The 57671-nt window shown below is 43.4% G+C and carries 47 protein-coding genes (2 of these 47 cut by a window edge); 16 read left to right on the forward strand and 31 right to left on the reverse strand.

Features of this window, described 5'->3' with window-relative positions; all coding sequences use genetic code 11:
* Positions 1 to 161, reverse strand: the start of a protein-coding gene (locus tag G496_RS0109480; RefSeq protein WP_027179075.1) for an amino acid ABC transporter substrate-binding protein. The gene continues 631 nt to the left of window position 1, outside the view; the window shows 161 of its 792 coding nt (coding positions 1-161); it begins with the start codon at positions 159 to 161; the stop codon falls past the left edge of the window.
* A 385-nt stretch (positions 162 to 546) separates the two neighbouring features.
* Here G496_RS0109480 and G496_RS0109485 point away from each other — a divergent pair, with 385 nt between their 5' ends.
* The 3 genes from G496_RS0109485 (at position 547) to G496_RS0109495 (ending at position 4400) form a co-directional block, all read left to right on the forward strand.
* A complete protein-coding gene (locus G496_RS0109485; RefSeq protein WP_027179076.1) occupies positions 547 to 969 on the forward strand; it encodes an Hsp20/alpha crystallin family protein in 423 nt (140 codons plus the stop codon).
* Between the two features lie 27 nt (positions 970 to 996).
* Positions 997 to 3483 carry a Lon protease family protein gene (locus G496_RS0109490; protein ID WP_027179077.1) on the forward strand — a complete coding sequence of 829 codons (2487 nt, stop codon included), beginning with the start codon at positions 997 to 999 and terminating at the stop codon, positions 3481 to 3483.
* A gap of 197 nt (positions 3484 to 3680) precedes the next feature.
* Positions 3681 to 4400, forward strand: a complete 720-nt coding sequence (locus G496_RS0109495) for a phosphorylase family protein (RefSeq protein ID WP_027179078.1) — start codon at positions 3681 to 3683, stop codon at positions 4398 to 4400.
* Positions 4401 to 4468: 68 nt separating this feature from the next.
* Here G496_RS0109495 and hpnH read toward each other — a convergent pair whose 3' ends face one another.
* From hpnH to G496_RS0109520, 5 genes are all read right to left on the reverse strand, one after another.
* Positions 4469 to 5482: an adenosyl-hopene transferase HpnH gene (gene hpnH, locus G496_RS19335; RefSeq protein WP_034632936.1), complete on the reverse strand. Its 1014-nt coding sequence runs from the start codon at positions 5480 to 5482 to the stop codon at positions 4469 to 4471.
* A gap of 45 nt (positions 5483 to 5527) precedes the next feature.
* Positions 5528 to 6256, reverse strand: a complete 729-nt coding sequence (locus G496_RS0109505; RefSeq protein ID WP_051294956.1) for a tetratricopeptide repeat protein — start codon at positions 6254 to 6256, stop codon at positions 5528 to 5530.
* 1 nt (position 6257) lies between these two features.
* Positions 6258 to 7040, reverse strand: a complete 783-nt coding sequence (locus G496_RS0109510; protein ID WP_034632939.1) for a substrate-binding domain-containing protein — start codon at positions 7038 to 7040, stop codon at positions 6258 to 6260.
* Positions 7041 to 7042: 2 nt separating this feature from the next.
* Positions 7043 to 9781: an MMPL family transporter gene (locus tag G496_RS0109515; protein WP_027179081.1), complete on the reverse strand. Its 2739-nt coding sequence runs from the start codon at positions 9779 to 9781 to the stop codon at positions 7043 to 7045.
* A gap of 73 nt (positions 9782 to 9854) precedes the next feature.
* The gene (locus tag G496_RS0109520; protein WP_027179082.1) at positions 9855 to 11237 is read right to left on the reverse strand and encodes an aspartate aminotransferase family protein; all 1383 of its coding nucleotides are present in this window, start codon (positions 11235 to 11237) and stop codon (positions 9855 to 9857) included.
* Positions 11238 to 11423: 186 nt separating this feature from the next.
* Between G496_RS0109520 and ispH the strand changes: the two genes are divergently transcribed.
* Entirely contained in the window at positions 11424 to 12272 is an 849-nt protein-coding gene (gene ispH, locus G496_RS0109525; protein WP_027179083.1) for a 4-hydroxy-3-methylbut-2-enyl diphosphate reductase, read from the forward strand.
* Between the two features lie 80 nt (positions 12273 to 12352).
* Here ispH and G496_RS19340 read toward each other — a convergent pair whose 3' ends face one another.
* From G496_RS19340 to G496_RS0109550, 5 genes are all read right to left on the reverse strand, one after another.
* Positions 12353 to 15478: an efflux RND transporter permease subunit gene (locus G496_RS19340; protein WP_051294957.1), complete on the reverse strand. Its 3126-nt coding sequence runs from the start codon at positions 15476 to 15478 to the stop codon at positions 12353 to 12355.
* A complete protein-coding gene (locus G496_RS0109535; protein WP_027179084.1) occupies positions 15475 to 16563 on the reverse strand; it encodes an efflux RND transporter periplasmic adaptor subunit in 1089 nt (362 codons plus the stop codon). Before G496_RS0109535 ends, G496_RS19340 begins: the two co-directional genes overlap by 4 nt.
* A 1-nt stretch (position 16564) precedes the next feature.
* Positions 16565 to 17245, reverse strand: a complete 681-nt coding sequence (locus G496_RS0109540) for a CerR family C-terminal domain-containing protein (protein WP_027179085.1) — start codon at positions 17243 to 17245, stop codon at positions 16565 to 16567.
* Positions 17246 to 17558: 313 nt separating this feature from the next.
* Positions 17559 to 19733, reverse strand: a complete 2175-nt coding sequence (locus tag G496_RS0109545) for a RelA/SpoT family protein (RefSeq protein WP_027179086.1) — start codon at positions 19731 to 19733, stop codon at positions 17559 to 17561.
* A 2-nt stretch (positions 19734 to 19735) separates the two neighbouring features.
* A complete protein-coding gene (locus G496_RS0109550; protein WP_027179087.1) occupies positions 19736 to 21391 on the reverse strand; it encodes a peptide-binding protein in 1656 nt (551 codons plus the stop codon).
* A gap of 256 nt (positions 21392 to 21647) precedes the next feature.
* On the opposite strand from G496_RS0109550, the gene G496_RS0109555 reads away from it, so the two are divergent.
* The 3 genes from G496_RS0109555 to G496_RS0109565 all read left to right on the forward strand — a co-directional run bounded on the left by G496_RS0109555 (position 21648) and on the right by G496_RS0109565 (position 26117).
* Positions 21648 to 24857 carry a DEAD/DEAH box helicase gene (locus G496_RS0109555; RefSeq protein ID WP_027179088.1) on the forward strand — a complete coding sequence of 1070 codons (3210 nt, stop codon included), beginning with the start codon at positions 21648 to 21650 and terminating at the stop codon, positions 24855 to 24857.
* Positions 24858 to 24940: 83 nt separating this feature from the next.
* Positions 24941 to 25579, forward strand: a complete 639-nt coding sequence (locus G496_RS0109560) for a PilZ domain-containing protein (RefSeq protein ID WP_027179089.1) — start codon at positions 24941 to 24943, stop codon at positions 25577 to 25579.
* A 127-nt stretch (positions 25580 to 25706) separates the two neighbouring features.
* Positions 25707 to 26117 (forward strand): tetratricopeptide repeat protein, encoded by a 411-nt coding sequence (locus G496_RS0109565; protein ID WP_034632942.1) that lies wholly within the window; start codon positions 25707 to 25709, stop codon positions 26115 to 26117.
* A 147-nt stretch (positions 26118 to 26264) separates the two neighbouring features.
* Here G496_RS0109565 and G496_RS0109570 read toward each other — a convergent pair whose 3' ends face one another.
* From G496_RS0109570 to G496_RS19345, 5 genes are all read right to left on the reverse strand, one after another.
* On the reverse strand, positions 26265 to 26912 hold the full coding sequence (locus G496_RS0109570) for a peroxiredoxin (protein ID WP_027179091.1): 648 nt from the start codon (positions 26910 to 26912) through the stop codon (positions 26265 to 26267).
* 153 nt (positions 26913 to 27065) lie between these two features.
* A complete protein-coding gene (locus G496_RS0109575; protein ID WP_027179092.1) occupies positions 27066 to 27944 on the reverse strand; it encodes an efflux RND transporter periplasmic adaptor subunit in 879 nt (292 codons plus the stop codon).
* Positions 27941 to 28147 (reverse strand): DUF1656 domain-containing protein, encoded by a 207-nt coding sequence (locus G496_RS0109580; protein WP_027179093.1) that lies wholly within the window; start codon positions 28145 to 28147, stop codon positions 27941 to 27943. Before G496_RS0109580 ends, G496_RS0109575 begins: the two co-directional genes overlap by 4 nt.
* Positions 28147 to 30213, reverse strand: a complete 2067-nt coding sequence (locus tag G496_RS0109585) for an FUSC family protein (RefSeq protein WP_027179094.1) — start codon at positions 30211 to 30213, stop codon at positions 28147 to 28149. The genes G496_RS0109580 and G496_RS0109585 overlap by 1 nt, the downstream gene beginning before the upstream one ends.
* A 2-nt stretch (positions 30214 to 30215) precedes the next feature.
* Entirely contained in the window at positions 30216 to 30677 is a 462-nt protein-coding gene (locus G496_RS19345; RefSeq protein WP_169725748.1) for a MarR family winged helix-turn-helix transcriptional regulator, read from the reverse strand.
* 216 nt (positions 30678 to 30893) lie between these two features.
* Between G496_RS19345 and G496_RS0109595 the strand changes: the two genes are divergently transcribed.
* Positions 30894 to 31211, forward strand: a complete 318-nt coding sequence (locus G496_RS0109595) for a hypothetical protein (protein ID WP_027179095.1) — start codon at positions 30894 to 30896, stop codon at positions 31209 to 31211.
* 54 nt (positions 31212 to 31265) lie between these two features.
* Here the strand turns inward: G496_RS0109595 and G496_RS0109600 are convergent, their stop codons facing one another.
* From G496_RS0109600 to G496_RS0109635, 8 genes are all read right to left on the reverse strand, one after another.
* Positions 31266 to 31790 carry a single-stranded DNA-binding protein gene (locus G496_RS0109600; RefSeq protein WP_027179096.1) on the reverse strand — a complete coding sequence of 175 codons (525 nt, stop codon included), beginning with the start codon at positions 31788 to 31790 and terminating at the stop codon, positions 31266 to 31268.
* Between the two features lie 76 nt (positions 31791 to 31866).
* Positions 31867 to 32208, reverse strand: a complete 342-nt coding sequence (locus G496_RS0109605; protein ID WP_027179097.1) for a hypothetical protein — start codon at positions 32206 to 32208, stop codon at positions 31867 to 31869.
* 219 nt (positions 32209 to 32427) lie between these two features.
* Positions 32428 to 33078 (reverse strand): biotin attachment protein, encoded by a 651-nt coding sequence (locus G496_RS0109610; protein WP_027179098.1) that lies wholly within the window; start codon positions 33076 to 33078, stop codon positions 32428 to 32430.
* Positions 33079 to 33213: 135 nt separating this feature from the next.
* On the reverse strand, positions 33214 to 35463 hold the full coding sequence (locus tag G496_RS0109615) for an acetyl-CoA carboxylase (protein ID WP_027179099.1): 2250 nt from the start codon (positions 35461 to 35463) through the stop codon (positions 33214 to 33216).
* 27 nt (positions 35464 to 35490) lie between these two features.
* Complete coding sequence (locus tag G496_RS0109620) at positions 35491 to 36903, reverse strand: ATP-binding protein (RefSeq protein ID WP_034632947.1); 1413 nt, start codon at positions 36901 to 36903, stop codon at positions 35491 to 35493.
* Between the two features lie 145 nt (positions 36904 to 37048).
* Positions 37049 to 37417, reverse strand: coding sequence for a PilZ domain-containing protein (locus G496_RS0109625; RefSeq protein WP_027179101.1), 369 nt, complete (start codon positions 37415 to 37417; stop codon positions 37049 to 37051).
* Positions 37418 to 37472: 55 nt separating this feature from the next.
* A complete protein-coding gene (locus G496_RS0109630; protein WP_027179102.1) occupies positions 37473 to 38225 on the reverse strand; it encodes an OmpA/MotB family protein in 753 nt (250 codons plus the stop codon).
* Between the two features lie 3 nt (positions 38226 to 38228).
* Positions 38229 to 38981 (reverse strand): motility protein A, encoded by a 753-nt coding sequence (locus tag G496_RS0109635; protein ID WP_027179103.1) that lies wholly within the window; start codon positions 38979 to 38981, stop codon positions 38229 to 38231.
* Positions 38982 to 39079: 98 nt separating this feature from the next.
* On the opposite strand from G496_RS0109635, the gene G496_RS0109640 reads away from it, so the two are divergent.
* Positions 39080 to 39904, forward strand: a complete 825-nt coding sequence (locus tag G496_RS0109640) for a purine-nucleoside phosphorylase (RefSeq protein WP_027179104.1) — start codon at positions 39080 to 39082, stop codon at positions 39902 to 39904.
* Between the two features lie 121 nt (positions 39905 to 40025).
* Complete coding sequence (locus G496_RS19350; RefSeq protein ID WP_034632948.1) at positions 40026 to 40694, forward strand: hypothetical protein; 669 nt, start codon at positions 40026 to 40028, stop codon at positions 40692 to 40694.
* A gap of 90 nt (positions 40695 to 40784) precedes the next feature.
* Here the strand turns inward: G496_RS19350 and G496_RS0109650 are convergent, their stop codons facing one another.
* The 5 genes from G496_RS0109650 to G496_RS0109670 form a co-directional block, all read right to left on the reverse strand.
* A complete protein-coding gene (locus G496_RS0109650; protein ID WP_027179105.1) occupies positions 40785 to 41564 on the reverse strand; it encodes an ATP-binding protein in 780 nt (259 codons plus the stop codon).
* A gap of 85 nt (positions 41565 to 41649) precedes the next feature.
* Complete coding sequence (hcp, locus tag G496_RS0109655; protein ID WP_027179106.1) at positions 41650 to 43257, reverse strand: hydroxylamine reductase; 1608 nt, start codon at positions 43255 to 43257, stop codon at positions 41650 to 41652.
* A gap of 125 nt (positions 43258 to 43382) precedes the next feature.
* A complete protein-coding gene (locus G496_RS0109660; RefSeq protein ID WP_027179107.1) occupies positions 43383 to 43574 on the reverse strand; it encodes a ferredoxin in 192 nt (63 codons plus the stop codon).
* Between the two features lie 122 nt (positions 43575 to 43696).
* Complete coding sequence (locus G496_RS0109665) at positions 43697 to 45031, reverse strand: 4Fe-4S binding protein (protein WP_034632949.1); 1335 nt, start codon at positions 45029 to 45031, stop codon at positions 43697 to 43699.
* On the reverse strand, positions 45031 to 45657 hold the full coding sequence (locus tag G496_RS0109670; protein WP_027179109.1) for a 4Fe-4S binding protein: 627 nt from the start codon (positions 45655 to 45657) through the stop codon (positions 45031 to 45033). Before G496_RS0109670 ends, G496_RS0109665 begins: the two co-directional genes overlap by 1 nt.
* A gap of 172 nt (positions 45658 to 45829) precedes the next feature.
* On the opposite strand from G496_RS0109670, the gene G496_RS0109675 reads away from it, so the two are divergent.
* Positions 45830 to 46504, forward strand: a complete 675-nt coding sequence (locus G496_RS0109675) for a Crp/Fnr family transcriptional regulator (protein ID WP_034632970.1) — start codon at positions 45830 to 45832, stop codon at positions 46502 to 46504.
* 20 nt (positions 46505 to 46524) lie between these two features.
* Positions 46525 to 46953: an arsenate reductase ArsC gene (locus G496_RS0109680; RefSeq protein ID WP_027179111.1), complete on the forward strand. Its 429-nt coding sequence runs from the start codon at positions 46525 to 46527 to the stop codon at positions 46951 to 46953.
* Between the two features lie 44 nt (positions 46954 to 46997).
* Here G496_RS0109680 and G496_RS0109685 read toward each other — a convergent pair whose 3' ends face one another.
* Entirely contained in the window at positions 46998 to 47987 is a 990-nt protein-coding gene (locus tag G496_RS0109685) for a chemotaxis protein (protein WP_027179112.1), read from the reverse strand.
* Between the two features lie 690 nt (positions 47988 to 48677).
* Between G496_RS0109685 and G496_RS0109690 the strand changes: the two genes are divergently transcribed.
* Positions 48678 to 50972: a CHASE2 domain-containing protein gene (locus tag G496_RS0109690; protein ID WP_245577893.1), complete on the forward strand. Its 2295-nt coding sequence runs from the start codon at positions 48678 to 48680 to the stop codon at positions 50970 to 50972.
* A gap of 63 nt (positions 50973 to 51035) precedes the next feature.
* Here G496_RS0109690 and G496_RS0109695 read toward each other — a convergent pair whose 3' ends face one another.
* A complete protein-coding gene (locus G496_RS0109695; protein WP_027179114.1) occupies positions 51036 to 53327 on the reverse strand; it encodes a cysteine synthase in 2292 nt (763 codons plus the stop codon).
* A 212-nt stretch (positions 53328 to 53539) separates the two neighbouring features.
* On the opposite strand from G496_RS0109695, the gene G496_RS0109700 reads away from it, so the two are divergent.
* From G496_RS0109700 to G496_RS0109710, 3 genes are all read left to right on the forward strand, one after another.
* On the forward strand, positions 53540 to 55303 hold the full coding sequence (locus G496_RS0109700; RefSeq protein WP_027179115.1) for a motility associated factor glycosyltransferase family protein: 1764 nt from the start codon (positions 53540 to 53542) through the stop codon (positions 55301 to 55303).
* Positions 55304 to 55520: 217 nt separating this feature from the next.
* Positions 55521 to 56000, forward strand: a complete 480-nt coding sequence (locus tag G496_RS0109705; protein WP_027179116.1) for a hypothetical protein — start codon at positions 55521 to 55523, stop codon at positions 55998 to 56000.
* Positions 56001 to 56046: 46 nt separating this feature from the next.
* Positions 56047 to 57671, forward strand: the 5' portion of a protein-coding gene (locus G496_RS0109710; RefSeq protein WP_027179117.1) for a dipeptidase. Its footprint extends 145 nt past the window's final position; only the first 1625 of its 1770 coding nucleotides appear in the window; the start codon lies at positions 56047 to 56049; its stop codon lies beyond the right edge, outside the window.

A 57671-nucleotide genomic window follows, 5' to 3' on the forward strand; every position in this document is an offset into this window, starting at 1 on the left:
CCGTCATCAAGACGGAATCCCATGGGAGGGAAGGCGTCATCAAGACCGATAGTCAGAACACCTTTAGCCTTGACCTGATCCCATGAAGAATCAGCAGCCTGAACATTTGCCGCAAAAGCGAAAACCATTACGGCCAAAAGAGCAAAAATTATTTTTTTCATTCGACACTCCTTGCAAAAAAAAGATTTTATCAAAAAAAGCCTCAGAACGGGCTGCCGGCAGTATCGGCAGTCGTACATAAAATAAAAAAATCATACATTAGTGAAAAATATAACCAACCCCCGGACAAGGAAAGCTGATACCCTACAAAGCAGTATGTATGCAACATTTCAAATAGCTTATGCCCTATAAACTTGCAAGAAATCAGATCATAAAAAACTAATCTTAAAAATAATGAATGTTTTACCAAACTTTATTCAGCTAAGCAGAATACGCCAGAAAGGAATGCAACGCAGCAGCAAAAGAGGTTGCGATATTTTTTGCTACTGTGGTAAACTGAATCTAAATCAAAAACTTACAACCATATAATCTTAATGGAGAAGGTCGATGCCTAATCTGACTTCATGGGGAACACATGAACTTCAAAAGCTGAAACAGGATATGGATAACCTGTTTGAAAGCCTTTGCAGCGATTACGGGATTCCTTCAGTGTGTAAAGTAATTGACTGCACACCGAATATGGAAATGGTTGAGGACGGAGAAAATCTTGTTGTAAAAACAACAATGCCGGGATTTGAAAGTGAAGATCTCGAAGTCAAAGTATCTGAAACTTCAATGGCAATCTCCGGGACTAAGAAGATTCAATACCGTAACGGATGCCAGTCCAAATTTTTCCGTAAAGAGATTCCCCTGCCATGCAGAGTTGACCCGGACAAGGTTGAAGCTGTTTTTAAAGACGGCAAGCTTGAAATAACTCTCTACAAGTGCATTATCAAACCGATGAAAAATATCTGCATTACCTGCAAATAGATACTGAAACAGCCAACGGAGGTTTTGATGACTACTGAAAGCAGACTACAGGTTCCTCTGGAAAAACTCAGGTGGACGCTTGATCCTCAAACACTCCCTTTTGATACCACTGCCGAGCTGGACCCTGGCAAAGATATCATCGGACAGGAACGCGGAGTAGAAGCCTTCCGTTTCGGAATGGGAATGAGCCGCAAAGGATACAATATTTTTGTTACCGGACCTCAGGGAAGCGGAAAACAGGCCACGGTGAAGCGGCTGCTGAAAGAACTTTCCAGAAATGACAGCACTCCTGACGACATTTGCTATGTAAATAATTTTAAAACAAGCGAATCACCAATCCTGCTCAGATTCAAAGCAGGCAGAGGAAGTGTATTCAAAAAGGCGATTCACGATTTTCTGGAAAACATTAAGCGTGATGTTCCACAACTTTTTGAAAGTCAGGAATACATTGCCCGCAAAAATGAAATAATGGAATCCCATGAAAAACAGACCCGTGAGTTTTTTCAGGGAGTTGAAGAAAAAGTAAAAGATTCAGGGCTGGTTATCGTCAATATGCAGATGGGAACATATCAGCGTCCCGATGTAGTACCACTTGTTGACGGTGAACCAATCAGAATGATTCAGCTTGAAGAAAAAGTAAAAAAGGGACGTTTTCCTGAAGAAGAATTTGAACAGCTCAAAATCAAGCAGAAGGAATTAAAGGAAGAAATTGACAATATTCTTACCGAAGTTCGCAAGCTGCAGAAAGAAGTAAAGAAAAAAAGTGAAGATGTAGACAGACTAATGTTTATGAGTCTCGCGGAAGAATTAATCGCCCCGCTCAAACAGGAATTTAAAGAAGACAAGGTCGATAAGTTTCTGGACAGTATGCTCGAAAAAATGTCCGAAGAACTTGATACCATCCAAATGATCGGCAAAGCCCCACAGGCCGGCGGACAGGGAATGATGTTTATGCCTCCGCAGGCTGAGACTGTGCTCCATCCATATCAGGTCAATCTCCTTGTAGATAATTCCGAGCAGGACGGTCCTCCGGTTATTTTTGAAACCTATCCGACCTACCGTAATCTTTTCGGAAGCATAGAAAGAGTCATGGACAGACAGGGCGGCTGGAGAACCGACTTCACAAAAATCAAAGCAGGGTCATTTGTAAAAGCAAATGGTGGATATCTTGTCATAAATCTGATGGATGCCATTGTTGAACCGGGAGTCTGGCCGACACTTAAACGTTCCCTTAAAACTGAAAAAATTGAAATTCAGACTTTCGACCCTTACTACTTTATATCGGCGACAGGTTTAAAACCGGAGCCGATAGACATGGACGTTAAAGTTGTGGTTCTCGGTGATCCAAACCTGTACCACATGCTGCGTTTTTATGATCCTGATGTTTCTGAAATATTCAAAGTCCGCGCTGATTTCGAGACATCAATGGACCGCAGCGAAGATTCAATAAACAAAGTCTCCGGACTTATAAGCAAGATTACAAAGGAAGAAGAACTGCTGCCATTTGACCGGAGCGGAACAGCAGCCATAATAGAACATTCAGTAAGAATGGCCGGCAGACAGGAAAAAATAAGCACGGCCTTCCCTGTTCTGGCCGATCTCATGCGTGAAGCCAGCTATTTTGCTAAAACCGGAAATTCTGAAACCGTAACAGCTGAATTTATTGATAAAGCCATTGAAGCGCATAGAAAACGCTCCAATCAGATTGAAGAAAAGTTACAGGAAATGATCGACCGCGGCAGTGTTTTTGTGGATACAGAAGGTTCTGTTGCCGGTCAGGTCAACGGTCTGGCGGTTTATTCAATGGGTGACTACTCATTTGGAAAGCCAGCCCGAATAACTGCAACAACATCTATGGGTAAAGGCGGCATTATAAATATCGAGCGTGAAGCAGATATGTCCGGGCCGACGCATAATAAAGGAATGCTTATTTTATCAGGTTTTCTGCGTGATAAATTTGCCCAGAACAAGCCACTATCACTAACTGCAAGCATAGCCTTCGAGCAATCTTACGGTGGAATAGACGGTGACTCAGCTTCTTCAACAGAATTGTACGCCCTGCTTTCCAGCATCAGTTCCATCCCGCTGCGGCAGGACATCGCAATGACTGGATCTGTGAACCAGAAAGGCGAAGTGCAGCCCATAGGCGGTGTAAATCAGAAAATTGAAGGCTTCTTTATGTGCTGCAACCATAAGGGTCTGACTGGTACTCAGGGAGTAATGATACCTGAATCCAACGTAAAAGACCTGATGCTCCGCAAGGATGTGGTTCAGGCTGTTAAAGACGGAAAGTTCCACATCTGGTCTGTGAAAAGTATTGATGACGGCATTGAACTGCTGACTGGTATTCCTGCCGGAACCAAAAACAGCGAAGGCGAATATCCCGAAGAAACAGTATACGGCCGTGTGGATAAGCGACTGAAAGATATACTTGAAGGACTAAAATCTTTCAGCTCAGCTGATGAATCCAAAGAAGACAAGAAAAAAACAGCTAAAAGCTGCTCCAGTTGTTAAGCACCATAAATTGATTTGAGCCATACAAGCTCCCCGATTTTTCGGGGAGCTTTTTTCGTTAAGCACCCAAGGGAAACAGTCTCCATTCTGTCTGGAAATATTTTTAATTTTTTTTAATTTTGAAATTTAGCGCATGAATAAGTATGAAGTAGCCATCACAAATAAAACCAATATCAAGAATCAAAGGTAATTCCATAATGAGTGACGATCTTTTGGCGGTAATAACCGCGATGGAACAGGAAGCTAAAGCTGTTTTTCCTGATGGAGAAAAAGGAGAACTGAAAGGTCTGCCTGTTCTCAAGGGAACCTTAAAAAATAACCAGCCTTATATATGCCTCATAGCCGGAGTCGGCCCCATGAAAGCTGCTGCCGGGACACTGGAACTATGCAGACTTTCTCCGGCCATAATTTTAAGTATCGGTGTTTCCGGGGGGCTTGCTCCAAGTCTTAAAGCCGGGGAAGCTGTTGTGGGAACAAGTATTTATTCAGGAATACCCGGTATTGAATCTTGGAATGAAAGCGATGCTGATGCAGAAGCAAGAAAAAAATACCTGCCGCAGCTGAACAGCTATAATTTTGGCAGACTCATGGGAGTTGCCGGACCGGTAATGGACGCAGCTGAAAAAAGCAGAATGCATGCGGAAAGCTGTGCTCTGGCTGTGGATATGGAAAGTCTGGCTGCTTCAAACATAGCAAAAGGGCATAATACGCCTTTCACTGTGGTCAGGGCAGTAAGCGACTGTTCTGAATGTTCGCTGCCTGAAGTTGTTATGAAATCTCTGGATGAAGACGGAAATACAAGGGTCTGGCCGATAATCAAGGCCATGCTGAAAAAACCGTCTCTGCTTTTCAGTCTGATAAGACTGGGCAGGGATTATTCAAAAGCCCTCAAAAAACTTGGTGAAGTATTCAAATAATTTCCTATCAATAAAAAACCCCGCAACCTGAACAGTTACGGGGTTTTAATTTAATTTCCAAAAAGATATTAATCGGTTTTAATACCTTTCAATGTAAGCATAAGAGCTTTAAGCGGATGCTTTACAGTGTCGGCAACGGCAGTGGGTTCATAACCGCAGTGAACCATGCAGTTTGCACAGCGCGGATCAACACCGCCGCCATATTTCTCCCACTGGGTTTTTTCCATCAGTTCTTTATATGAAGAGACAAAGCCGTCTTCAAGCAGGTAGCAGGGAGTCTGCCATCCGTGAACGGAACGGGTTGGGTTACCCCATGGTGAGCACTTGTAATTCTGATTACCGGCCAGAAAATCAAGATAAAGGACTGAATGGTTGAAATCCCATTTGCGTTCCTTACCTATTTTAAAAATTTCCTTGAACAGTTTTTCAGTATTTTCACGGGCAAGGAAATTGTCCTGATCTGCCGCAGCTTCGTAGCTGTATCCGGGAGAAACTGTCATTCCTTCAACTCCAAGAGAATTCAGGAAATCAAAAAGTTTTGCAGCTTCTACCGGATCCTGTCCTGCAAAAAAGGTCGAGTTGGTATTAACACGGAATCCTTTTTCTATCAGCATTTTGATAGATTTTACCGCATTCTTGAAAACACCCTCTTTGCAGACAAGCTCATCGTGACGAGCTTCAAGACCATCAAAATGGAGATTGAATGTGAGATAAGGGCTCGGTTCAAACTCATGTATGCGAGACGGAACAAGAAGACCATTAGTGCAGAGGTACACAAATTTTTTACGTTTGATCAGCTCTTTTACAATTGTAGGTATTTCAGGATGAAGCAAAGGTTCTCCACCGGGAATAGAAACAATGGGAGCTCCACATTCCTCAGCTGCGCTGATGCACTCTTCCACCGAAAGGCGCTTATTCATGATCTCCGGCGGCTGGTTGATTTTTCCGCATCCCTTACAGCGCAGGTTGCACTGAAATAAAGGCTCCAGCATCAGAACAAGCGGATAATGCTTGTTACGCTTGAGAGTCTGGGTAATTATATATTTTCCTATGCGCGCCATCTGAATTGCTGGAATAGACAAAATCAGTACCTCTTAACAGTTACCGTTTATGCACGGCTACCGGTTTTACTTCCTTGAGGAACTAGCGTCCGAACAAAGCGAACGAAGTTTTTGGAAGACTTTGTTTTCAAGAATATCCTTATCAGATTCCAATTCCAAAATTTTATTATATTGAATACAGGCTTCCGGCTTGCGCTCATCTTCAAGATAAGCTGCGGCAAGTCCAAGCCTGTTCTGCACGTAATCAGGAGCAAGTTTAACGGCATTGTGGTAATGCTCCAGTGATTTATCAAGATCACCAACGCTGATGGGCGGTTCCGGAGCTTTAAGATATAACTCTCCAAGCATACGGTCAGCTCCGCCATAATCAAGTTCAGGTGCCAGTTTAACCGCGCGTAATGCTTCTTGCTCTATGACTTTGACGAGGTCAAGCCCCTTTAACGGATTAAGTTCAGCATTTCTACCGGCGAGAAAGGCTGCCAGATAATGGGCTGCCCCGCTTTCAGGATTATTTTTAATTATTTTTGAAGCAAGGCTTCTTCCTTTTAAAGTCAGTTTTTCGGCTTCATCATCATTTTTTGCGGTATTTGAAAGATAAGCATAACAGGCCAGACTCTTTATCTTATCAGCACTCTGCCCCGCGGCGAGTTCAGCAGCCTGCTTTGCCGTGCAGGGGCTCCATAATTTAAACTGTCCACCGTCATATTCAGGGTGAACAACGGTCTTAGCCGGAGTACATGCTACTGATAAAAAACCAAGCAAAAAAAGAATCGAAAAAAAATTAACTGTCTTCAACTCATCCTCCTGTTGATGGAGCAAATCCATCTGTCCGCAACAGTTCGAGTAAGTCATGGGCCTTGGGATCATCTTTCATTTTAAGAAGAACATCGGAAATTTTATCAACAGTAGAACTTTTTTTACCGAAAGAAACTACCGGACTGTTCTCAAGCTTTTGTGAGGTGTAAACAACTTTAAGCTTTGAAAACGAAGGTAATGCTTCGGCAACAGAAAACTGAAGTCTGTTAAGACATACTCCGGCAGCTCTACCACCGGCGGTTCTACGCAGCCAGCGCAAGACTTTCGGAGTTCCCTCGGCATTGAATTTTTCCGGAACCGCAGAAGGACTGAAAAGTATTTTTGCGGCTTCTGGAGTATAAAACATCGAACCGTAAACAGGGCCTGTGAGTTCTGCCGGAGAATCAGGTCCAGATGCCGGAACAAGAAGCCTCCACTGATCAAAATCATTACCAGAAGGCAGAGTTGAAGCTATGCTTTCAAGTGCAAACCTGTTCCCATAAACTTTATAGAAAACAAGATCCACGATTCCCCATGCCGGATGGTTGTTTTTTATCCATGTTATTGCCGAGCTTAATTCATTGAAATATTTACCAGTAATATGCTTACCAGTTTTTTCAGAAAGATATCTGGCCAGCTCGTCCATCACGGGCTGGGCCTCGGCAGTTGTTCCCGGCTCTCCAGGCTGGACAACGACAAAAGAATTTGCAGAAGCTGCGGCCTGTCCGGCAAACAGACAGACCACTAATGCTGTAAGAAAAAATATTCTTGCTAAATATTTCATAATTATTTCCGCTTGATATTTTCGATTATTCTAAACACAGCCGGAAGCACAAAAAGGCATCCGATGAGACAGGTTGCAGAACCTGTAACCATTATGCTTCCAAGGCTTTCCATTCCTCTGTGGTGCGCCAGCAGCAGTCCGCCAAATCCGATCATAGTGGTGCAGAAGCTCAGCCCCACGGCAACAGGGGTACTGGTATAGTACAACCTTTCACCATTTTTAAGTTCAGACCAGCGGGCGAGAAAATGAACTCCCCCGTCAACACCGATGGCAATGAGAATTGGAATTGCAAAAAAGTTGGCCAGATTGAAACTTATGCCGCTTAATCCCATTATTTCCAGCAGCCAGAACAAACCACCGACAAGTGGAACCAGAGCCATTATGACATAAGACAGGCTGAATGAGTTAAGGAACAGAATCAATGCTACAAGCCCAAAAGTTATTCCGGCAGCTTCAACAAAAGTATTCCGCATTATCTGTGAAGATTCCAGAACAACCACCGGAACTCCGGTAACTTCGGGATCAACTTTGCGCAGATCAGAAACAAATGAACGCAGCAGATCAAAATCCCAGACATTCTTGGATGGTGAGACTTTAATCATATACGATCCGTCTTTGCCTATGAACACAGACCGCAAAGACTCCGGGAGGTCCTTCGGTTCTACGGACTGAACCTGTAGTATCTGCTGAACCCAGTTGAAAGCCTGCCTCATTTCAGTAACAAGGCTGTACTGAATTGAATTAAGCTGATCAGCTTTTTGAGGATTGTTTTCCAGATAAATCATGCAGGAATCAAGATTGCTGATCAATTCCGAAACCATTTTAAGCTCTTTTACCGCTCCTGCTGAAAATAATTTTTCCTCCAGATTTTCCAAAGCAATCATCAATCTGTCCATTTCCGGCAGCAGATTGGAATCCTGAACTTTTTCAGGAGCCTTTGAGAATGATATCTTTTTAAACACTGAGGAAGCATGCTTGAGCAAAGCAGCTTTCTTGGCCTGATCTTTAGGAAGGTAATCAAAAATACTGTCTATTCTTCCAACGGAAGGTAACTTCCTGAGTTCGGCAATTGTGGATTTTACATCATTAATATCGTGCTTGGTGATAACGGCAAACCATGTGGACTCATCGGATTCTTCCATCAGCCGATGTTCAAAATTAACTGATTCCAGCCCCTTGGCCTGTAGTTCAAGCAGGTTATAGTTAAAACCGACTTTTTCAAGCCCCGGCAAGGCCAGAATGCTCAAGACTGCGAAAACCAGAAGCACCGTAACAGGTCTGGAAATAATCTTTTCCATAAAAGGCATGGTGACGGCTTTGGGGTGTGAGGAAGGAAACCAGTTTTTTCGACCGGCAACAAGCATCATTGCCGGCAGGACCGTAATCATTGAGATAAGGCAGAATAAAATACCGGTACCACCGACAAGGCCCAGTTCCGCAAGTCCGACAAAATCCTGCCCCAGAACGGCATAAAATGCGCAGACCGAGGTCAGAGCACCAAGCAGAACTCCTGGTCCGGTATGAACGAGGGCCTCTTTCACGGCATCGTCAGAAGATAGCCCGGAGCGCACACCTTCTACATAGCGCATGACAACATGGACCCCGAAATCGACTCCGATACCGACAAGAACCAATGCAAAAACTATCGAAAGCAGATTCAGACTTCCTACAAACACCAGCGCAAATCCGAAGGTCCACGCCATTGCAAACCCTAAAGAGACAAGCACAAGAACCGGACGCAGCCAGCCGTGCAGAACCACCACAAAAAGCAGACCCACCAGAATTACGGAAATAATGGCGGCAACGGTCATATCATTATTGGTGGTGTGCATTTCATCAGCTGAAAGAACAGGGCGTCCCGTCAGACCGGCACTGACTCCGGGAAATTCGAGTCTTGTTTCATCAAGACATTTACGGACGTAAGACAAGGCTGGCCCGATTACGTCCATCTGTCCGAAATCCTTTTTCGGCAGAATGCGCATAATCAGCAGCTTACCGTTGCTGGTAAAAAAGTAGTGCATTCCAAGCTTTTCAAGACCGAGAATAGAATCATCCCCGGCGGCAACGGTATCCCCGCTCTTAGAGGCGTTAACACCAAGTTCCGCCTGCATAGCTCCGATGGCATGCCCAAGAGCACCCATAAACGGGTAAAACATTTCAGGTCCTGACCCGAAACCAGATGAAGATTTATCTTTACTCTTTCCGGAACTGGAATTTGACCTTGCTCCGAGAAGGTCGGCGCTCATACTGAGAAAACCTGTCAGTCCCGGATTTTCGGTAAAAGATTTTATCTTCGGAGCAAATTCTTCGGAGAGTCTTGTAAAAGCAGTAATTTCATCAGGGTTGGCGAATAAAAGAACTCCCGGTCCCATATCGCGCGCAGTCATTCTATAGTGAACCTGATGAATTAGATCCGGTCTTTTTTTTAATCTGGCAGCAACAGAGCGGGCAAAAGCAGCCGCATTGTCGCGTCCTTCATCCGTTCCACCGGTTTCAATAACCAGAAACATATATTCCTGATCACCAAAATTCTCGATCTGTTCAAGATTACGCTTTTGAAAAGGAAGATCGTGTGAAATAAGATTATCCTGATTGCTGTCCAGATGGAGCCACATAGATGACGCCAGAGCGCAAATCAGGGCCAGAACGGCTCCCGCGGCGATTACGGATTTAGGATAGGCTGAAACAAGTCGCCAGCATGACAAAATAAGGGATTGCTGAAATTTTCTGAATATATTCACATTAGAGAAGCCCGGAATCTCCCAAAAAAGGGAGTTTCCGGGTCTTTGTTTGGCTTTATGCAGTTTAAAAAAGCTAAGCTGTTTTTGCCGTACGTACGCCTAAATCCTTAACAGTTTTCCATGCGGAACCTGTAAGACTGTGGGCTGATTTCAATACGTCATCCATGGCTGTGAGAAATTTATCCGCATCCTCGTCTGTAATTGTAAGCGGAGGAAGAATCTTAACAGTATCCAGACCATGCCCTGCAACCTGAGTCAGGATATTGTGCTTATCAAGAAGCGGCATGGTTATCATCTGGCAGAAAAGATCATTATTCATCTTATGAAGCAGTTTCCAGCTGGCTTTAAGGCCGAGAGATTTAGGCTCGCTGAACTGCATGCCTATCATCAGCCCTATTCCGCGAATTTCGGAAAGCATTTCATAACGCTTCGAAAGTTCAATAAGACCGGCTTTAATCTTGTCACCTATTCTGGCGGCATTTTCCACCAGATTTTCCTTCTCCAGAACTTCAATAGTAGCAAGACCGGCAGCCATTGCAAGATCATTCTGCCCAAAAGTATTGGAGTGTGCGAAACAACGCTCCATGCTGTCAAAAACTCTGGAATGAAGTTCACGGGTTGTGATGATAGCTCCTACAGGAACATATCCACCGGACAAAGCCTTTGAAACGGCCATGATATCAGGTTTGATTCCCCAATGGTCAACAGCGAACATTTTTCCGGTACGCCCCATACCACACTGAACTTCATCAGCAATAAGCAGAACTTCATACTTGTCACAAAGTTCGCGAACGCCTGCAAGATAGCCATCTTCAGGAATAAAGACGCCCTTTCCCTGAACGGTTTCCATTATGAAAGCTCCTACGTCGCCTTCACGGAAAACAGCCTCCAGTGCAGCAAGATCATTAAATGGTATCCGGACACAGTCGGGAAGCAGAGGTTCGTTACGTTCACGGAACTCTTTATTGCCATTGACGGAGAGTGCTCCGAGAGTCAGGCCATGAAAAGCATGTTCGCAATGAACAACTTTATGTTTGCCTGAAGCCTGCCGTGCAAACTTCAAAGCACCTTCAACACTTTCGGTACCCGAATTGGTGAAAAATACAGCTTCAAGGTCTCCGGGTGCAAGGGATGCGAGTTTTTCAGCCAGCATCCCGCAAAGCGGGCTTACATCCATCTGAACCAGACTAGCCGTTTTGGCATCAAGCACATCTTTTAAAACTTCGGCAACATGAGGATGGTTTCTTCCGATATTATAAACTCCGAATCCAGCCAGAAAATCCAAGACCCTGCGACCGTTTTCATCAGTCAGATACGCACCCTGAGCACCGACATAATTGCGGTTAAATCCTATAACCTCCAGCACACGAACGAACTGGGGATTAATATATTTGCGATGCAACCCGTAGTTTTCGGGTACGCGTTTTTTAAGATCATTTAATATTTCACTAGTCATTTAAATATACTCCAAATTATATTCATTCTTATCTTTCAAACATGCTTAATAGTAGTGAGAAAATACTCTGCTTGGCTTATCCGGTCAATGCGGTATTTGCAAAATACCTTTGCTTGGCAGATATTGCAAAAAACTGTATGGGTCTGTAAATTTTGTCATCCATACTGAACTTCGGGAGAAAAATATATGACCACAGTTATAAGAGCGGAAACCGCCGGTTTCTGCATGGGCGTTGATCTGGCCCTCAACAAGCTCGACAGCCTGATAGAAAGTAAAAAAAATGAGCCGATATATATTCTCGGCCCCATTATCCACAACCCGCAAGTGCTTGAAGATTACACCAGAAAAGGCGTAATTACGGCTGAATCCCCTGATGAGGTTCCTGCCGGAGCACATGGCGTTATCAGAGCCCACGGAGTTCCCAAACAGGTTGAAGAAGGACTGCGTGACCGCGGTATCAAAATTATTGATGCAACCTGTCCTAAAGTAAAAAAAGCCCAGCTGGTTATCAAACGCAACACTGAGGATGGCAGAATTCTGCTGCTCTACGGAGAAGACAGTCATCCGGAAGTCAAAGGTTTGCTCAGCTATGCACCATCAGGAACATTTCTTTTCGACAGCATTGAAGAGCTGAAGGAAATCAAACTCGACAAAAATAAAAAATACTGTCTTGCCGCGCAGACTACACAGGATCGCATGATCTATGAGAAAGCGCAGGAATATCTGAAATCTCTTGATCTTGACGTGACCTATCTCCAGACTATCTGTGATGCTACAAGGCAGCGTCAGCTTGAAGCTATAAATATAGCGGATAAAGTCGACCACATGATCGTCGTTGGTGGCAGAATAAGCGGAAACACCCGCCGTCTGGTTCAGGTTGTCGAAGGACAGGGAACCAAATGCACCCATGTCGAAACAGTGGAAGAACTACCGCTTGAAGAGCTTAAAAACTGTAAAAGCATCGGACTGACCGCTGGAGCTTCAACTCCCAAAATCATTGTCGACTCAATCCAGAATATTCTGGAAAGATTATAGAATCACCACGATTAAAAATCTGAACAGGGCTGAACCTTATAAGAAGGTCCAGCCCTGTTTTTTTTATAAATCAGGCCGAACTAGGCTTCGGCTTTCTGATCCATTTTTCCCTGTTCTGCAAGTGGAATATCACTACCCTTTTTAACAACTTCAGGGTCCCACTCATAATTTTTGAAGTCCTGTTTGAAAAACAATGAATACAAAACAGGACAAAGCAGAAGGGTGAGCACTGTAGCAAACAGCAGACCGGACATTATGCAGTTAGCCATGGGACGCCACATCTCTCCACCCTGAAGTGACAAGGGAACCATACCGATAATGGTGGTTGTAGCCGTCATTATGATAGGGCGTGCCCTTTCAAGGGCTGAAAGCACAATGGCATCCTTCATTGGAATATTTCTGCTACGTTGAATCTCAATTCTATCAATCAGCATTATGGCATTGTTAACAACAATTCCAAGAAGACTGATCATACCAAGCATCGGCATAAATCCAAACGGAGAATGGGTCAGCAGCATTCCGGCGGTAATACCGCACATCATCGGCGGTAGAGTCAGCAGTATGATGATCGGCCGGCGTATGGAGTTGAACTGAAAAACAAGAACCAGAACCAGCAGTCCCATTGCAAGCGGCATATTGGCATTGATGGATTCCTGACTCTCCTGACTTTTTTCAAACTCCCCGCCGAACCCCACATAATAGCCTATCGGCCATTCATCAGTTTTTTCAAAAGCCTCGATCTGCGGGCGGACCTTCGCCAGAATTCTGGTTGCAAAATAACCGTCATAGAGATCAGCTTTAACGGTCATGGTTCTGGTTTGATCCCTTCTGCGGATATCTGAAGGCTGCCAGTCCAGTCTGGTTTTAGCTATCTGGCTCAAAGGAATATTTTTCCCCTCTGTAGCGGAATAAACATTCATGCTGTCGAGCCGGTCCAGATGATCTCTGAAACGCTCATTGTTGCGAAGCAGGATAGGAATAACGGTATCACCGTCACGAAAATCGGAAGCATGATATCCGCTCATCGCAGTTTGAAGGCTTAATGCGACATCGTAACTGGAAAGACCAGCCTCCCTTGCTTTATCCTGATCAACATCAACGACAACCTTTTTAGTCCACTGGCCCCAGTCGTCCCACACACGGGATACGCCACGCTCTTTTTCAAGCATTCCAGCAACCTTGTTGCGCAATGTATAAAGAGTTTTAACATCCGGACCGGAAATTCTGATCTGAATGGGAGCACCAACCGGAGGACCGTTCATCAACTTTTTAAGACTGAAGTCGGCATCGGGAAAATGACTGTCTATCTCTTCCCTTGTGCGCTTGATGACGCCGTCCGTAACTTCAAAGCTTTTTGTATTTACTACAAATGTTGCGAGGTTATCGTTCTTCTGCTCAAGGTTAAGCGGAAGATACCAGCGCGGACCGCCATGCCCGATAAAAATACCAACACTATCAACATCTTTATCTGCCAGCAGGAATTTCTCCAGCCGTTTTGCTCTCCTGGCTGTAACATTTATATCTGTGCCGTAGGGCTGCCAGAAATCAATTGTGAACTGGGCCCGCTCATTAGGCGGGAAAAACATTTTAGGAACGAATTGGAATCCCCAGATCGCCAGACAGCAGATAACAAGCACGCCCATAAGAAATGAAGGTCTGTGACGCAGGCTGGAAACAAGCATCCGGCGATAAATTGTATAGAGCTTTCCCGTAAAAGTCTGAATCTGAACTTTCGGTTTCAATGCATAAAAGCAGAGCATCGGAACCAGAGACATGGACATGAGCCATGAGCAACCAAGGGTGAGAGAAACCACTATGAACAATGAAAAACAAAATTCTCCAACCTTACTTTCAGCCAGCGGAATAGGCAGAAAAGCAAATATAGTTGTCAGCGAGGCTGCCAGAAGAGGCATCCAGAGTTCCGAGACAGCATGAGTTACGGCACTCAATCTATCTTCACCGGAAGCAAGACGGACAAGAATAGCCTCGGAAACAACAACTCCGTTATCCACAAGTATACCGAGAGAGATAATCAGTGAGGCAATGGAAATTCTCTGCAATCCAACATCAAACAACGGCATGAGTGAAATACACCCGAGCATAGCCATAGGAACAAGGGAACCGGCAATCAAACCTGTCCGTAATCCTGCGAAAAGCAGGATAATAACAACAACAAAAGCAAAGGATTCAAGCAGGTTGATCATGAAGTCCGAAACAGCTTTATCCACATAATCAGGCTGATAAACAAGGGTATCAAAATTAATGCCCACATACATTTTGCCGATTGTTTCGTGCAGTTTCTTCGTTACCCTTTCCCCGAGATCCATAATATTATTACCATCAGCCATGGAAACAGCGAGAATGATAGCATCTTTGCCATTATATCTGGTCATGGTTGATGGCGGATCGGAGTAACCACGGGTAATGGTAGTCACATCTGAAAGTTTAATTCCTGATTTTCTACCTTCTCCGCGGATTGGTAATTTTTTAAGATCATCAACCGTTAAAAATTCACCGGTCGGTTCAATATAAACCCTGTCAGGTCCAAGGCGTGAGCTTCCGCTCGGGAGTATCGAGTTCTGGCGGCTTATCGTCTGGCCAAGAGCAAAAGGACTTATACCGGAAGCAGCCATTCGTGAATTTGAAAAGTCTACAAAAACCCTTTCGTCCTGCTCTCCCCAGCGTTCCACTTTTCCGACACCGTCAACTTTCAACAATTCGTCTCTGGTGTAGTCGGCGGCATCTTTCAGCTCACGATAAGTAAAACCGTCACCTGTGATCGGCACAAGGATTCCAAAAACATCTCCAAACTCATCGTTTACAACAGGCTGTCTGGCTTCAGAAGGCAGATCTACCGAAGCATCGCTTACTTTATTACGCAGTTTTTCCCAAACCTGCTGAACATTTTTTATTGAATCATACAGTTCAACTTCTATGATGGATAATCCGGTCATAGACTGAGATTTTACAGTTTTAACCTCACTCATTTCCCGGATTCTTTCTTCAAGTTTATCAGTTACCAGCTCTTCGACCCTTTTGGGAGAAGCTCCCGGAAAAACGGTAGAGATAAGAGCCACCCTGATGGTGAAATCGGGATCTTCGGACCTTGGAATGCTGAAAAAGGTTGATATACCACTGAAAACTATCAGCAGAAATATGACCAGCGAAGTTCTGTTGTTTTTGATGCACCAGCTTGCCAGATTCACGATACGCCTCCACCAAGTCGGACTTTCATTCCTTCTTTAAGGGAATGCACACCACGGATAACAACAACTTCACCGGGGTGTAATCCTTCCAAAATTTCGAGTCCTTCCGTAGAGAGATCACCGACTTTAACCACGCGGCTGTGAGCAGTGGAAGTGCTCGCATCTATAACCCAGACCACATGGGAACCGTCAGTCCTCCCGGCAACAGCAGAAGGGTCAACATAAACTATGCTGCTGTCTGTTCCGAACTTATTGAGGAGGATAACATTTCCCGGCATACCGCTGCGGACCAGTTTTTGAGAATTATCAAGATAAACCTTGACCGGGTATGTCGCTCCCGAATTTGTTCCGACACCGACTTCCATTATCTTGCCATCAAAAATTTTTCCGGGAATAGCGTCAAAGCAGACCTGAACTTTTTCACCTTCTGAAATATTTGAAATCAAAGTATCAGGTATGGAGATGGTCATTTTCATCTGTTTACCTGCATTTAAAGCGACAATACCCTGTCCGGACTGCACATTCTGATGAACTTTAACCATAGTACGGCTGATCCAGCCTGAAAATGGTGCTTTGAGTACAGTATATTTTAAATGCTTCCTTGCGATATCAAGCTGCTTTTCAGCCGCATTTCTGTTGGCTCTGAATGATTTAAAGTCAGCTTCGGACTGGTCAAGCTCACTCTTTGAAACAACCTTGCGTTCATAAAGTTCCCGGATTCTTTTTACATCGGCCCGTGCCCTGACAAAATTGGCCTTGATCCTTTCAAGCTGTGCCTGCTGCTGCCGAACTTCCAGTTCAAAGTCAGCAGGATCAAGTCTTGCGATAATTTCACCTTCATTAAATTTTCTGCCGATCTGGTCACCGGGAAAATAAACAAGCTTTCCAGAGACCCTGAAAGAAAGAACTGACTCCAGTGCATCCTCTGCTGTCCCGGAAAAACTCCAATGCTTTCCCTGACCAACATCGGCAACAGTCATTGTTTTTACAGGCCTTACAACTTCTTTAATCGGCCCGTTGTCGTTGCTGCATCCGGCTACAAGCAGCAGGACAAAAGAAATATAAATCAAAACAACTTTTTTCATTTTAACAGCACTCCTTACAGCCGACAAAACAAGCGGCCCTTCTACCTAATATATCTGTAACTTCATCTATAAGTTCAGGCGTGTAACAGTCTTCCCCCAGACGAAATAAAAATTCTTTCCTGTGAACAAACTTGAGTGACATACCTATTAAAGCTTCACCAATAACAACCATCTCCATTTTGTCGATGTCAGCTCCCAAAATAGCTTCAAGCATCAAATTTATATTTCTGAAAGAAGGTCTGAAAAATTTCTCTTCAAGCACAGGATAAAATTCACCGGGATTAGCCAGTTCCCTTGAAATAATTATCACTGCCCAGATAGTTTCAGGATCGACTATCAAACCTTTGACAAATGTTTTGATAAACCAGGAGATCAATTCAAAATCATTTATTTCACCTGATTTAAGCATTGCTATCCGGTTCAGCACGCAGGCCTCTGACGGGAAAATTTTTTCCTTACGTTCGAGAATAGAATACAAAATAGCTTCGTAAAGCCCTTGTTTTCCGCCAAAATGATAGCTGACCGTTGCCAGATTTGTTCCAGACTCTTTGGAAAGGGCTCTCAGGCTGACCCCATTATACCCGTTAAGTCCGAACATTCTGGTTCCGATAGTAATAAGCTTCTGCTTTGTTTCATCACCCTGTGCTTTGCGGCCGCATTTTTTTTCAACTGATGCACTCATAATCGTCTCAATTTTTTTCAAACGTTCGTTTAATTAATTTACAAATAAGACACGTTTTGTAGCTAGTCAAACGTTTGTTTTAATTTTTTTTAAAATATATTTTAAATTGGATTATGCGTCATAACATGCCTAATTATTTTATTTTTATAAAAATCAAACTAGTAACATACTGCCCCTAAGAGACTGATATCTATCTTTTTAAAAATTTCATTCCATCTTCTTTTTTAAAAATTTGTGTCACATAAACACAAAAAAGGCAGAATCCGCTTTTAAACGAATTCTGCCTGATAAAAACAAAATAAATATAACAATATCAGTTAAGTCTGATCGCCTCCAAAATACCGTCTATGTCTTTGACTTTATTAAGTGAGCGGTGCAGATGCCCGAGATCACGGACCTCAACAGTAAATTCACAGACTGAAATGCCATCAACTTCCGAACGAAAAGTTCCCGAATCAATGTTAACATCCATTTCGGTCAACACAGTACTGATTTTAGCCAGCAATCCTTTAACATTCCGGCATCTGATTCTTATCTGAACCGGATGAGCTGAATCTTCCTGCCCGCCTTCCCACGAGACATTAAGAAGTCTTTCGCTTTCAAGATTGGCGACATTGGGACAGGTGGAAGAATGAATAACAACACCACGACCGCGGCTGATGTATCCGACAATAGGCTCACCGGGTAACGGGGTACAGCATCCTGCAAATCTTATCAGGACATTATCGACCCCTTCGATTTTGATCGAGCTGGAGCCTTTGTTGCCCACAGGTGATGTTTCTGTTTTTTCGTCAGTACTTTCACTGTGGCTTTCATCTTCCTCAGAATCGAGAAGCTGATTCTGAACAGCGTAAAGCCTTTTAAGAACTTTCTTGGGGGTTATTCTGGAATACCCTACATTGGAAAGGAGATCGTCAACACTGCCGCATGAAAATTCATCCGCCAGCATAACAAAATATCCGTCTTTCATGGCCTTGGAGACATTAATATTCATCCTCCGGCCTTCTTTTTCCAACATTTCCTTGGCAAGGGAAATGGAACTTTCCCGCTCTTCAGTTCTTATATACTGCTTGATTTTTGTTCTGGCTTTAGCTGTCTTGACGAACTTGAGCCAGTCTCTGCTCGGCTTTCGATTCTGATCGGTAAAAACTTCTACCGTGTCACCATTTTTAAGCTGTGTATTTAGCGGAACCAGTCTGCCGTTAATTTTAGCTCCAGTACAGTGGTTGCCGACTTCACTATGAATGGAATAGGCAAAGTCTACCGGGGTGGCTCCATCAGGGAGTTCTTTAATATCACCAGCCGGCGTGAAAATATAAACTTCCTCACTGAACAGATCAAAACGCAGTGAAGCCATAAATTCACGGGGATCATTAAGTTCGCGCTGCCAGTCCATAATCTGGCGGAGCCATGAAAATCTCTCCGCATCTCTGGTCTGTTTACCGCTGCTTACTCCCTGCTCTTTATACTGCCAGTGCGCGGCGACACCATATTCGGCAACCTGATTCATTTCATCGGTACGAATCTGGATTTCAATGCGCTCACCGTCCGGACCGATAACGGTTGTGTGCAGACTCTGATACATGTTGGCTTTAGGGATAGAAATATAATCCTTAAACCTTCCGGCAACAGGTCTCCACATGGAATGGACCAGTCCCAGAACTTCATAACAGTCCTTCACAGAATCAACTATAACCCTGAAAGCGATGATGTCGTGCACCTGATCAAGCTCAAGGTCCTGCCGGATCATCTTCTTATAAATACTGTACAGATGCTTAGTACGCCCATGGATGGAACACTTGATCTTATTTTCTTCACAGGTCTCTTCAATAAGATTTATGACCTTGTCGATATACTCTTTTCCAAGTGTTCTCTGCCGCTCCAGCCCTTTGGTAATGGTCTGATAAACATCAGGTTTGAGGTAATAAAGACAAAGGTCATCCAGTTCCCTCTTAACCCGGTAGAGGCCGAGCCTGTTTGCAAGGGGTGAATAAATATCCAGAGTTTCCTGAGCAATCATCACCTGCTTGTAGCTTTTCTGAAAATTCAGAGTATTCATATTATGGAGTCTGTCGGCCAGCTTAACCATGAGGACTCTGATATCTTCAGCCATAGCCAGAATCATTTTGCGGATGTTCTCCGCCTTGGCAACAGCTTTGGATTCAAAATCCATCTTACTGATTTTGGTCACTCCATCTACAATATCAGCAACCTCGTCACCAAACAGCTCCTGAATATCATCAATGGTCGTATCAGTATCTTCCACGGTATCATGCAGAAGTCCGGCCGCAATTGTCGGCTCGTCAAGATGCATGTCCGCCAGAGTTTTAGCGACATGGAGTGGATGCGAAAGATAAGGCTCTCCGGATAGCCGGACCTGTCCTTCATGCTCACGCGCTGAAAATACATAAGCCCGCTGAATAAGAGCCATATCTGGATCTTTGATATAAGACCCAACTACATCTAAAATTTCATTAATTCTAATCATATCTACTGCTGTATGCTCTTCTTTTTCTGAAATTCTTCTGGAATCCACCATTTGGTATAATTATAACCAACACCGGCAGGTGCTACTTCAACCCCATGGATTTTTTTATTATAAATCGGCAGCGACATCGGGACAAACAAAAAGCAGTATGGCTGCTCATTGTATAATATTTCCTGTGCCTGATCATAAATTTTCTTTCGTTTCTGCTGATCGAATGTCTGCCTTCCCTCTTCAAGCAGTTTATCCAGTTCGGAGTTTTTATAACAGGTCAGGTTCAACTTTCCCGGAACAGCATTTGAAGAATGCCATACTGAAAAAATATCAGGGTCCTGAAGGATATTCCAGCCGAGGATAATCGCATCAAAGTTTCCCTTATCAAGAAATTCCTTAACAAATGAAGCCCATTCTACAGTCCTGATTTCCACCTTTATGCCAATATTTTTAAGTCTGTTCTGGATAATGGTAGCAGACTTTATACGCTGGGAGTTACCCTGATTAGTCAGAATGGTAAATTTGAATTCCTTACCATTTTTAACAAGAATACCGTTGGAATCATATTCTTTCCAACCAGCTTCAGCTAAAAGCTCTTTAGCTTTTTCAGGATTGAAACCGTAAGGTTTAAGCTTTTTGTTATACACCCATGTGCCGGGTTTATAAGGTCCGATAGCCGGTTCACCGAGACCGAATAAAACACCTTTAACTATTTCTTTCTTGTCGATTGCATAGGTTATGGCTCTCCTTACCCTGACATCCTTAAACAACTCTCTTTTCATATTGTACCCAAGAAAGGTATATCCAAATGCGAGATATTTAAATTTATTATAATTATCATCCCATTTTTTACCCTTGGTCTGAAAAGAATACTGCTGGGCATTGAGTCCCATGGCATCAATATTTCCTGATTTAAGCTCCAGAAACTGAGTTGTGCTGTCAGGTATTATGCGAAAAACCAGTTCATCAATATAAGGTCTTCCTTCAAAGTAATCATCATTAGCTTCAAGGACAACAGTACGTCCCGGTATCCATTCTTTAAGTTTATACGGTCCGGCTCCAACCGGGTGCCTTCCGAAGTCTGTTTTAGTGAGGTCCACTCCCTCAAGAATATGTTTCGGAAGGATATCCGAACACCAGGTAATGAGTGATCTTGCGAATGGTTTGTCGTATTCAACCTCAAAAGAATATTTACCGGTAAGTGTAAATTTCTTCACAGCCAGAAAATCACCGGAATATGCCGTGGGAGTTTTAGGATCAATCATCAGTTTATAGGTAAATTCAACATCTTCCGCTGTCAGCGGTTTGCCATCAAACCATCTGATATTTTTACGCATATCAAATTTTATAATTTTACCGCCATTTAGTACCTCGAAATTTTTCGCAGCATAAGGTACAATGTTCAAATCCTTGTCATATTTAAGAGGAGAAACAAATATTCTGCTGGCTATTTCATGGCTGCCCGAGTCTGAAGAAAGAGCGGAAACAAGGTTGAGAGGTTCGCCGAGCATAGGTTCGATAATGCGCCCTCCATTTACCGGGGTTGAAGCATTCATAATTTTTTGCGCAGAAACGTTTCCGGCAGCACTTTTTTTACCAGAAGGCTGTGAGGAACAGCCAATAATGGATACAAGCGCAAGGCAACAGCACGTCTTGATTAAAAACATTATATATGGTCTTTTCATATTTCCCTTGTTTTTTCTTTAAAAATTACTCATAAAGTTAGTTTAGAAAAGGACTGCATACAAATAAATCAGCTTTCGGATATAAAACAAAGCTTAAATAACTGTCCCTGCAATTGACCATAACCTGATTTTACTTTACGGAAACGAGCGGAAGAAAAACAGCATAAAACACAATTTTTGATTATACAATAAATAACAATAAATCTTATGACAGGTGCATTGAGGGGTTCGTGCGGCGATGTCACAAAGTGAAGAAACTGTAGTAAAAAATATTTTAAAATCTTTTATTTCCAATACTGTCCCTGAGTATATACTTGAGGGGTCTCACACCATTGTCAACAGTGACGGTGTACAGAAACAGGATATTAAAAAACGTGAGCGTTACTGGGACGTCGATTCACTTATACAGGGTGACGACTTCCAGAACTATTCTTCTGAGCTGGGTCTTAATCTTGCTGAAGAAAGCATCAATTATTATTGCAATTGCCCGGACTCTTTTTCAGGAGTTTGCAGACATGTTGGAGCAGCAGCTATAAAACTGCTGCATTCACTTGATACTGAAGAAGAGAAAGCCGATTCGGCAGTGCACACGGACTGGAGACAGACTTACCGTTCATACTTTTCCACCGAGCTGGAACCTGAAGCCGGCAAGCATTACATCGTTTATAGAATGTACCCTGAGCCGGAACGTCTCCAAGTAGCCTTTTTTCGCTGCCGGCAGAACAAATCAGGCCTTTCTCAAGTTCAAAACGAAATAGATCTTGAAAAAATCATTCAGAATCCGGAATGGTGTGAAACAGCACCGAGTCTTCCGATTGTTGCTGAACAGATCGGCCATTATCTTGATTACCGGGGACACAGAGTTGAAATCCCGGCAGGCCTCCACGCCTGGTTTTTCCGCACCATCAAGGACGAATATTATCTCTTCCTGAGAGACACGGATGTTCCGGTTCGTATTGAAAGCCGTACTATGCAGCTGCGTCTTTCACCGCAACTTACCGATGAAGGACTGACTTTCGATATTTTACTCTCCGATGAAGGGAAACCGCCTTTCTCCATTATGGATGACGATGAAGTCTTCTTTTACGGAAGACTGCCGCTGTGGGTATACTGGAAACAGGGTTTTTACCCGGTCCAGACAACGCTTGATCCTAAACTCGTTCAGGAAATGAGATTGCAGAAACCGATGATTCAGGCTTCTGACATCCCTGAATTTCTTGACCGGGTCTGGACACAGATTCCAGTATCCGACCTTCACGGACATGAAGATTTTCTTGAAAAAATGCAGCCGTTCTTTGTTCCGGCCACATTTAATCCGAAACTTTATCTCAATGAAGAAGGCAGCCTGCTCACAATCAAGATCGATAATGTTTATGAAACCGAGCACGGAGAAATTTCTCTGCCCGGACCTGATCCAGATTTGCAGACAGGAAGCTACAAAGACGGAGCTAAAGCCTATCTTGTACGCAGAGCACAGGACGAAGAAAAGCAGCTCTTTTCCGAATTGCAGGATATGGGCTTTCAGCCGAGAAGCAACTCAATCTGGTTTATGGAGCAGGAAGCAGCTATCACATTTCTGCTGGATTATTATCCCCAGCTTGTCGAAGCGTACAGAGTCTATGGTGAAAAGAATCTGACAAGATATAAAGTCAGACTCACCAAGCCTCAGATTGTGGCCGAGATTGATACCGACGATGAAAACAAATGGTTCAATCTTGATATTGCCGTTGAATATGATGACCAGCGTGTACCCATCGATAAAATATGGGAAGCATGGGGTCAGGGCAAACGCTATGTCCAGCTCAAGGACGGCTCATATACCAGCCTTCCTGAGTCATGGCTCAAAAAGATCAGCCATAAGCTCAGAGCACTCGGGTATGACGCTGAAAAGCCGCCCAGACAGAAATTTGAACAGTATGAAACACCTGTTCTGGATAAGCTTCTTGAAGATCTTCCTGATGTTAAAACAGATGAACATTTTGTTAAACTCAGGGAAAAAATCCATAACTTCAAAGAAATACAGATTATTACCCAGCCCAACGGACTTAATGCGACTCTGCGTCCGTATCAGGCACAGGGCCTCAGCTACCTCAACTTTCTGCATGACTATAAATTCGGCGGAATACTTGCTGATGAAATGGGACTTGGTAAAACCATTCAGACACTGTCCTTCATACTTTCGCTGCATGAGCGCGGAATCAACGGACCAAGCCTGATCATTGTTCCAACATCGGTTCTTCCCAACTGGGAGAGAGAAGCTGAAAAGTTTGTTCCTCAACTTAAACGGCTTACTATTTACGGATCACGCCGTGAAGAAATGTTCAAGAAAATCGGGGAGTCTGACATTGTTGTCACGACTTACGCCCTGCTCCGCCGCGACCTTGAGGAACTACTTAAATTTGAATATTCAACGGTAATTCTTGATGAAGCACAAAACATCAAGAATCCGAATACAATAACAGCAAAATCTGTCCGCAAGCTCAAATCTGATATGAGACTCTGCCTCTCAGGTACTCCAATTGAAAACAATCTGTTTGAATTGTGGTCCCTGTTTGAATTTCTCATGCCCGGGTTCCTCAGCTCACAGCACGCGTTCCAGCGCGGCGTTGTAAAACCGATTAAAGACGGTGATGAAGAGACCCTTGAGTACCTGCGCGGAAGGGTTAAGCCTTTTATTCTAAGAAGAACAAAAGCCGAGGTTGCCAAGGACCTGCCGCCGAAGATTGAAACAGTTCATTACTGCGAACTTATTGAAGAACAGCGTGATCTTTATAATGCTCTGGCAAAACGCCTCAAGGAGCAGGTTCTCAAAGATGTTGACGAGAAAGGTATGGCCAAAAGCCAGATGTCTATTCTCGATGCGCTGCTCAAGCTTCGTCAGATCTGCTGTCATCCTCGTCTGCTCAATCTTGATATGCCCGGACTTTCAACCAATCTGCCGTCAGGTAAATTTGACGCTTTCAAAGATCTCATCTTCGATGTTGTTGAAGGTGGACATAAGGTTCTGGTATTTTCACAGTTCGTGCAGATGCTGCATGTTATCCGCTCCTGGCTCAAAATTCAGGAAATACCATTCGCTTATCTGGATGGTTCCAGTAAAGACCGTTTTGAGCAGGTTGATATGTTTAACGACAGTCCTGATATACCGATCTTCCTTATCTCACTCAAAGCCGGTGGAACAGGCCTTAACTTGACATCAGCCGACTATGTAATTCATTATGACCCATGGTGGAACCCGGCTGTAGAAAATCAGGCAACTGACCGTACCCACCGAATAGGTCAGAAACGTCAGGTATTTGCATATAAAATGATCTGCCAGAATACTGTCGAAGAAAAAATTCTAAAACTTCAAGAGATGAAAAAGCATGTTGCTGAAGCAATTATCCCAGGACAATCAGCTCTCAAATCTCTCACTCGTGACGATCTTGAGATGCTCTTTGAAGTGTAACGTTTCTGCACAGATATCGTAACAACGCATCACTAAGGTCAGCCGAATCAGATTTGGCTGACCTTTTTTTCCTGGAGAATAGAATGGAAACGAAAGCAAATTCACCTATAGTTGGTTATATCAACAGAAAAGAACCTCTGGCTCTTTCGGAGCAGTTAAACTTTCCTCTGGAACTTACCTATACTCTGGAAGAGTTTATAAACAGAATGATGAAGGATGACTGTTCAGGTCTTATTCTTGATATTCATAAAGTCATGTCTGAACATCCGCAGGAACGGAACCGTATTTTTGCCATCGCCTCCGGTTACCCCATTGTCCGCACCAGAATGGACAAATACGGCAACAGAATATTTATTGATAATCCGCAAGTTCTTAAAAAAGAAAATGAATGGGATGCTAAAGTAAATGTCAGAGAAGAAGAAAGAGTTGAAACGGATATTCAGGCAAGCATAAGTTACGAAAACGATCCGGCGATGGCTGACTCTATCAGTGTAAAATTGAAAAATATCTCTCTGGAAGGATGTTTTATCACTACAACTGAAGACTTTTCCGAAGAGCAGTTCATAAATATCAGAATAGAGACTCTTTCCAACAAACTCCCCATAGTTGCGGGTATCAGGTGGTATACAAATAAAACACATACCCATCAGGGATTCGGAGTAAAATTTATTAAAATACTTGAAGAACAGCGTGAGGAGATAGAAAAACTGTATTTCACTTAAGATCAGTCAGAGTTAAACACTTCTGTTTTTCTGGCATTTTCCATAAGGTTCAATTAATCTTTCCGGTATGTGCAATTTTCGCAGAAATATCTTTCAGACCATCTTAATATTTTTAATAGCTGCCTCTATGTCAGCTTGTTCACTATTTACCGGCAATCTGAAAGAAGGCATCAGCCTGATTGAAAAGAAAGATTACGAAAAAGCCATAACAGTTCTGGACTCGGAAATAGATAGCGCAAGGACTCCCCAAGCAGCAGCCAAAGCCTATAAATACAGAGGAATAGCAAAAGCGGAACTGAAAGATTATCGGCATGCCTACACAGATTTTCAAATAGCATGGAAACTCAGCTGCACTCTGGCACCCAAATATTTAGCAGACGATAAAGCCTCAACTAATGAAGAATACAATGACTGCAATTCAGTCATTCCTGAAAAATTGCATGAGATAAAACATTTCTTGAGTGATTTTTCAGCAATAATGGCAACGCAAAAAGCAGCAGAAATTATGAGTAAAAAATATCCGGCTTTTGCCAGATAACAAGTTAGCCAGCCTGATATAATGTCTACAGTTCAAAATTTTCAATTTGCATAAACAAATAAAGCCTGCCGTAATTGACGGCAGGCTTTATTTTAAAACGGATCGTCACAATCCGAACACAGGATCAATCCTTTAAGCTTAAACCGGTTAGAGTTCTTTATGGCAGAACCACCAGTCATAACCTTCATATTCACTCATACGTTTTTCAGCATCAGCCTGTGACTGTGCAGGCGGAACAATAACTCTGTTTTTGATAAGCTCATTTTCCGGCCAGTTGGCTGGGATAGCTACACCATTTTCATCAGAGGTAATAAGAGCCTTAACAGAACGTACAATTTCATCCATGTTACGTCCGATTTCCTGAGGATAATAAAGGACAAGCCTTACTTTTCCTTCAGGGTCGCCGATAAATACAGCGCGGACGGTGTTTGAGCCTTTGCCGGGATGCAGCATGCCCAGTTTATTAGCAATGGTATCGTTGGCAGCAATTACAGGGAAAGTAATTTTAACCCCGAGTTTTTCCTGAATCCATTCAACCCATTTAATATGGCTGAAAACCTGATCGACCGACATTCCGATAAGTTTTACGCCAAGCTTTTCAAATTCTTCCATTCTTTTCTGAAAACCGACAAACTCTGTTGTGCATACAGGAGTAAAATCAGCAGGATGGCTGAAAAGAACAAACCAGCTACCCTTTAAATCTCCGGGAATATTCATGGGGCCGTGAGTAGTAACGACTGACATTTCTGGAAAAGGATCACCAAGAAGAGGCATGTTAAATTTCTTTTCTTCCATTTTTAATCTCCGCTATCTTTTCAAGATTAGAGGTTATTGAAGTAATATTTTTAATATACCTATTTTAGAATGATTCTCAATAGCTTTTTGCAGTTATTTAACCAAACACGCCGCAATGCACTATAACATACCTTTTTTATGAATAATTTTTGCTTACTTGAGTGAAGAGGCAACTGAGACAGTAGCAGTCCTTCCAGCCACAAGGGTTACCCCTGCGGGAATATTATCAAAGGTAATTCGTACTGGAATACGCTGAGCCAGCCGCACCCATCTGAAAGTCGGGGCTACATTGGCCAAAGCTCCTTCCGTATCACTGCGTTCACTATCCTGAATTCCGCCGGCAATGCTGACGACATGCCCGGTGAGAACCTCAGGCTCTCCCATCACCTCAATTTTCACAGGATCATTTTTATGAATTCTGGAAAGCTTGGTCTCCTCAAAGTATCCCATCACATAAAACGATTTTGAATCAACCAGCGCAGCAACAGCCTTACCAGCGGTAGCATAGTTTCCCGGACACAAAGAAAAGTTGGTGATTTTCCCATCTGCAGGTGCTTTTACATTTGCTCTGGAAATATTAAGTTCAGCAAGTTCCTTGGCCGCCACAGCAAGTTCATAATCAGATTCAGCCATTTTTAGCTGTCTGTCGGCCTGCTGCTTTCTCTGAAGGCTGACAACATCAGACAGAGCCAGTTTCTGATATCTGGCAGAGTCTCTCTTAGCCAGTTCCAGAGTTGCTTCAGAACTCTCGATATGGGCTTTTGCCTGCTTAAGGTCCAAATAAAATCTTTTCGTATCAATACGGAACAGCACATCACCTTTATGGACAATCTGGTTATCCTTGACCAGAACCTCATTTATTATTCCGGAAACATCCGGCGCAATATGCACAACGTCAGCACATATTCGTCCATCTCTGGTCCAGGGAGCTTCCATATAAAACTGCCAGAGGTAGTTGATTACTATTCCGGCACAGAAAACCACAACCATTGTTAAAATAATTTTTCCTGAAGAATATAAAGTCTTTTTCATTGCAAAAACCGATTATATAAAAATATGCTTGTTCCTAAGATAGTAATATAAAAAGCGATGTTAAACAGCGGACGATGCCAGACCAGACGGTAAAAACCGACTCTGGCCAACGCCCTGTTCAGCAGCTGGCTCACAACCAGTGAAACGACTGCGAAAATCCCAAAAGTCGGTATAAATATTCCATTAATATCAAATTGTTGCATTAAACAGCTCCTACTTCTTCAATTCCATGATTCACGGGCATAAATCGTGCTGCCCTTTCAATGTTTATCTTTATGCAGATTTCAAGTGCGGTGATGATTATATGCAGCTGATAACTTCTGTTTTTATCGTCATCATCATAAGTAACAGCCCGGCACTTTTTCAAAAGAGTCAAAAGAATTCGTTGATCATAATCGCGAAATTGATATTTACTCCGGTAATATTTTGTCATTTCTTTAAAGAAATTTATAAAAACTTCCTGAGACTCCTCAGGCATATCCAGACATATTTTCTGTAACTGAACCAGATTCTGACCGATTCTTAAATCTCTCAAAAGATCACCGGACATTATCTTTGAATCCGCTGACACATTTGAATATCTTGGTGCCAGAGTTCCGAGGATATCCAAGAGAATAAGAAGGTTCCTTGAATTATTGGCCCTTGGAAAAGAGGCTATTCGCGCTAAAATCTTCCAACCGGATTTAAGAAGGCTTTTAGCACTGGTTTCAGCTCCAACCGATTTAAAAATACCGCTCACAGCTATGGGCAGCAGAGTCGCCAGAATAATTGAGATACAACTGCTCATAAAAGTAGGTAGATCAAGATTTATGCTGTACTGGAGGTTCACCATGTTCGGCATATTTATGCAGAATCCCATACCAATCAGCGCATAAGCAGGATTTGCAGCCAAAGCCCCCATAGGAATCAATGTGAGTCCCAAAGACGCCATTATGGGAATAAAATCATTCAAGCCCGGCAACACAGCGAAAGAGTAAATAAAAGCGACAAAGGCAGACAGAATGTTACCATATAAAAACATCCTTAAAACAACTCTGGGGTCGTCCATGTGTGCTGTCAGACACATCAGAACACCAGAGAGCTGCGCAACGATCATCCCTTCAGGAAACCCTGTAATTATCCAGAGGCAAATTGAAATAATAATGGTCAGGGCTGCGGTGAAAGCGGACCTGAAAGCATTATGATGATCACGGTGAATCGGTATGGTTTCGGTTATTGAAATAATTTTTTCCGAAGCCTTGGATATCCTGCCCCGGTGAAAATCAAACCGCAGTCTGGCACAATCTCTCCAGATTGCAGCAAACTCCTGCACACGCTTAAATATATTTGCGGCGACAATGCTTTCAGCATCGTTAACAGTAGTACTGATGGCGGATAATTTATCAGCTTCAGCACGAATGGCCTTGTATCCCCGGATGCCGAACCTTTCCCTTTTTTCAATTAATCCGGCAATTCTATTAAGAATTTCCAGAATCTCAGCACTCCCGGTATAAGAATTCTCTCTTAAATCTATGAGTTGGTCTTCAATTGCTGAAAGAGCAGGTATCAAAAGAGACATTCTATGTTGCAAGGCCTTCAACAACTTTCTTTTATCACTGTATCTTGAAGCCTCATACGAAACCTGAACAAACAGATTTCTCATCTCAATTGATTCGGAAGCGAGATTACGCCAGCCAACTGCCGTATCCTGCGGATCGTTTGACCCTCTGAAAACTTTTACTGCCAGCGCAACCATTTTATTGTGCCAGCTATCAACGGAATTGAGCAGTAGTGGACCATTGTTACGAGGGAAAAAAACCAGATGGACAACTGCGCCACAGATTATAGCCAATGTGATTTCTTCAACTCTTGCAACAGCAATATCGAAAACCTGTCCCGGAGTATCAACAAGGGGAATTCCGGTTAACAGTACGGTATATCCGGCCAGAACAAACGCATAACTTCTCGGAGTTCTATCGAGCACGCTGAAATAAAGACATGTTCCTATCCATAAAGCTATGGCCAGAGTCAGTATTACCGGAGACCCCACAAGATTCGGAATAAGCGCAATAATGGCTATTCCTCCTACAAATGTCCCGATAAGCCGGTAAAAAGCTTTGGAGGTTAAAGAGCCCGCCAATGGATTGGCAATGACATAAGCTGTTGTCATTGCCCAATAAGGCCGGGGCAAATTAAAATATACTGCCAGACCATAAGCTGCCACTGCGGCAACAAATGTTTTGGTGCCGAAAAGGGCACCATCGACAGATATTATCTGATTCTTTGACAAAATTATTCCTTAGGTTTTTCACCCCTTTTGGAGAGGGCTTTACCTATTTTATTCAGCAGACTTTCTGTTGCTTCTATTTCATTGATATCAACATCATTCATCAACTCTTCCCGAAGTTCCGTCAGCAGATCTTCAAGCTTGGCTGTGACGATAAGACCTTCAGCTGTAAGCCAGACAAGCTTTGCCCGCCTGTCGCTCCTGTCTTCCTCACGTCGGACTAATTCGTTTTTTTCTAGTCCATCTAGGACCCTGACCACCGAAGCACTTTCAAGCCCTAAAGATTCGGCCAGCTTATTCTGGCGTATTCCATCGCCGTCACGGTAAAGAGTTACCAGAGACATGGCCGCAGCATCAGTAAGCCCATACGAAGAGATCACCTGAGCGATTGCCCTTCTCCATGCCTGAGCCACAGCAAAGAGCTGCTGCCCGAATCTAAAATATTTTGATACATCTAAATCTTGCATACTAATTAGATAAGTAGTCATCTATTTTTGTCAACAGTTTGAAATATCGAATATTTTTTATTCAACAAATAACTATCCCATCAATTTGATTTAACTAAACTATTTTTTTCAAACCGTTGACGATTCAATTTCTATATATAACATTCATACACAATAACTTTTTAAAATCGCGTTTTAGTAAATTCAATAACCTGAGACAAAAGGATTTTTATAAAAATGATAGCCAGAGAATGGAAAGCCAAATGTCCACTGAAGCATAAAGACGGATTTATAGCCTACCTATACCAGACCGGAATTAAAGATACCTGCGTTCTTGAAGGTTATATGGGCGCCCAGATTTTTACCCGCGACTTGGAAAATGCCGCAGAAATCAAGCTTGTAACTTTTTGGAAGGACCTTGAGTGCATAAAAAAATATGCAGGTGAAGATATCGGTATAGCCCGGCTGTACCCGGAAGATTATAAATACGAACTGGACCCGGATACATTTGTCTATCACTACGAAGTCATAGAAAATCAGTGGAAAAACAAATAAGCAGGGAGCGATTAATAATCACTCCCTGCCTGTAAAAATGACTGATTTATTTTTTTAGAAAGGAACTTCGTCCATTCCGCTGGCTTCAGAGGGGAAAGCAGGTCCGAGGTCTTCATCATCAGGATATCCACCCTGCTGGTTATTATTATATCCGCCCTGCTGCTGATAACCCTGAGACTGCTGATTCTGGTTCTGATAACCACCCTGCTGCTGGTAGCCCTGAGACTGCCCGCCAGCCTGCTGTCTGCTTTCCAGACCTTGAACAGTATTTGCAACTATTTCAGTTGTAAAGCGGTCCTGACCACCCTGATCCTGCCATTTGCGGGTCTGGAGCTTTCCTTCAACCAGAACAAGATTACCTTTAGTAAGATACTTGCCCACAAATTCAGCTGTCTGCCTCCAGGCAACAATTCTGTGCCATTCAGTTTTATCTACACGCTGACCTGTATTACGATCTTTATATCCTTCGTCAGTAGCCAGCGAAAAATTCACTACAGCCTGGCCGGACGGGGTATATGAAAGTTTAGGGTCCTGTCCGATTCTGCCGATAAGTATAACCTTATTCATGCTGCCAGCCATTCAAAACTCCCTTTCAAAATAATTTTCTCCGTTCCTTTTATTTATAAACAACAAAAGAAAAGGATTATATGTTCATTTATGCAGATGCAGCCAGTTCAATTTCATCAAGAAGATCTTCTATCTCAAAACTTAATTTGCTGGCATCAGCCGGACGCCAGTCGCCAAGAGCTTCTTTTATTTTCAATCCGAGATCATAAGCTTTTTTTATAAGCTCTCCCAGATTCTTACTGGCTTCATCCGAAAGCAGGCCGGTATCAAGCCTGTCACGCATATCTTCCAAAAGTTCAAGAACTCCATGAGCCCTGCCACCACTCCGTGGCTCAACCCAAGTCATTCCGACCAGTCTCGGCCATCTTTTTTCAACTTCTGACTCGTCAAAAGTTTCAGCCATAACCCTTATTTGAAGAATACTTCCCATACCCCTACACCTTTTTTTCTGAAAACGAAAATCCTTACCTCAAGCAGGTAACGACTCTCAATTCTTAAGTTCTTTCAGGGACCACGACGTAAAAGTCACTATCCCATACGGGTCTGCGAAACAGCCCCCAAAAGCTATTCCCAGAATTAATCCGTGTGAAGTACGATTGTATAATTTATTGGATATAGTTCAACCGGAAATAACGACTTTCAAAGAAAATTACTCTCTTTCTTCCCACTCGCTCTGAACACGGTTCACAACATCCTGAATATGCTTGAGCTGATCTTCCGGGCAGACTCCGATAAGAGGCTGACCTGAATCAACATTTTCACCATTATTGAAATAAATTGAATAAACAAGACCTTCTGGACCGCTGTAAACAAGAGGAGTTTCCCTTTTCATTCTGGAAACAATGAAAACCTCAAGTCCGTCACGGACTTTCACTGATTTTTCACCGGAACCTTTAATCTTTGTATCAATCTCAGGTGTAAAATAATACTTTGCTCTTTCCGGAGCATTGAAAAGGAAAAGAGCTTTTTTAAGGATCAGATGGAGAACTTCATCTTTTGAAAGAAAATGGCGGATTTTAAGCAAAGTCTGTCCGGCTTCAACAAAAGATCCTTCAAGCTCGCTTTTAATCTCAACTATTTCACCCTTCTCAGGTGCGTAAAGACTCTTTTTATTTCTTTCACGGGTAATATTGACCAGCAAAGTCCCATGTTTCTCCTTCCATTCACCGGAAGGGCCATTTACTTTATCACCTATTTTAACACCGGGAAATTCAACCTTTCCCGTATGTGGTGCAACAATTTCAATCTCCTCATAGGGAGAAGCTTTTATTTCTTCAAGAAGCTGTTTTATATTCAGCACAGATAAATCCCCTGAATTATTATTTTAGTCTTTTAAACACATATTATGTGTCACCATTTTAGTTATGATGATAAAGGCATTCTGACAGCCGTCTTTCTAAACCGGATATCGCATAAGCGACTGATCAAAATGCTGCTAACGGTAGTAGAGGTTTCCACCACCCATGGTCAAGAGGGATTGATGAATGTTTTTTTTCATTTCTCTCCTGTCCCATATCCCTTGGATATGCCCACGGGAAAGGGCCTGCCATGCGCTATGGTATCCGGGTGGAATATTTATCCCGGTAGTTTCCGTGATAACTCCCGGACCGGCAAATCCGATGTTGGAAGAACGTATTCCAAACTGATACGGAGAACAACCCAGAAAACTTGCAACCGGGCCAGCATAGGAATTGGTATCGTAAATAACAAGATACAAGCCACCTGAATCCATATAACGACGGACAGCCATTGTACATCTTGGCATCTGAATTACACCGTTTGTACCTTCCTGAATTCTGATTCCGGCAGTACCGTGAACATAAGCTATCATGGGATACTGCTTGCGCTGCGCCCTTTCGATAGCTCTTATGAATTTTTCACCTTCAGCAGCGCCTACAGAGCCCCCCCTGAAAGGCGAAGTAAAACAGGCCACCACCGTATTGATACCCTCAATGCGGGTCTCAAAAGTTATGCAGGCCGACCGCCGGCCTGTTTTTTTACGGGCCTCGTTTATTTTAAGTGTAAAACTTTCATAATCAAGAGGGTTGCCGGATTCAATTTCAGAATTGAATTCAAAGGCTTCACCATAATTAAAAATATTGTACAGGTACCATTGATACTCCATACGAAAATGATGTCCGCAGTGACTGCATACTCCGGCAAAATCTCCATAAAGGTCAGGAGCCCACAGGTCAAGACATCCTTCCCGTTTAGAGTTCGGACACGTCACCGTGCGGTCTTCAACGGCCTGAGGGCTGCAATACTTCCAGATACCATCAGATCGGCATACACCTTGATTAGGATTGGAAAGTTTGAACAGTTTTTCCTTTAATTCACTGGACATGCCCCGGACACTGTGCTCATTTTCGCCATTCACCCGAAGCCAGCGGCAGGTGCTGTCTTTTACAAATCTGGCCTCTGCCTGAAGATCTTCCATGCCTCTTTTGGTAAATTTAATTACCCGCCCGAAAAGATCATATAGAACCAGAGATTTTGTCGACCATGCCAGCCCCTGCAAAGCAGATCCGGCCTTTATAAAAAGCGAGCGGTTATCTACAAAAGCTCCGGAGGCCATCCGCCTGTATTTTTCATGTCTCTGGACTATAAGTCTGGCCCGTGCTGAACGGCCGAGATCCCAACGCATGAAAACAGCTTCCCCGTCGCCCTTATCTTGCCCGCGCAGGGCCATGGCACGAAAAAGTTTCATACCCCTGACAGAAGCGCAGACTTCGTTGGTAGCTCTGATTACTTCACGCCGAAGTGAGCGGAAAAAGTCGTAATGATAAGGTCTGGCTCCAAGTTCCGGCTCTTTGATAACTCTGTCTATATATCCAAGCCGGAGATTATCCTCGGCGGTTATCTTAAGTCTGGCGGCACTGCGTGAAACAAGTTCAGGTGAAACTCTTTGACCACCGCGGGTCTTTCCTTCAATCGCTGCGGCACCTTCAGGTGAAATAACCGAGTAATATCCGTGTGAAAGCATCAGCCTGCGGTCAGCCAGACCTATTGCCTCCGCTCCGCCGGACCCTCCTTCTGAAAAGACCGCTACAATGGGCACGTCTATTTTTGAAATATCATAAAGATTGCGGGCAATCTGCTGGGCTGCTCCGGGATAATCCTCAACAGGGTATGAACCGGGAGTAAAAATATAGGTATGTATAGGAATGCCTTCTTCCTGTGCCACCTTCATGTAATGCAGAGCTTTTGCATTGCCCCACGGCTTTGCAGAACCTCCGTTGCGATATTCTTCACCATGCCCTTTTTCATGACCTATTACCATAACCGGCTGATTTATAACCTTGTTGCCGACTTTTCGGGAGATATAGGCCTGAGCGATAAGCATGGCAGGATCAATACTGAATTCTCCGAGTCCTCCGAGCTCAGTATAATTATCATAAACATTTTCAAGAATATCAGTGAGGCATATCCGTTGCGGATGGCGGACAATTCGCACCAGATCCATTGCTGTCAGCTGTTTCTCAAGCTTTGATTCGAGAAAATTAAAAAGATCTTCCAATCGGACCAAAGACTGTTCAACAGAAGTTCCCCCACTGGAAAGCAGCCTCCGGCACCCTTCCAGCTCACTCTCAAGCAGCAGGATGCTTTCATTTTCATTATCCCCGAATATATCCCGGATATATTGCAGTCTGCGTGAAAGAAAATCTATTTTCTTATCAAACTTCATATTGGTACCGCTTGCTTTCAAAAGGCATCAGAATTCAAGAATTACAGATGTTTTTTCCCTAAGATATTCTATATTTGATTCAAGGCTTCTTCCAACCCCGTCAGTTCCTTCCAAAACCAGTGAATCCAAAAATTCAAGACCTCTCTGTTTCACCTCAGACAATGAATTTCCATTAATCACGGCCAGAGCCAGATTAGGATCAAAGTCTGTCGGAATATCATAATGTTCCGACAACGGTATATGGGTATGAACTTTCAACCACGGTCTGTCCTGCCAGTTGAAATCAGTTATAGTTCCCACCCACGGAGAAAAATTTTTATCCGGGTTTTCTGCAATAATACGGTATTCAATGCCAACCCCGGTAAAAGATATATCATTCTGGCTGTAATAAAGCTTTCCACCCAGCCCCAGACGAATCTGCTCCCTGACAATATCAACACCTTCGCCTTCGATAGTGGAGATTGCGGCTGAGACACCGTTTTCAACCTGAATTCTAGTATTTACTTCCATAAGAAACGGTTCGCCGCGCGGGGTAACTATCCATTCCCAGGTGCCGACATTATCATAACCGACCTTTGCGGCCATAGAAAGAGAATGCCCGGTGATACTGTCCAAGACACTGCCGGCATCAAAAAGGTAGTGAATCTCATCCGGGACAAATCCGGGGGCAACTTCAAGACGTTTCTGATTGCCATTGCTTTGGATTGAGCAATTTCTGGTGCCGAAATGAACATGCTTTTTACCGGATTTTTCAGAAACTATCTGGACTTCAAGATGGTTGAAACCAAATATACGCTGTTCAATCAGAACACCTTCATCATTGAACTGTCTCTTTGCGTAGTTCCTGATTCTTCTATAGACGCTGCGGAATTCATCAGGATCAAGAACCTCTTCGATTCCCATGCCTCCGCCCCCGGCTGAGGCTTTAACCATTACACTGGCGGACGGAAATCCCTGTTCCTTCTGAAAATAAAAAAGATTTTCTGCAAGCTCAACAGCCTCAATTTCGTCATAAATAGGACTGTCTGAACCGGGAACAGTAGGCACTTCAAGGCTTCTTGCCAGACGTTTGGTATTTATCTTATCCCCAAGTTCTCTAATCACCCACCATGAAGGCCCTATAAATATAAGTGGATTATCCCGTTCAACAGTCCTGCGTGCAAAGCGGTAGTCTTCGGCAAAAAATCCATAGCCGGGATGAACGGCAGTTGCGCCGCAGATGTCCGCTACGCTGAAAATTTCATTGGCATCCTGATATGAAGAAATTTTGTAAAGAGACTTAGAGTCGCCATGATTTCTGGCAAAGGCAACATGACCGCTGTTTTTATCCGCCTCGGTATAAACACATGTAAAACCGTGCTTTAGTTCCAGACATGCCTGAGCAATTCTGATCGCAATTTCGCCGCGGTTGGCTATAATTATCCTGTGCTCTCCACTCATGAAAAAGCTCCCGGAAAAAATTTTATCTCAATACATACAAAAAAATCCCAAGAGATGTTCCACCTGTATCACAGAAAGGAACTACCCTGAGATTATAAAAATAAACATGCCCTCTTCAGGACATCTGGCAGCAAATTTGTAAGAATCAGACCTTACGCCCCTTCTTCTTCCGCAGCAGGATCATATGCTTCTGAACTTCCAGCACCAGTTTATCAAGTCGCTGTTCCTGATACATATCCAGATCAACAAAAACACAGCCCATAAGACCGTCTCCGATATCACGGACAACCTTTATATTAAGATCGGTCAGTAATTCTTTTTCCCCCAGAATAAGAGAAATATTAAGTTCTGTTTCAAGATCGAAAGTATGCTCCTCTGAACAAAAAGCCACTCCCTTTACGCTGAAGTCCTTGACCTGAAAATTCTTATCATAGCCTTCAATTCTTACAGCCAGTCCGGGAAGACTGGTCCTGAAAGCTCCTCGTGAAGAATTACTATCTATTTTTATATCCATAAAGCTATCCAACCTTTAATTGGTTACCACATAAAAGTTACGTTTTCCTGACTCATTAAGGACCGGTAAGTATTTTTTCCAGAACAAACTCTATTCTTCTGTTGCGCTGTCTGTTTCTTTCAGAATTGTTTGGAACAAGAGGGTCCATTTCGCCCAGCCCGGTTGCCGTAAGCCTGTTTGGTTTGATACCCAATTTCATAAGATATCTCAACACATTAACAGCTCTAAGGGATGATATCTCCCAGTTGTCCCGAAGTCTTGAACCAGCCCTTACAGGACGATTATCGGTATACCCCTTGATGTTTATAGACTGATCAGGATGGGAGATAAAAAAATCCCTCATGGCCTTGATTGCAGCCTGTCCCTGCGGAGTCAGAGTTATCTCTCCGGGTCTGAACAATACATCAGCAGGAAGTTTTATGGTTATTTTCCCATCTTCAAAATTCGCACTCAGAAGACCTTCAACACCTTTTGTGGACTGCAGGTATTTAACATCCTGAAAAACACGCTGCTGAGCCTTTATTATCTGACGCCTTGTCATGACCTGATTAAGAATCATGCCGGCTTCTTCACGGGCTACTTTACTTGTTGCAATCTTGTCCATTTTGCCGTGTATAGCCTTGGTCACGGACTGAAAAGTCATATCAAACTTATGGGTATCTATCTCGGACATGGAATAAAGAAGAATAAAGAAAACAAGTAGAAGCATGCATAAGTCAGCAAAAGTCGTTATCCATTCATTGCCTTCTTCTTCATCTTCATCCGGTTCGATGAAAAGATCTTCAAGAGATTTATCGCCCTTCCCCATAAGCTATTCTCCCTGTCTTTCCTTAGGAGCCAGAAAAGATGAAAGCTTCTCATAAACAAGTCTCGGATTATTATTTTCAAGAATTGATTTTGCACCTTCAAATATTATTTCCAGATGCAACTGTTCCTGCAGAGTTCTTGCTCTGAGTTTTGCTCCTATGGGAATAAAAAGCAGAGTAGCCAGAAGCGATCCATAAAAAGTAGTCAGAATAGCAACAGCCATTGCCGGACCGATAGAACTTGGGTCCTGCAGATTGGAAAGCATCTGAACCAGACCAATGAGAGTTCCGAGCATTCCAAAAGCCGGAGCAAGCCCAGCCAGCCTCTTGTAGACATCCTGCGCAATTTTGTGACGCCGCTTCATAGCCGAAATTTCAATTGAAAGGGTAGCTCTTATAAGTTCAGGATCAGCGTTGTCAGCAATTAGCTGGCAGGCTTTCCGCAGAACCACATTTTCTGTCTGAACATTTTCAAGAGCGATAAGGCCTTCGCGGCGGCTTATTTCAGCAACCTTGACCATGATATTGACAACTTCACTGACTTTTACTTTACGCGAAGCAAAAGCTTTGAAGCCTGCTATCATAGCCTGAAGAACCTCCTCAAATGGGAAGGCTACACAAACCGAAGCCAGGGTTCCGCCTATTACAATCATCATGCCGGGTATATTTACAAAAACATTAACGGCTCCGCCCATGAAGATGGCGCCGACAACAAGTGAAAGCCCGACAAGCATTCCTATCAGAGTGGAAAAATCCATAGAATCCCGTTCTCTTTTCGGTTAAACTTACGAAGTAACATTAATTCAGGCTGATATTTTATTCATTACAACCTTGAAACACTCTACCGGATTGAACAATGATCTCCCCTGCTTCAATAAAAAACATTAATACATACATAAAAGAAAAGATAGGCTTTATTCAACCAGAAACTGTCGGAGTTATTTTAGGTTCCGGGCTTGGTGATGCAGTTACACGCATGGATGAAGCTTCAACAGTTTCATACAGTGATATTCCCGGCTTCCCCTGCTCAACAGTTAAAGGCCACAGTGGTAAAATTATATATGGAAAGCTGAAAGGTAAACCGGTTATGGTTTTCAGCGGTCGCTTTCATCTATACGAAGGATATTCACCGGCTCAGGCATGCATTCCTGTAAGAGTTATGGGAGATCTGGGGATCAGCCGTATAATAATAACCAATGCAGCCGGCGCACTTAACCCGCAATTTGATGCAGGCGATCTGATGCTTGTTACAGACCATATCAACTTTACAGGGCAATCACCTTTAACAGGCGAAAATTATGAAGAATGGGGATTAAGATTTCCTGATATGAGCAGGGTCTACAGCCGGAGACTGATTGAGACCGCAATAAAATGTTCCCTGCAGGAAGGAGTTCGGCTTGAACGTGGAGTTTACATACAGGTTCCCGGACCGCAGCTTGAAACCCCGGCAGAAACACGCATGCTGAAAAATATGGGAGCGGATGCGGTGGGTATGTCCACAGTGATAGAAGCTATCGCAGCAACACATATGGGTATTGAAACCATGGCCGTGGCCTGTCTGACGAACAAAAATCTGCCAGACTGTATGGAAAAAACTACCCATGAACAGGTAATTGAGCAGGCACAAAAGTCATCTGATGCTCTTTCGCGCCTGATTCTGGCAGTTATATCTTCAATATAAAAACACATTATATACTGTAATATTTGAGAAAAAATATTTCTTAATATAGCTATGGCATTTTCATTGCATCAATTGAAATGTTTTTTTTAGATGCAATATTAAATAAGCCGGAGCAGGAATCATGAACAGCAGTTTTTTAAAGCCACTGACAGTGGTAATTTTACTGGCATCCCTTACTGCATGCAACGGGTTGAAGGATAGAACCCTTGATTATATCGGCAAACGGCCGACGACTGGACAGTTTTTTACCGAAGATGAAACATCACTTGTCGAGCTGAACTATGATGCTGGTGATGAAATAGCCGGAATGTTAAATAAGCGACTTCCGGCAGGATCGCCTATCACAGTACAATTGTTCAGATTGCGCGGTAATCCGCTGGTAACTGACTTTGCAAAAATAACCACTGAGCAGGTAGCTTCAAGAATTGCCCAGAAAGGATTCGCTGTTGTAGCCGATGCAAGCCACTATCCTACAAAAGCCAAAGACGAGGACATGCCGGACCCGGTAAAATGCGTGCTTACAGGTGCATACAGTATAGGCCCTTATTCCATATTCCTTACCGCTGCTGTAACAACTGTTGACGAAGGTCAGATTATAGGCTCATGGGACTGGACCGTACCGCTCAATAAAAATACCAGATCACTTTTACCGCATGACGAAGACAATCCTCTTGTCCCCATGGTCAACACTACATCACCATATCAGGACGATAATCCTGATAAGAACAAAGCTTCCATTAATCAGGACAGCTTCACCCCTGCTCCGGGATTTGAAGAAAATATCCGTTAATAGTTAAAAGGCGTACCTGAATTTCAAGTACGCCTTTTAAATTTTCTAAAATATAATCTTAAAATAAAAGATATAATGCTCTGCAAGCAATCAGAATAGTGGCTGTGCGAGAGGACCTCTGGATTTAATTTCACCTGTTTTTGCTACAACAATCTTTTCAACCGGTATATCAGAAGCTGCGTTTTTCATTGCCGCAGCAACTATACGGCTCATTCCAGAACAACACGGCACTTCCATTTCAAGAACAGTAACTGATTTAAGTCCGCAACCGGCAAAAATTGCACTTAACTTTTCTACATAAAGCTCAACATCATCAAACTTTGGACATCCCATAAGCACAGTTCTGCCCGGTAAGAAACGCTCGTGATATCCCGGCATGGCTACAGCCACGCAATCTGCTGTGAGAAGCAGGTCGGCACCCTTTAAAAAAGGAGCTTCAGCTGGAACAAGCCTTAACTGCACGGGCCAGTGGCTCAGTCTGGACGGCCCTGTACCCTGCTCAACCGGCTCATTGGCTGCGGCGCACGGCGAAAGTTTTTCTATTTTTGCACTCGGGCAGCCTCCGGCCCTTTGCTTTGTTCTGAGACTTTCAGGGTCAGGCATATGCTCAGGCACTTCCCGGCCCTGCTCTTTCAATAACTGTTTTACAGCTTCGGGATCAAAGTCATCGGCTTCAACTTCACGAACAGTCAAAGCTCCGGTGGGACATTCACCAAGACAAGCTCCAAGGCCATCACAAAATTTTTCCGCAACAAGCCGGGCTTTACCATCTATTATCTGCAACGCCCCCTCGGCACATCCCGGCACACACTGTCCGCATCCGTTACAGAGTTCTTCATCTATTGTGATAAGTTTTCTGCTTACCTTCATTTATTGCTCCTGAAAACAATTTCATCGCTTTCGGTAGACCGGGAAAGACAACATTGTCCTTCCCGATCTTTTTAATTTTCTAAAGTTACCCGAGAATTGCTTTCAAATCGTCATCCGGGGTACTGATCGGCATAATATTAAAGTTTTCCACCAGGAAATTGAGAACATTAGGGCTGATAAACGCCGGAAGACTTGGTCCAAGACGGATATCCTTGATTCCGAGATGCAGCAGGGTCAAAAGTATAGCTACAGCTTTCTGTTCATACCACGAAAGAATCATTGAAAGCGGAAGATCATTAACTCCGCACTCGAAAGCTTCGGCAAGGGCTACAGCAATTTTGATAGCGGAATAAGCGTCATTGCACTGCCCGATATCAAGAAGCCTTGGTATACCGCCAATATCACCGAGCTGCTTATCAAAGAATCTGAACTTACCGCAGGCAAGAGTCAGCACTATGCAGTCCTCGGGAACCTTCTCAACAAATTCAGTGTAGTAGTTACGCCCTGACTTAGCTCCGTCACACCCGCCGACAAGGAAGAAATGGCGGATGGCTCCACTCTTCACGCCATCTATCACTTTATCTGCAACACCAAGGACAGTATTGCGCGCAAAACCGGAAAGAACTTTGCCTTTTTCAGTTTTCTCAGTAAATCCGTCCATCTCCAGAGCTTTTTCAATTACAGGAGTAAAATCATCATTGGAGACATGGGTTACACCGGGCCATCCCACCAGTCCGGTAGTAAAAATATTATCATGGTAGGATGTAACAGGCTTCTGAATGCAGTTTGTGGTCATAAGAATTGCACCGGGGAATTCCGCAAACTCTTTCTGCTGATTCTGCCATGCTGTTCCGTAATGCCCATAAAAATGCTTGTACTTTTTAAGTTCAGGGTAACCATGACATGGAAGCATTTCACCATGGGTATAAATGTTTATTCCCTTTCCTTCAGTCTGCTCAAGCAGCCTTCCCAAATCTTTAAGATCGTGTCCGGAAACCAGTATAGCTTTTCCTTTTTCAGCTCCAAGAGGAACTTCTGTTGGCACAGGATGCCCGTAAGTTCCGGTATTTGCAGCATCAAGAAGTTCCATAGCTTTCAGGTTGACCGCACCGCATTCCATGCATAATCCGACCAGCTCTTCCATCCCGAGATTCTCAAGAGTAGCGGCAAGGCCTTTATGGATGAAAGAATAGACTTCTTCACTTTCCTGTCCCAGAAGTGCAGCATGATCAGCATACGCGGCCACACCTTTCATTCCATAGATAAGTATCTGCTTTAAGGATTTAAGATCGGGATCAGCATCAAAGGAATCTGTTGAGAACTGCTCACCCTGCTTTTTCATTCCTTCCAGATCGGAAGCGGGGACAGTCATACTCAAAGAACAGTCTGTTCCGCCCACCTTTGCAGCGAGTTCGTCGCGAAATGCTGCGGCTTTGCTGATAAGGCCAACAAAGCGTTCATCGTCAAAATTGACGTTGGTCAAAGTTGAAAAAACAGCCTTTGCTGTAAAACGATTTATTTCAGCAGAAATTTCAATACCGTTTTTGCGGGCTTTGTCAGCCACGAGACTGAGTTCTCTGAGCATCTGGATCAGTAAATCCTGCATTGCGGAAACCTCACCGGTCTTTCCGCATACACCGGCCTTCGTACACCCAATACCCTTGGCAGTCTGTTCACACTGATTACAAAACATTTAAATCCTCCTTTAAAGAATTTTATTTCCGTGTTGTTGATGCCAGAATAGAGAAATCAGTCCTCGTGGTATTTGACACAGGTCAAAAGAAACCTTTTTTATGATTTTTTTGACTGCTCCCTGAATCAATCCTCAAAACTGATACAGTTGGCAGGACACATATCAATAGCTTCATTAATTTCTTCCTCAGACGCTCCTTCGGAATTTACAACCATAGCGAAACCTCCCGGTCCCATGGAAAAAACATTAGGGCAGGTTTCCACACAAGCTTCACATCCAATGCATTCATCCGTATCAATAACAACCTGACGAGCCATAACAATCTCCTTTTTTTAAAGTTGGGTTTGAAACAATAACATACCGCACGAATAAAATTCAACAGATAAACTCCAGGCACATATTCATGCTGCGCATGAAAAAATACCGGAATAAAATCTAATCATATTCTGGCGACGCCCAGAAAAACAGCATGAAGGGAAGAAACTAAAACAATAAAAATCATACGTGATGTTTCAGCGGATAAAAACGGGAGATGATAATCAATGCTTGAGTGTCCGCATGCGGAGACACAATCCCCGCATAACGTGCAGGAAATTCCCGGACGGCCCAGCTCTATATCACGAATTGAAAGCGCGCTATAGCGGCAGACTCTGGAACATGCACCACAATGTGAACATTCATGATTAATTTTTATTCTCCACAGTGAAAGCTTTCCAAGCAGGTTCGAAATAATTCCCATGGGGCAGAAAGTGGAACAATGAACCATGACCCCAAGCCTGCGGGAAAAAAGAAGCATTACAGCTATTCCAGCAATCCCGAATAAAGCCGCAGCCCCAAAAGCAAGCACGCCGGGTACTTCCAAAATCCTCATCAGATATGCAGCTAGAATTACCAATATCAAAAGTACGAGCCTGAGCCAGAGAATCCAGCCTTTAAGCGGATGATACTTTTTGCCTGACATACGACTCAGGCGGTCATCCCATGCTCCGATATAGCAAAGCCAGCTGCACCATGCCGGCCCCACAATAAAAATTGAGGCTGTAAACAGAACAGGCATAAAATACCCGCCGCCACGGAACACAGGTCCTGCCGCAATAAGAGCCGGAACGGGAACATGCAGAGTCCCTGTCATCAACATTTTATCAACTCCGGCAATGCCAAAAATAAATTGGGAGAAAAAGACAAGTGAAAACAGAAGCCAGATAACAGGTCTAATTTTCCGCATTCCTGCTGGATCAGCCATTTTATATACCAGCCATGAGGAATAATAAGACAGCAGAAGAATCTCCAGCAGACCTGCCCCCGCAAAAAATCTGTCAGCCGGGAAAAATCTGTCAGCAAGAAAAATATCAAAAGGAGCTTTGCTTCTGGCTGTAAAGCATAATAAAAAGGTCAGACAAAAAGCCGAAGCACGATAACGGCTGTGACCTTGTTCTCTGTAAAACCATTTTTTACCAGTAGCGCTGCAACACATCACAAACGCAGCAATGCTAATTCCAAAAACTGCCGTCATTATCAGGGCCAGCCGAATCCACGGCTGCCCGAGAGAATTTCTGATATCTATAAACATTCCACCAACATAAAGCCAGAAGATGGATAGTATCAGCATTGACAGGGCAAGAACTTCCGCACACCATGCTTTGCGTGAAAAGATCATGGGCAACGCAGCCACAACAGTCAGAGCCTCAATAATATTCCCAAAACGCAAGGCGTGAGCCGTTGCAAGTAAAACGCAAAACATCAAAGACAGTGGCGTCAGCAGATTTCGACTCATTAATCCTCTAAAATAGGCTCATATCCGGTTTTATCAAAGATAAGCCCGAACCTTTTACCATATTCATAATTATTCATGTAGAGGGCCAGAGCCTTTTCAATGAGTTCCAGCACTTCTTCACTGGTATAAACTCCGGGGAGTTCGCTTCCCAGCCGGGGGTGCCGTCCAAGCCTGCCACCCATCAAAACCCTCCACCCGCTGCGCGCGCAGGAAACAGCTTCAACCGGACATGCCTCCAGACACTGTCCACAGACCAGACATTTTTCACGGGTTATGACAACCCTTCCGTCAACAATATTGAGAGCATCATCAGGACATGCCGAAGCACACTCTCCACATCCGATACACTGGCTATGCTCAAAAACAGGTACACATGCACGAATAAGACCGATATCCGCAATATGCGGTCTGGTACATCCGTTAGGACATGCTGCTGCTCTTACTTTAAAAACATTATGACCACGAAACTTCTCTCCCATCTGCTCTTCGGCAAAATCAGGCCATCCACTTTTTTCTATAGTCTTTTCAATTTTTGCGGCAAAATCTTCAGAGACAAAAAGAGCAAAATGACACTGGACTCCGCCTTTACCGCCTCTACAGACTTCAACTGAATATTTTTCTTTCATTTTTTCTCCAGCAAACAACATGAACAACCATTCAAATTATTTTAATTTCAACAAAATCAAACCCGCCGCCGGACTTTGTTTATTTTATTTTATATGCAATAAATTTTTGGAGTATCTGATTCAGGTCAATAAATCAGTTAGAAATAATCAACAAAACAATATCGTAATAAAAATGAAACAATATATTAATACAATAGCTTTATTTGAAGGCCTTCAAAGTGCCCAGATTAAAAAAATTTCAGAAATAGCCATAACCAAAAAAGCTCGTAAAAATGAGCTGTTATTCTCATCAGGAGAAAAAGCTGAAGGTTTTTATGGCATTACAACAGGAAAAGTCAAAGTGTACCGTTCTTCTCCTTCCGGCAAGGAACAGATTATCCATATTTTTGGTCCGGGACACGTTTTTGGTGAGGTTCCTGTTTTTCAGGGAGGCAGTTACCCTGCCAATGCAATGGCTATGGAAAGCAGTGAACTTTTTTACTTCGGGAGAAATGATTTTCGGCGGATAATTGAAGAAGACCCTGATCTGGCTATGAATATGCTGGCCGTTCTTTCAAAAAGACTTAGACTTCTGGTCAATCAGGTTGCAGCACTGAGCCTGAGCGAAGTTCCCGGACGGCTGGCAGCATATTTACTGCTGCTCAAATCTTCACAACAGCAGGATGAACTGCAACTGGAGCTGCCCAAAGGACAGATTGCCGCATATCTTGGAACTATTCAGGAGACTCTTTCAAGAGTTCTTAAAAAAATGAGTGAACAGGGAATTATCTCTGTAAACGGCAGAACAATCACCATAATTGATGAAGAAACACTTAAAAATATAGCAAATGGCAACGAGCAGCTTTAGCACATAATGCGGAGGTAAAAATGGCTCAAAAAATTAAACTTTTATTTCTATGTACTGGTAATTCATGCAGAAGCCAGATGGCGGAAGGCTGGACCAGACATCTAAAAAATGACCTTATTGAAGTCCGCTCTGCCGGTATAGAAAAACACGGTCTGAATCAGAATGCGGTTAAAGTAATGAGTGAAGCAGGAGTGGATATATCAGGGCACAGCTCAAAACTTATAGATGAGCTGGATATTCAGGACTTCGACTATGTAATAACCGTCTGCGGTCATGCCGGAGAAAACTGCCCCTATTTTCCGGGCAAAGTAATACATAAAGGTTTTGACGATCCGCCGGCGCTGGCAAAAAACGCTTCATCAGAAGAACAGGCATTAAAACATTTCAGGCGAGTGCGTGATGAAATCAGGAATTATGTGGAAACTCTGCCTCAAAGTCTTGATGAATAAGAACGCTGCATAACAAAAGCTGCTGGCAGCAGATTGTCAGCAGCTTATTCCAGCTCCCCGGCTTCCTGAATGGCTGTCTCAACAAGTGTAGCAATCTGTGGTTTGGAATACTGACGGTCAGCTCCCACAGAAAGCCCCTTGTGCCTAAGCTCCTCAGTAATTAAAGAGGAGAAAAGATACACTGTAAGTTTTTTGAGAACTTCATCATTCTTTATTTTACGAGTCAGTGCGTGGCCGTCCATAACCGGCATTTCTATATCAGAAACAACAAGCTGAAGCAGATCGGTTATGGGAACATTTCTGGCGACTGCTTTTTCTTTAAGCTCTAAAAGGGCATCCCATGTTTCCTGACCGTTAGCATAGGCAGAAACAGAGAAGCCGCCCTTCTCCAATGCTCCCTTTACAAGATTGCGCATGGACCTTGAATCATCAGCACAAATTGCGTTGTAGACAGCATGGTCCACCTTTACCACGTCCTCAAGATTCTTGATGGACTTTGAGGGACAAAGGTCATCCATAGCCTGCTCAAGATCAAGAATCTGCATGATTCTGTCAGGATCTGTAAGCTTGACAGTTCCGATAATGGTTCCTTCAGCATATTCAGCCATTCTTCCTGAAAGAGCTTCAAGATCGGACCAGCTTATCCTGTGGATTCGATTAACTCCTGAAACCATAAAAGCACTTACGGTATCATTAAACTCGGTCACAACAATCATTCTTTTGGAGCTATCCGTTTCCCTGAGTTTTAACCATCCGCACAAATCCATCAAAGGAATGACTCTGCCCATGAACTCGAACATGCCGATAACCAGAGGGTTGGTTATATCTACCTGAGCGTTTTGAAGTCTTTGAGTATTTTTATTTGTACCGGAAAAATTTTTAAGATCGGAATCACGCATGATCTTTTTAACTTTTGCCACATTCAACCCGAAAGACCAGCGCTTATACTTGTCTCCCATACCTTCATCAAGATAAAGTTCAAGTATTTCAACTTCATTTGTACCAGCTTTCAACAAAATATTAGAACCGGCCATAATACTCCCTGAATCCGTGCAATTCGGTCATGGATAAACATTTATTTCATAATCACAGACTGAAAAAATCCATATAAATTTAAATCATTAAACTATTTTGTGACAAATCTATTCCTGCATGCAAAATTATTTGTAACAATCAACTGATTTTTAAAGATTTCGCCAGAGAAGACAACTCCCAGTGAATTATTAAAAAAATTAAAGCCGATACACATATTAAAAAACAATAACAGATCAAGGGCAACAATTACACCTGATTTTACACTCTCACTGATTTAATAAAGAATATGCAGGCCTTCAGTCCACAGGCACTCATTTATTACAAAAAAATTCCCAAATCAGACGGACCAATATCAAACTTTTTTATTGAATAGGCTGTTCACAGCTGTAGCCAGAACAACTTTCCCTGGCAAATTTCTTTCATCTTCCTAATACATATACTTGCAAGTTGGAGGAATGTCTTCACTTCTAAAGTTTAAATTTTTGAGCAGCGGATGAGCCGCATACAAAAAACCACCTATATCTTATACAAAAAATAATCTATAACCATTTTAAAAATAATCAATAACTTCCATTTGATGAACTTAAACTCCAGCATCGGGAGAAAAAATATATATGAGCAATGGTAAAAAAGTATCTTTTAGAGCCCTATTTAATTTTGATACTTTTTTCCTTCTGTCAGCAGGAATTGTGATCTCTTTACTCACTGTTTTTTTATATATTTTTCAACCGAATTTGCTGCAATTTATTGATTACAAAATATATGACGGATACATTCAAAGCACACCATCAAAAAAGAAATCCGATATCCCGGTAATTATAGATATAGATGAAGAAAGTCTGGAAGCTCTCGGCCAATGGCCATGGCCGAGATATAGATTAGCCCGACTGCTTAATAAAATTTCAAGCTCCGGTGCAATTTCAACGGGAATCGACATCCTTTTAAGTGAACCGGACAGGACCTCGCCGGAAGTAATTCAAAAACAGCTTAAGAATGATCTTGGCGTAGATATTAATTTTCATAATCTTCCTGAAAATCTCCAAAATAATGATCAAATTCTGGCTGATACTCTTGGCAAAGGGACATTCACCCTCGGTTTTTATCTAAATTTTGAAAACCAAAAAACAGATTACCCCGGCAAGCAAAAATTCATAAAGCCCCTTTCAATAGCACAGCTTAAGACTTCAGATTCACAGCCATTGGAAAAATTAACTTTAAACGCTTCCGGAGCTGTTTCTCCCATCAGGGAACTGACTCAGGCTGCACCATATTGCGGATTTTACAACTCAATTACCGATTTTGACGGAGTTGTCAGACGCATTCCACTCATTATGTCTCTTGACGGCAGACAATACCCCAGCCTTGCCCTTTCCACTCTGATGAAAGCTTACGCTAAAAAAAATATTCTGGTTAAAACCGGAGCCGGAGGAATTGAATCCATACAATTGGGCACAACAATAATTCCTGTAGCCCCACAAGCTTTATTCATGATCCGTTATCACGGTCCTCAAAAAGAATTTCCGTATTACAGTGCAAAAGACGTCATTAGTGGAAAAATCGGACCCAAGGAGCTTAACGGTAAAATAATTTTTATCGGGACCTCAGCCGCAGGGCTTAAAGATATGCGAGTTACTCCATTCTCAGCTGATTATCCCGGAGTGGAGGTTCATGCCACAGTAGTCGACAATATACTGACCGGGAATTTCATCTTAAAACCGGACTGGGTTCCCGGCCTTGAACTTTGCTTAATTCTCATCTCAGGAATTTTAACAACATTACTTTTAACATGGACCAGATCAATCTGGATGTTTGTTCCTATAGCCGCGATTGCGGTAGCTATACTCGGAGGATCACTGTACGCTTTTACGAAATATCATATTTTTCTAACTCCGATGTATTCCTTTATCGTCCTCGCATTAAATTTTTCACTGCTTACACTCATAAAATTCTGGAGGGAGGAAGGAAAAAGAAAATTTCTTAGAGCCACATTTTCATCCTATCTGGCCCCGGAACTGATCAATGAAATGATTTCAAAACGGACCATGCCTGAGCTGGGAGGAGAAGCCAGATCAATAACAGCCTTCTTTACTGATATTCAAAATTTTTCAGAATTTTCTGAAAAGCTGACCGCAGTTCAGCTGGTTGAGCTTTTAAATGAATATCTTTCGGCCATGACAGATATATTAATCGCGGAAAAAGGCACCCTTGATAAATATGAAGGGGATGCCATCATTGCCTTTTTCGGAGCACCAATAAAAATTTCTGATCACGCTTTAAGGGCCTGCCGAGTAGCTCTGGCAATGCAAAAAATGAATAACGATCTGCGCAAAAAATGGAGCAATGAAAAAATTCAACCGGCAGCACCATCAAGAAACACTAAAAAGATACCTGACGATCAATGGATTCCCGGTGATAAGTGGCCTATTGCCGTACATAAAATGCAAACCCGCATTGGCATCAATACCGGTGAAATTGTTGTAGGCAATATGGGTAGTTCCATGCGTATGAACTATACCATGATGGGAGATGCCGTTAACACGGCAGCCCGCCTTGAGGCCGGAGCCAAGCAGTATGGGATTTATACCGCAGTCAGCGATTTTACACTTCAACAGAAATGCAAAGATACGCAAGGCAGGATATGCAGAGTTATTGATTTTTTCGAGGTCAGGCTTATCGACTGCATTCAAGTAGTAGGCAAAGAGGAGCCGCTAAAAATTTATGAACTGCTGTCAGTAAAAGGAAAATTAACCGGGGATGAAAAAATCCTGCTCAATCTGTTCAATAAAGCCAGAAAACATTATGCGGCGATGGAATGGGATAAGGCCGTCAATATGTTCCATGAAGCTCTAAAATACGAAAGATTTAAGGATTGCAAAATAAACCCGACCAAAGTTCTGCTGAAAAGAGCTGAATATTATAAATCAAATCCACCTGTGCCTGCCGGAGAAACATGGGACGGTATTCATCGCCTGACCCAAAAATAAAAATGCAGCCCGAGACACCGGCGGTGCAACGGACTGCATTAAAAAAACAGCTAAAAAGAATATCTAAACTTTAAAAACTCTGGGACCGTCAGAACTGTCTTCTATATTGAATCCGGACCGAAGGACTTTATCCCTGAGTTCATCAGCGACTTTGAAATCTCTTGCTCTGCGGGCCTGTTCCCGGTCTTCAACCGCCTGCCTTATATTTTCAGGCAGATTCATGAACGGAACCGGCATAGCTTCATGATCAAGAATCCCAACTATCCGGTCCACTTCAAGCAGTTGCTCCAGACATGCTGAAGCCTCGCTCGAATTAAGCTTACCTGAAGCCAGATAACCGTTTACAGTTTTTGTGAAGCTGAAAAGAACAGGCCAGAAACGATGCAGTTTCAAATCTTCTTCAAGCGCCTGTGCCAAGCCGCTCTTGAGATTGAAAACTTCCTGCTCTATCTCTTCACTGACACTGCCTTCCCCTGCGGTATGCAGACTCAAACCTGCGGCCAGTTCCTGCACACGCTGCTGGTTTTTAACCCACATGGCGAGCGCCTGATCGCTGCATACAAGCGGTTTTTTGTAAGAAGAGGACAACATCCACATCCTGACAGCCATCGGCTGACCGGTTTTCTCAATCATTTCATCAACACAGGGCAAAACCTGTCCACCGGGCTGAACAGGCTGCGAAACCATCCATGCCTGAGGTGAAACTCCTGCTCCGGCCCATATTGCCCGCAAATTTTCCAGATGGGGGAACCTGTGTGTTTCCCCTGCAAGAAGAATTGAGACTGAAGGGAGACTTTCAAGAGCGGTAACAGCGTGCTGTAAAAACCAGCTGGGCCTTACATTTCCCCATTCGGTTTCAATTATATCGCCAAGCTTGAGGTCCTGAAGAGTAGCCCGCTTAAGTAAAGTAAAATCACGGGGATTTTCCTTGACGTAATCATCCATGTCCACAGTTTTTCCGAGGCTGACCTTGTCAATATCCATACTGCCCATCTGACCGTAACCCTTGTCACGGGAAACATCGAAATAAACTGAGCGCAGCTTCTCATAGGCAAGCCCTCTGGCAAGCAGAGTTCTGCAAAGTTCTATGCCCCTCTCAACGCAGGTCGAAGCCCTGTAAAATCCCACTTTATCTCCAACACCAAGAAGACGGGACATTTTATCAACAGCAGTTGTTATTTCTTTTGAAAAACTGTCGCGGTCGACCCCGCGGTCGCGTGAAGCGGCAAGAGTCTGATCTTCAAGATCGGACATACTTACCGTAGCGGAAATACTGCCGCCCTGACGATCGAGATGGCGCGCCATAACATCAAGCAGAATAATACGGCGAAAAGCTTCCGGGTCATAAGGGTTATCAAAAGAAGGCCCTATGGTGACCAGTCCGGTATCCGAAGCCCCGATATCAAGAACTTTTGTCTTACCACTGGAAAAATCAAAAACCTTCGGTCCCTTGATGAGGGGCGGCCTGAACAAAGGAGTTGAGAGATAGCGTTCACCACCATCAGGAAAAATGGCAACAACCAATCCTTCATCAAGTTCAGCAGCAATACTTGCTGCACCGGCACAGGCAGCACCGGAACTCATTCCGACAAAAAGACCTTCATTTTTAGCAAGCGTGCGGCAGGCTTCAAAAGCATCTTCATCATTAACATGGATAATCCGATCCATTTTATGCTTATCATAAATACCCGGAGGATAAGACTCCTGCATATTTTTAAGACCCTGAACTTTATGTCCGGGATTCGGCTCAACAGCTATAATTTTGACGTCAGGGGAAAGCTCTTTAATTCGTTTTGCAACTCCCATAGCTGTTCCGGTTGTACCAAGACAAATCACAATATGAGTTACTTTTCCGCCTGTCTGCTCCCATATCTCCTTACCGGTCCCATTGTAATGGGCCATTATGGAAGCCTCATTATTATACTGATCCATAAGCAGATATTTGTCTGGCTGTTCCCGATAAAACCTGTAAGCCTGTTCAATGGCTCCATCCGTTGCCAGATGTCCGGGGGTCAGAAGAATTTCCGCTCCGTAGGCTTTCATTATCATTTTACGTTCTTCAGATGCAGTTTCGGGCATAATGAGCATTAGCCGGTATCCACGCACAGCGCAGGCCATTGCCAGCCCGATTCCGGTATTACCGGATGTCGCTTCAATGATAATCTTATCGGGAGTAAGGTCTCCGCTCTTTTCAGCTTTATCAAGCATGGCTCTTGCCACCCTGTCCTTGATTGAGCCTCCGGGATTCATTGATTCTATTTTAGCCAGAATTTTGACTGAATCCTTTTTTTTCAAATGTCTCAGTTCTACCAGCGGGGTTCCACCAACCAGTTCCAGTATATCTTTAGCAAACATTTATTTAATCCTATCAGTAAGTTAACAAATATCTATCAATAAAAATTTTATTCTGAATCAAACGATAAATATCGTGGCAAACATTTTGCAGTTGATACCTCGAAAATGCTGTAACGCAATTTATATGGAAACCGGACAGCATAAAAATTAATTCTGCAAGTCGTAACAAAAACATAATACGGCCAACAAAAAATTCTGCCGAGGACGATGCAATGACTGCCTATCCCTTTCTTAAAGACAACATCGAAACTCTGAAAACATGCATCCCGCCCTTTTATGCCTGGCTTAGCAGTCAGGACATTGACGAAGAAAAACTCAAAGTGAGTCTTTTCAAAAACCACTGGGGCATTCTAGACTGGAAAATGGAAGACGGAAAGGGGCTCTTTGAAGCCATAATGCCGAATGCCGTCTATAAACAATGGAATGCCGGGGAAAAGCCACATACCAGCGCTACATTTATCGTTGGCTGCAACATTGGATACGGTCTTAACCACATACTGGTCAACTCCCCTGATACACATAAAATAGTAGTTGTTGAACCAAATCCCGAAATACTTATTGCCTGCCTCGGTCAGTCCAACTTTGTCGAGTTCATAAAAATAGGCAAACTGCACTTTGCAATACCGGACCCCGACTACCTGTTTGAAATAGTGAGAAAGATGGATCTTCAATTTATTCACGGCAGAATCCATCTGCGTTCAGACATGCCCAGCCGTCAGATGGGACCTGAATATGCTCAACTTTCAGTTATGGTCAAAAACAAGCTGGAATCCTTCAGTGTTGAAATGAATACCTTGCGTCTCAGACAGGATCTTATGGTCGGCAATGAACTTGATAACTTCAGCCGGACAATGAAAGACGGGAAAATCGCCCCGATGAAAGGTTCTGCAAAAGGACTCGGTGCCGTAATCCTGGGAGCCGGACCTTCGCTTCAGACTTTCGGCCCTGAGCTGGCCAAAAATCCGGGACACGTTCTTTATACAACAGCGCTTCAAAGTATGCCCGCAGTCTATAATGTAGGCTTGAAACCGCACTTCTGCCTTGCAATCGACTTTAACGATTCAATGATGCGGGTCTTTGATCAGCTCGATATGGAATGGGCAAAGGATATCCCGCTGATTTATTCCACTAAAGTAAGAAATCAGGTTGTGGAGCGTTATCCCGGACCGACAATTCCAATGTGGACTGTCGGAGGTTTGGGAACATTTGTCTTCAAAGGTAATGAAGAAATTTTCGATGCCGGGGGTAATGTCAGTGTAACCCTGACCAGATTCCTGAACTGGTGCGATGTCAGCCACATTCTTCTGGTCGGTCAGGACTACGCATGGAAGGGTATGAATTCCCACTCCAAAGGTCACCATACTTCAGGTGCAATTTATGACAAGAAGATTCTGGCACATACTGAAGACGCTGAAGGCAATCCTTTGACCTCCACGGTGCAGTACATGGCAGCCAAAAGAGAAATGGAAGACGACATTTCCAAATTCAATACCCCGGTATTCAATTTGTATGGCGGAGCGGCTGTAATTGAAGGTTCAACAATGGTCGACATGCATAAAGTCCACATGGAAGGACTGCTTTCATCCGCTCCGGGAAGTATGGAGCATTTCATGGCCGCAATGGATATGGCCCGGACTCCGAAAGAGCGGATCTGGTTTGAAGCCCGCGGACAGAAGTGGTCGGTCTCCTTGAGACATGCCGAAAAAAGACTGGAAAAACTTTTTAAAAAATGTACCCGCAATCAGCAGGAAATCCATAAAACAATCCAGCAGATTGATTTTTTCATCCGGCAGGACCCCCTTTATCTGCCTTATCTTTATAATGAGGTCATGGATATGGCTGGAATGGCCAGAGCAAAACTCAGCTATAAACCAAAAGATCTCCCGGAACTGCGCAAAATTCTCAAAAGGACAATGCAAAAGGTTCGTAAAATGGATAAATGTCTTGCTCCCAGTCAGAGGAATCAGGCCGCCTGAAAAAACTTAAAAACAGATAAACATTTATAGCCGCGTGGTCATGGAAATATTTCTGTGACCACGCGTTTTTTTTGTTTCCTAAAAAACAGAACAAACTTTCACCCTACAAATCTGCTTAGCAATAAAAGTTAAAAAACGAGTAACAAATACGATATTGTTATTTGTATAACTGTGATGATTGTTGTATCCCTTTCGTATAATAGGGAGGAGAAATCCAATGTCACTCACAGATTATCAGGATAGAATAACCCGTCTTCAAAAAAGTCTCGGACAAGCCTTCTCCGAAGAACCATTCATCGTTAACATTCCCGGAAAATCCATCATCTTCAAGATTGATCCCTACTACTACGCAGCGTTGGAGCCGGCCTTCACAAACGGCCTCAGCAAATGGAGCGCAATGCACCGTGACAGTATCCGCGAGACACTGGTGCGCACGGGAAATGTTGTAACAAGTCCGGGAAATCTTAATCCGATAATAAAAATCCAACTGGGCTGGAATTCAAAATTTTATAAATTGAATGTCTGTTTTATCGAAGCATCATTTATAGATCATGCACTTAAAATTTATGGCGGAGTTCCCGGAGATATCGGAATGTCTGATCTGGTTATAGCTTCAACTCAAAGGGATACCGTTGACAGCTTTTTTGGGGAAAGAACCAGACTTCAATCAATCGCTTTTGCAAATCAACCCGGATAATACCGAAACTGTTTCGGTTAACAATTCATAAAAGGAGAAAATCCTGATGAAATTATTTAACTATTTATTTGCAGCAGCGGTGACTTCCATAGTTACGGCGATGCTTGCGGCTTCGGGGGCAATAGCCTGCACCACCATGATAATAACAAAAGGTGCTAGTGCTGATGGTTCGATGATGGTTGCCCATTCGGATGATGATGAACTTGGAGACCAGCGCCTGATTTTCGTTCCCGCCCATAAACAGACCGGCAAACGCCAGATTTTTGCCGACCAGATGCGCTACCCGAGGATTGTTACCGATAAACGCGGACCGGGTTATAATACCGGCGGCACCCCGACCAGTCCTATTTACAACCTGTCATATAAGGAAATATGGAAAATACTCGGAAAAGAAGTACCGACATCCTACGCATATTATGACGGCAACTATGGCATAATGAACGAACATAACCTGATGTTCGGTGAATGCACCAACGGAGCCAATTTTGAGCCGCCCTACAACAACGGTACTAAAAAAGGCCCGCTTAGAATTTTTTACAGTGCGGAACTTTCACGCATAGCGCTTGAAAATTGTAAAACAGCCCGTGAAGCTATTGTTCTCATGGGTGGACTTATTGATAAATACGGTCTCTTCGCAACAGGTGAAACGCTGCTTGTAGCTGATAAGGATGAAGCATGGGTTTTTGAAATGTGCGCTGTTGATGACGATGACGATAATTCCGTATGGGTGGCCCAGCGCGTTCCTGACGGAATGGTTTTCGTTGCTGCAAATGAATTCCGTATCCGTGAAGTGGATTTCAAAGACAAGGGACATAAAAATTTTTACTGGTCCAGACATCTGCCTGCCGGAGTGAAAGGTGCCGGATACTGGGATGGCAAGGGTAAGTTCGACTGGCTGCGCTATGTCAGTCCGGGAGAATACAATCATCCTTATTACTCCCTGCGCCGGGTCTGGAGAGTTCTTGACCGTGTAAATCCGGACCTTGGTTTAAGCCCCTGGGTTAAGGACGGATATACCGAAGCTTATCCCTTTGCCGTTGCTCCGATGAAAAAACTGAGAGCATATAATGTGTTCGGGCTTTACCGTGACCATTACGAAGGAACCCAGTTTGATATGACCAAGGGAGTTGCTGCCGGACCTTACGGAGATCCGCACAGATTTGTAGGTCCCTACGATGGCCCGCAAAACAACATAGGCGGCGAGCGTAAAATGTATGGTGCATGGGAAAGAGCCATCTCGGTTTTCTATCAGGGCTACACCTTTGTCTGCCAGTACCGCCCTGAGGCACCCGAAGCAACCAGAGGAATTCTCTGGTTCGGACCGGATGTTTCATACACAACCTGCTTTGCCCCCTTCTTCACCAGAGCATCAGGTCTTAACAAAGCCTATTCTGAGGGAAGCCCCCAGAAGCTTGACCGCAATGCAGCATGGTGGGCATTTGATTATTTGAACACTCTATCCCGCAACAACTTCCAGAGAATGACCGACGTGGATATCATCCCCTTACAAAGGAGACTTGAATACAACTCCATGCGCTTTATCAGAAAAGTGGACAGACAGGTTTCATCACTTGCCCCTCAAGATGTCCCGGAATATCTTGAAAAAGTTGCCACACAGAATTCAAATAACATCCTTGAAGAATGGTGGAACCTTGGAGACACTTTGATAGC

Origin of the sequence: Maridesulfovibrio bastinii DSM 16055, from assembly GCF_000429985.1 — a bacterium.
In the GTDB taxonomy this organism is placed as follows: domain Bacteria; phylum Desulfobacterota; class Desulfovibrionia; order Desulfovibrionales; family Desulfovibrionaceae; genus Maridesulfovibrio; species Maridesulfovibrio bastinii.

Coding starts and splice junctions, on each gene's coding strand:
- G496_RS0109670 (WP_027179109.1), bottom strand. CDS start 45,657: ATGAAAGAAAAATATTCAGTTGAAGTCTGTAGAGGCGGTAAAGGCGGA.
- G496_RS0109600 (WP_027179096.1), bottom strand. CDS start 31,790: ATGGCTGGCAGCATGAATAAGGTTATACTTATCGGCAGAATCGGACAG.
- G496_RS0109695 (WP_027179114.1), bottom strand. CDS start 53,327: ATGTTTGCTAAAGATATACTGGAACTGGTTGGTGGAACCCCGCTGGTA.
- G496_RS0109635 (WP_027179103.1), bottom strand. CDS start 38,981: ATGGATTTTTCCACTCTGATAGGAATGCTTGTCGGGCTTTCACTTGTT.
- G496_RS0109580 (WP_027179093.1), bottom strand. CDS start 28,147: ATGCAACAATTTGATATTAATGGAATATTTATACCGACTTTTGGGATT.
- G496_RS0109555 (WP_027179088.1), top strand. CDS start 21,648: ATGTCACAAAGTGAAGAAACTGTAGTAAAAAATATTTTAAAATCTTTT.
- G496_RS0109545 (WP_027179086.1), bottom strand. CDS start 19,733: ATGATTAGAATTAATGAAATTTTAGATGTAGTTGGGTCTTATATCAAA.
- G496_RS0109510 (WP_034632939.1), bottom strand. CDS start 7,040: ATGAAATATTTAGCAAGAATATTTTTTCTTACAGCATTAGTGGTCTGT.
- G496_RS0109680 (WP_027179111.1), top strand. CDS start 46,525: ATGGCTCAAAAAATTAAACTTTTATTTCTATGTACTGGTAATTCATGC.
- G496_RS0109490 (WP_027179077.1), top strand. CDS start 997: ATGACTACTGAAAGCAGACTACAGGTTCCTCTGGAAAAACTCAGGTGG.
- G496_RS0109615 (WP_027179099.1), bottom strand. CDS start 35,463: ATGAAGTTTGATAAGAAAATAGATTTTCTTTCACGCAGACTGCAATAT.
- G496_RS0109595 (WP_027179095.1), top strand. CDS start 30,894: ATGATAGCCAGAGAATGGAAAGCCAAATGTCCACTGAAGCATAAAGAC.
- G496_RS0109620 (WP_034632947.1), bottom strand. CDS start 36,903: ATGAGTGGAGAGCACAGGATAATTATAGCCAACCGCGGCGAAATTGCG.
- G496_RS0109485 (WP_027179076.1), top strand. CDS start 547: ATGCCTAATCTGACTTCATGGGGAACACATGAACTTCAAAAGCTGAAA.
- G496_RS0109540 (WP_027179085.1), bottom strand. CDS start 17,245: ATGAGTGCATCAGTTGAAAAAAAATGCGGCCGCAAAGCACAGGGTGAT.
- G496_RS0109630 (WP_027179102.1), bottom strand. CDS start 38,225: ATGGGGAAGGGCGATAAATCTCTTGAAGATCTTTTCATCGAACCGGAT.
- G496_RS19345 (WP_169725748.1), bottom strand. CDS start 30,677: ATGCAAGATTTAGATGTATCAAAATATTTTAGATTCGGGCAGCAGCTC.
- G496_RS0109675 (WP_034632970.1), top strand. CDS start 45,830: ATGAAACAATATATTAATACAATAGCTTTATTTGAAGGCCTTCAAAGT.
- G496_RS0109705 (WP_027179116.1), top strand. CDS start 55,521: ATGTCACTCACAGATTATCAGGATAGAATAACCCGTCTTCAAAAAAGT.
- G496_RS0109650 (WP_027179105.1), bottom strand. CDS start 41,564: ATGAAGGTAAGCAGAAAACTTATCACAATAGATGAAGAACTCTGTAAC.
- ispH (WP_027179083.1), top strand. CDS start 11,424: ATGACCACAGTTATAAGAGCGGAAACCGCCGGTTTCTGCATGGGCGTT.
- G496_RS0109570 (WP_027179091.1), bottom strand. CDS start 26,912: ATGGAAGAAAAGAAATTTAACATGCCTCTTCTTGGTGATCCTTTTCCA.
- G496_RS0109640 (WP_027179104.1), top strand. CDS start 39,080: ATGATCTCCCCTGCTTCAATAAAAAACATTAATACATACATAAAAGAA.
- G496_RS0109685 (WP_027179112.1), bottom strand. CDS start 47,987: ATGGCCGGTTCTAATATTTTGTTGAAAGCTGGTACAAATGAAGTTGAA.
- G496_RS0109560 (WP_027179089.1), top strand. CDS start 24,941: ATGGAAACGAAAGCAAATTCACCTATAGTTGGTTATATCAACAGAAAA.
- G496_RS0109700 (WP_027179115.1), top strand. CDS start 53,540: ATGACTGCCTATCCCTTTCTTAAAGACAACATCGAAACTCTGAAAACA.
- G496_RS0109495 (WP_027179078.1), top strand. CDS start 3,681: ATGAGTGACGATCTTTTGGCGGTAATAACCGCGATGGAACAGGAAGCT.
- G496_RS0109605 (WP_027179097.1), bottom strand. CDS start 32,208: ATGGGAAGTATTCTTCAAATAAGGGTTATGGCTGAAACTTTTGACGAG.
- G496_RS0109665 (WP_034632949.1), bottom strand. CDS start 45,031: ATGAGTCGAAATCTGCTGACGCCACTGTCTTTGATGTTTTGCGTTTTA.
- G496_RS0109575 (WP_027179092.1), bottom strand. CDS start 27,944: ATGAAAAAGACTTTATATTCTTCAGGAAAAATTATTTTAACAATGGTT.
- G496_RS19350 (WP_034632948.1), top strand. CDS start 40,026: ATGAACAGCAGTTTTTTAAAGCCACTGACAGTGGTAATTTTACTGGCA.
- G496_RS0109520 (WP_027179082.1), bottom strand. CDS start 11,237: ATGACTAGTGAAATATTAAATGATCTTAAAAAACGCGTACCCGAAAAC.
- G496_RS0109660 (WP_027179107.1), bottom strand. CDS start 43,574: ATGGCTCGTCAGGTTGTTATTGATACGGATGAATGCATTGGATGTGAA.
- hcp (WP_027179106.1), bottom strand. CDS start 43,257: ATGTTTTGTAATCAGTGTGAACAGACTGCCAAGGGTATTGGGTGTACG.
- G496_RS0109625 (WP_027179101.1), bottom strand. CDS start 37,417: ATGGATATAAAAATAGATAGTAATTCTTCACGAGGAGCTTTCAGGACC.
- G496_RS0109565 (WP_034632942.1), top strand. CDS start 25,707: ATGTCAGCTTGTTCACTATTTACCGGCAATCTGAAAGAAGGCATCAGC.
- G496_RS0109550 (WP_027179087.1), bottom strand. CDS start 21,391: ATGTTTTTAATCAAGACGTGCTGTTGCCTTGCGCTTGTATCCATTATT.
- G496_RS0109535 (WP_027179084.1), bottom strand. CDS start 16,563: ATGAAAAAAGTTGTTTTGATTTATATTTCTTTTGTCCTGCTGCTTGTA.